Here is a 50,161-nt window from a genome sequence, read left to right on the forward strand (position 1 = left end):
AAAAGTCAAAGACTGAAAAAGCATATGGAGAATAGTGATGAGAAAAATATACCGAACGTTAGTTATGCGATTTTGCATACTAATGCTGATCGTAGGAGGATCATTTTACTCTTGTAAAAGTGATTCTTCTCAAAATGCGGAAGCTGCAGCTCTCTTAGCTTCCTTAGATCCAAGCCTGGCTCAAGCAGCCGGAAACAAAGGAGTTTCCGAGTTAGAAGATTCCAGCGGCGATATCCAAAACGCATTCGCGCAGGAGAGCGACGGAAGTTTCACTTTCGATAATACGATAAAGGTAACTGCAAACGATGGAGTTGTGTTAGAAGCTAGCCTTTTCACACCTTCTATCCCTTCCCCTACTGGAAAATATCCAACGGTTATTTTCGTAAACAGTTGGGCGTTGAACAAATACGAGTATCTGGTTCCTGCCGCGAAACTTGCTAAAAAGGGATATATTGTCCTCTCTTATAGCACAAGAGGTTTCGGAGCTTCCGGAGGACTCATTGATACTGCCGGCCCAAAAGATAGAGCTGACTTAAGCAAAATTATCGATTGGCTGCTTGCAAACACTCAAACCGATTCTGCAAATATCGGTATTTCAGGTATCTCTTACGGTGCCGGAATTTCTTTAGCAGGAGTGAGCACTGAACCTAGAATTAAAACTGCTGTCGCAATGAGTGGTTGGGGAAATCTGAAACGTTCCCTCTATGGTAACGATACTCCTAGATTGATCTGGGGATTATTACTGGTTGCTTCTAGTTATATCACAGGAAGACCTGATCCGATCATCGCACAGAATTTCGGAAAACTTCTACAACATACGGATATTGACTCTGTGACCACATGGGCAGCAGATCGTTCTCCTGAAACTTTTGTAGGACAATTGAATGCTTCTGCAGGTAAGTCTGTAATGATCTCGAATAACTTCGAGGACTTCTTATTTAATCCAAACGCGGTTTTAGATTATTATGCTAAGATCACTGTTCCTAAAAAACTTTTGATGAATGAAGGAATTCATGCTTCCGCAGAAATCGGCGGCATCCTCGGTTTTTCCGGTACAGTTTGGGATAACGCATACGATTGGTTCGATTATTGGTTGAAAGGGATCAATAACGGTATCATGGACAAACCTCAGGTTACTTTCCAAAAACGTTTTGCAGGTCCTAGGGTAACTCTTCCTTCTTGGCCTTCTCCTACTGTTTCCGATAAAACTTTTTATCTGAAACCTAGAGGTCTATTCACGAATGGAGAGATCGGAACCAGCCAAAACACTACTGTTACTAACACAGGAATTCTTTCCGGAGCAGATACTGCTGCAAGCACTGGATTTCCTTTGCTTTCGGATATTCTCGCTGCCCATGCTGAGATTCCTGTAACGACCAATTTAGGTTTAGTAAGTAGAGTGAACGGTATTGTTTACCAATCTTCTAATTTAAGCTCTACACTTAAGATCAGAGGTAAAATGTTCTGGAACGGAAGGATCTCTTCCAGCCTAGGAAAGGCTAATGTGAACGTTTATTTCTACGATGTAGACAAATATGGCACCGCTACCTTGATCACTCATGGTACCGGAACTATTTTCGACGCGGGATGGTATGAAACAAAAGATATGTCTATCGATCTAAATGCGGTAGCTTATGATGTTCCTGCGGGAAATAAGATCGCGATTGCAATCGATACTTTCGATTCTCAATACGCGGTGCCTACTGTGCTGATTTATGGTCTGGATGTGAAACACTCCAAAACCCCACAATCCACTTTAGTAATCCAATCGGAGAATTAATTTCGGATTTCCATTCCCCTTTTTTAACGGCGGGCTTGCCCGCCTTTTTTTATGCCTCTCTTTCCTTTCTCCATTGGATATAGTCGGGCAATTCTACTAGTTCTATAAATCCTTCTTCTTCAGGATCGTCCGGGAGCATTCCAATCTCATAATATCCTATTTCTTTGGTGTAGGTATCTTCACCCAGAAGGGCCTCTAATAATAGACCAACCGCTTTTTTGAGATGAGGATTTGACTCTACATTGGGAAAATCAGGAAAACAGATCCGAATTCCAAAACTTTCAGGAAGATTTGTGTTTTCCAGAGGTAGAAACCAGGTCTCCTCAGAATCCAATTCTAAACCTTCGTGGAATATAATTGTACCTTTTTCTTGGTACTGATCAACAGAGAAGATATCCCAGCCCGAAATTTCGGGAGCTAGATCTACGAATCTTTCGGCTTCCGCGTACAGATCCTCGTCTCCTGCTGTGACAACGGTGAATTCATGGGGGCTCTCGTCTCCCCCGCCAATCTCGAAGAAAAACTCGGAATTCACTTCCTGGAGTCGATCCATCAGATCGTCCAAAAGGCGATCTCTTTCTTTATCTTCCAGGTCGTCTAGTTTAGTGTAATACCGGCTGTTTTGGGAAAACCAAGTCCAAAACTTTTCCGCTTTTTCTTCCATTCATCCGCCTCAATCACGAATCTATCGGTATTTCTAACCAAGAGACTCGATAAAAATATCCGAATGTATGAAAAGAATGTTTAAAGGGAAAGAATTATTTTCCGATTTCCGAATCTATCCATTGCAAATACTTTTGGTTCGCCTCTTTGATTTCCCAGGAAACGATACAAGGGACTGTGTAACTATGTAGTTCCGAAATTCTTGCTACGACTTTTTCCGCCTGGGAATCTTTGGTTTTTAACAAAAGAACCGTTTCCTGGTTGTGCTCTAATCTTCCATGCCATCTATAAATAGATTTCATCCCAGGGATTAGATTGGCGCAGGCAACCAGTCTTTCGTTCACTAAAGTTTCCGCAATTTCCAAAGCCTCGGTTTCGTTCTTTGTGGTGACGTAAAAAGTTCGATAGCTCATTCCTTAGTGATACTCCCGAAATTGAATTGTTTCAAGGATGATTCTCTAAATTCGCAAAACGAAAGTCCTAAAAGTTAAGGTAAAATCCTGGACAAAGTCCCCCTCTGAATTAAGAAATTCGCAATGGCTTCCAAAAAATCGCCGAATCTTATCTTTAAAAAATCGTATGACGCATTGGCTTTGAATTCCGCATTTTTCGGTTTTTATGCTCACTCAGGTTTTTCTCTGGGCCTCAAAGAAATCGGCTTTAAACCGGCAGCGATCGCAGGCTCTAGTTCTGGAGCATTAGTTGGTTCATTAGTCGCTGCGGGACTTCCCCCGGAAGAGATCACAAGATTCATCCTTACTTTGAAAAAAAGCGATTTCTGGGACGGAAATTTTTTCAGCCAATTCTTAAAACCGTTCAGAAAAGGACTTAAAAATTATTCAGGTATTCTTTCCGGAAAAAAGATCCGGACCTTATTAGATCCTTATTTGGGCGGAAAGGATATTTCGGAGATGCCTATCAAGATGGGAATTGCAGTTTCTAATCTTACCAAAGGTATCAGAGAATTAAAGACCGAAGGAAATATCGTAGATATGATCATGGCCTCCATGACATTCCCTATTCTTTTCGAAATCCCGAATCTAAAAGGAGAAGAATTTTTGGACGGCGGTGTTGCGGATGCAGAGCCGATCAAAGAATTTATTTTGGATCCGAGTATCAAAAGGATCGTGATCCACGATATTGAGAACCGCAAACCTGTTTCGGATAAAGTTTTGATGAGAGCATTCGATTCTTGCGTGAGTGTGATCGCAAGCGAGACCAGAGATTTAAAAGAACTACTAGCGAAAAAATACGGTAAAAAAATTATTAGAGTGGTGACCAATACTCCTTATCTTCATCCGAATAAAATGGAAAACGGAAGATTGGCGTTGGAGTTAGGAAGAAGGTCCGCTCATTTTATGAAGTCCCAAATTTTAGGAACCTAAATGCAAAAGCCGCCCGATTGTTTCGGACGGCCCGGAGAAATTGATCTAGAGAATAATCGAAGTTCGGAAATATACTTTTCCGTTCTTATATTATTTCTTTGCGTCTTTTTTAGGATCAGCTTTTGGAGCTTCTTTCTTTGCTTCTTCTTTTTTAGGAGCTTCTTTCTTTTCTTCCGCGCTTAAAGCAAAAGCTGCTACAAGAGACAAAGTGGTGATTGCTAATACTAGTTTTTTCATTTGGATTCTTCCTTTTCCTTAATTCCACCTTCCGTTTTTGCTTCCGGTGTGCAAAAGATCATACTATAAGGCCGTCTGTTTTACAAGTAAAAATTATGCTATAACAGATAAAAATCTGCAATTACGCATATTTTCGTAAAAGGCAGGTGAAGGTCCATAGGGGAAAAAATAGCTGACAATGAGGGTAGGATCTTATGAATAAGAAACGGGAGTCCTTGGACTCCCATCGTCGCTTCACTCTTATATCCGGTGCGGTTCGACCTGCCGGATTCTTTTTTGAAAGCCGACTAACACATAGTTCTTCTTTAGCTGTATTGAAATAAAAAGGGCCTCCTGAATAGGAGGCCCTTTGTCGCTGCACTCTTATATCCAGTGCCGACGTCAATAAACCCTTACGGGATTATTTTTTTGCTTCTTTCTTAGCGTCGGCCTTAGGTGCTTCTTTCTTTGCTTCCTCTTTTTTAGGAGCCTCTTTTTTCTCTTCTGCGCTTAGTGCGAAAGCTGCAACGAGAGAAAGAGTGGTAAGCGCTAATACTAGTTTTTTCATGGAAATTATCCTTTTAATTGTTTTGGCTTCGGTAAGATCCCGGGGCCGAGGTAAAAGATAATCCGGAAAATTACAGACCGCCCACAATCAAAATTCAAAAGTTTATATAAAATTTCGCTAATCTAGCCTTCTTCTTTTTTTATAAAACACATGTAAAAGAAGGATTTGAAACCTATATCATGGAACTAAATCGAAATCCATTTGGGTCTTAGAGGAAGAGAGTTTATCGCTCAGACTTTCTTTATTGGAAATTTATTTCCAAACAGTAAGGCCAAAATCGATGCCGTCCCCTCGGCATTTATACGATTTCCGAATTCATCTCTCTCCTTCTAATCCAATCGTACGTTCTTGACTCGGTACCCTTCCGCTTAGAACCTGTTCCTTAGGGTTTTTCGTCGGGATTTTTTATCCGGACCGGTTTACCGGGACGGCAGTCCTAATTTTATTCTTTCAAAGATCTTTTGTCTTTTGAAAAGAAACGCGGTTCATACATCGCGCCGCCCCGAAGAGACCCTCATTCCAATTAAGGTTAGTTATAATGGATTTCGCTCTTTCAGACGATCAAAAAGCGCTTAGAGGTCTTGCCAGAGATTTTGCAAAAAATGAGATCCGCCCAAAAGCGGAACATCACGATAAAACGGGAGAATACCCGCTTCAGATCTTGAAAAAGGCCTGGGAAATCGGCTTAATGAATATCCACATTCCGGAAAAGTATAACGGAGCCGGAATGACTGAGTTAGATGATTCAATCATAGGAGAGGAATTATTCTGGGGTTGTTCCGCAATGGCAACCGCGATCCTTGCGAATAACTTGGCACTGGCACCGGTGCTTATTGGAGCAAGTGATGAGGTACTAAAAAAATGGGTCCAACCGATGACCGAACAATTCCAACTCTGTGCTTATGCCGTTACTGAACCGGGCGCAGGTTCCGACGTTGCAGGGATCCGCACTACTGCAAGAAAAGTTGGAGACGAATACATCATCAACGGTTCCAAGATGTGGATCACTAACGCAGGTTATGCGGATTGGTTCTTCGTTCTTACTAAAACTGATTCAGCTGCTGGTCATAAAGGTATCACTGGATTTATCGTTAGTTCCAAAACTCCAGGTGTGATCGTTGGCAAAAAAGAATTGAATATGGGACAAAGATGTTCCGACACAAGAGGGATCACTTTCGAAGAAGTGAAAGTCCACAAAAGCCAAATGATCGGTAAAGAAGGCGATGGCTTTAAGATTGCGATGGGTGCATTCGATCATACTCGCCCCGGAGTTGCGACAGGAGCGGTTGGTGTTGCAAGAGCTGCCATGGAACATGCATTAGAATATGCTAAAACTAGAACCGCATTCGGCAAACCTATCATTGAGAACCAAGCTATTTCCTTCATGATCGCTGAGATGGCGAGAGATATCGAAGCAGGAAGACTTCTGTGCCACCAAGCAGCTTGGTTGATCGACAACGGTTTCAGAAATACTTACCAAGCTTCTATCGCTAAAGCATTCTGCGCAGATGCTTGTATGAGAATTACTACTGACGCAGTCCAGGTTTTAGGTGGTTACGGTTTTAACTCCGAATATCCTGTAGAAAAACTCATGAGAGACGCGAAAATTTTCCAAATTTACGAGGGTACTTCTCAAATCCAAAGATTGATTATCTCTCGTTACCTGACAGAAGGTAAAGGGATAGAAGGACCGAACCTCTGAAGGAATTTTCCTTAACATACGAAGAATTCCTGGAAAAAACAAAGTCCGGGAATTTGATCCCGGTTTTCAAACAAGTTTTCTTGGATTTGGAAACTCCGGTGTCCCTCTTTGCAAAATGGGGAGGCACCGAGGCCAAACATTCTTTTCTTCTAGAATCAGTAGAAGGTGGAGAGAATGTTGGTAGGAATTCCTTCTTAGGAAAAGATCCCTATAGATTGCTCTACGGTAAGAACGGTCTATTCTATGTTTCCAAAAGAAAAGAACCTGAAACTGAAATTATCACATACGATCCGTTATTCCTTTTGGAATATTCCATGGGAGATGACAAATACGTTCCGGATCATAGGCTTCCTTCTTTCCAAGGAGGGGCAGTAGGTTTTCTCTCCTTTGGCGCTGTACGTTATTATGAAAATATTCCGGATACTAAACCGGAAGATGAACCGGCTCCTGACGCATACTTTGCGTTATACGACGAGGTTCTTGTAGTAGATCATGTGGATCGTCTTTTGAGGATCGTCGTAAATGCTCGCCTTTCCGAATACGAAGATCCTAAAGCTTGTTACGAAGCTACATTAGAAAGAATTGATGCAATTGAAAAAGAGATCAGAGAAGGAGAACTTCCTGGTTGGGTCAAACATCCGTTAGAATCTAAAGAGAAATTAGAATACACTCCTAATATTCCTGACGAAGATTATAAAAAAGCAGTTCAGAAAGCGAAGGAATATATTTACGCGGGAGATATCTTCCAGGTAGTTCCTTCCAGAAAGTTGGAATTCCGACCAGGTGTTCCTCCTTTCCAAGTATATCGCGGATTAAGAACAGTAAATCCAAGTCCTTATATGTATTTCCTCAAGTTGGATGATATTTCCTTGGTGGGATCTTCTCCTGAAATTATGGTAAAATGTAAGGATAGAAAAACTTACTTAAGACCAATCGCAGGAACAAGACCAAGAGGGGCAAATCCAGAAGCGGACAGGCTTTTAGAAGAGAATCTTTTAGCAGATCCTAAAGAAATCGCAGAACATATCATGCTCGTAGACCTAGGAAGAAATGACTTAGGTAGAGTTTGCGAAGCAGGAAGTGTTCGTGTAGAAGATTTTAAAATTATAGAAAAATATTCCCACGTTATGCATATCGTGAGCCAATGTTCCGGTATTCTAGAAGAAGGAAAATCGGTTTACGATCTTCTTCGAGCGACTCTTCCTGCAGGAACAGTTTCAGGTGCACCTAAGATCAGAGCTATGGAAATCATAGACGAGTTAGAAAGAACCAGAAGAGGGATTTATTCGGGAGCCTTAGGTTATATTTCTTACCAAGGAGATACGGACATGGCGATCGTGATCCGCACTATCTCTTTTTACGGAGAGAAGGCGTTTGTCCAAGCAGGTGGTGGAGTGGTTTATGATTCTTCCCCCGAAGGCGAATTAGAAGAGACCAAAAACAAAATGGCTGCATTACTCCGAGCTGTTGACTTCGCAAGAAACGGATTGAAAGGAGAATGGAATAGATGATCCTTCTCGTAGACAATTACGATTCTTTTACATACAATCTGTATCAGTATTTTTCACAGATCGGTAATAAGGTAGAAGTTTTCCGCAACGATAAGATAGATCTGAGTGAGATCAAAAGACTCGCTCCGAAAGGGATCATATTAAGTCCAGGCCCAGGACGTCCTGAAGATTCAGGAGTTTGTATCGATATTTTAAAAGAATTAGCAGGACAGCTTCCGATCTTAGGTGTATGTTTAGGTCACCAAGCTATAGGACTAGTCCATGGCGGAAAGATCGTAAACGCTCCCAATATCATGCACGGAAAAGTAAGCCTGATCGAACACGATGGTAAAGATATCTATAAATCCTTGCCTTCTCCTTTTTTAGCTACCAGATATCATTCTCTTGTAATTCAACCTGAAAGTCTTCCGGATGTATTGGAAGTTTCCTCTAAAACGGAAGACGGTATTATTATGGGAGTGCGTCATAAGACAAAACCTCATTTATATGGAGTTCAATTTCATCCGGAGTCTATCATGACTCAAAACGGATTGGAACTAGTGAGAAACTTTTCTCGAATCGTGTCAGAAGCATAAATCAAATGAAAATTTTTTTCCGCTTAATGAGTTATTCAGTACGTTATAAGTACAGATTTTCATTAGGTATTGCATTCGCTCTTCTAACTGCCGTCTTAAACGCAGTCTCCTTAACCTCGATCATTCCTCTTTTCGATACTATGGCTGCGGATCCGAACACTCGCTTTCAATTCGAATTTACGGAAGCAGAACAAGAGATCATCACAAAAGAAGAATCCAACTTAGAGATCCGTTTAAATCCTGTGGAAAGAGCGAAAAAAGTCCTAATCGACGTTAAAAGATGGTCTAACGGACGCACTAAGTATATGGAGCCAAAGGAAGTGGTTTGGGCGGTTTGTCTCTTAATACTTCCTTTGTACGGACTTAAACTGCTCACATATCTTGCTTCTGTGTATTGCCTAGCTACCGCAGGCTATTGGGCCGTGCGGGATATACGACAGGAATTATTCGAGAAAAACCAAATGCTCCCTCTTACTTTTTTCTTTAAGGAAAAAACAGGGCTTTTAATGAGTAGGATCATCAATGATGTAGAAGTAGTGGCAGCAGTGATCTCTTCTAATTTCAGAGATGCTACTATCAACTTTTTCTATGTGATTACTCACCTTCTAGTATTACTTTATTTGAATACGGAACTTCTACTTATCGCGTGCGGAACCGTACCTTTGATTATTTTGCCTGTGACCTTGTTCACTAAAAAGATCACTAGGTCCACGGAAAGATTTCAAGAGAAGCTGGCGGACCTGAACGCGAATCTGCAAGAGATGATTTCTGGAATTAAAGTGATCCGTGTTTTTAATACGGAGAAGTTTGAGAAGGAAAAATTTCGAAAGATCAACCAGAACGTTTATCGTAGGAATTTTAAAGGACAGTATTACCTACAAATTGCCCCCAGTTTAGTGGAGTTGACTTCTTCTTTAGTGGCTCTGGGATTTTTTGCGTTAGGTGCAAGGTATATTCTCGCAGGAAATGTGGGCTCCCCATTCACAGTGGGACAGTTTATGGTATTCCTTCTTACACTTCTTTTTCTTCTCCGCCCATTAACGCAGTTATCTCAGATGGTGGGAAAAATTTCCCAAGCAAGCATCGCAGGAAAAAGGATTTTCGAGATCATAGATCTGGAAACGGAAGATCATAGTGAAGAAGAAAAAATAAAAGTTGATAAGGTTACGGACTCCATCCAGTTCAAAGGGATCAATTTCGCTTACCCTGGAACCAACGCAGAAGTATTAAAAGATATCAACTTAAACGTGAAAGTGGGAGAAACAATTGCGATCGTTGGTGCAAGCGGTTGTGGAAAGTCCACATTGATGGACTTGATCCCAAGGTTCTTTGATCCGAGCGTTGGATCGATCGAGTTCGACGGACAAAATATCAAAGATCTTTCGCTTGCCGGTCTTCGCAATAAAATCGGGATCGTAACCCAGGACATCTTTCTATTTCACGGAAAAGTCGCGGACAATATCGCTTATGGAAAACCAGGAGCTAACAGAAAGGATGTGATCCGAGCTGCGAGGCTTGCTCACGCTCATGACTTCATCAAACAAATGGACAATGGATACGATAGTATTCTTGGTGTAAGAGGTTTAAATCTTTCAGGCGGACAAAGACAAAGACTTGTGATCGCAAGGGCTTTATTGCGGGATCCTGAAATTATGATCTTGGACGAAGCCACTTCCGCGTTAGACGCAGAGTCCGAAAGATTGGTGAGTGACGCCTTCCGTAGATTATTCGCGAACCGTACTACATTTGTGATCGCTCATAGACTTTCTACCATCAAGGATATTCCACGCATACTTGTTATGGACAATGGAAGGATTGTGGAAGAAGGAAATCATAATTCTCTAATGGAGAAAAACGGTCTTTATCGAAAACTCACAGACAATCAATACGCCGGAGCGGGGATGCTGCCTTGAAACCTTTAGTTCTTGTAGTCGACGACAATGATCGTTACGCGAATAATCTAAAAACTTATCTCCAAGAAAATGGATGCGAAGTTCTTCGCGCTATAGATGCATCCCAAGGTTGGGATCTTTATCTTGCAAATAAACATAAACTTAAAGCCATTATCACCGATATCACGATGGAAACCCAGACCTCAGGTCTTTGGATGATCCGCAGGATTTATCAAGACGGATTCGAAGGAATTAAGGTAATCGCCACTACCGGCTTCGATGTTTCAGGAGTAATGGCGGTAAGTAAATATTTCCTTCCTTGGTTTGCAGGGGTGGAGTATATGGTTCCTAAGGTTCCTTTAAAAAGAGGAGAAGTTATACTTTTACCTACGAGTGGGGTCTTTTCAGATTTTCTAAGCAAACTGAAAGCCTAAAACCAAAGATTATATATTCTATTTTTATTATTCTTAGAAACTGAAACGATTTCCGGTTTTCCATTCCGTACAATGAAAGCCTGGCCATCTGATTCCAGATCCCAAAGTTTTCCTTGTAGAAATACATTGATCCCATTCTTAAACCCGGATCTAGCGGCTCTCGTTTCAAGCGCATATTTTCTCCAGGCTTGTGCTTCTGTTATCTTTCCAATATCCTTTAGATCGACATCGGAAGGATTTTTTTCTCCATTATAACCTGCCCAAGGCTGATCCCAAACTGATGTCTCTCCTCGATTGATATAAGAAGGAACTGCAATAAAATCTGCGCCAGATTCCTTTAAATTCGAATAAGACTCAGGATACCAAGAGTCCGCACAAACCAAAACTCCCATTCTTCCTGCGGGAGTAGCTATAACTGTTCCTGGTTTCAGATTGGAATCTAAAAATGGTTTTTCTTCTTCCGTTAAAAACTTTTTACGAATCGGTTCTCCCAAAATAGAGCCGTCTTTTCCAAACACAAAACTCGTATTGAATAAAGAAGAAGGGCCTAAAACAATCTTTCCATTCTGAACGGAAGGAGAAGGTAAAACGATCGAACCCGCTAATATGGTCACTCGGTATTTTTGAGCAAGAGTGGAGAAGGTACTCTCATAGATTGCCTGCATCTCATTAGCTTTGATCCTAAATATAGCTGCTTGAACTTTGTCATTCTCCTTAGAAGTAAATAAATGATATAAAAAGGAAAAAGGATTTCGAAGGATAAAATAGATCATCCCGGATTGTAGTTTGGAAGAAGTATATAAGGATGATTTTTCGCCTAAGACTACCAACCAAGTCCCATAGTATTCAGGAAAAATGAAAATTGTCTTATCAGTGATCCAACCGGCCTCTTTTGCTTTTATAAAATAAGATTCAGTCTTTTCTAAGAACCTTTTACGATTCGAATAATCACCGGGAGTCATAAAAGGCTCTATTCCAATCAGATTTCCTCCATTTGAATCCTTTCCATAAGAGTAAGAACTTATCTCAACTGCCTTCTCTTGTGGAGAATTTCCTAAAAAAGAATAAGCCCAAATCATATATATGCAAATTAAGAGCAGAACACCGTAAAATGAAAATCTTCCCATAAATCCATCTCCCATACTCAAAATAATATTATTTTTTATTAATATAATGTAAACGATTGTTCATTAACTCAACCTCGAGCTATCATAAGTTAAAAAATATTCAATAATAAGCGAACACAATTAACGAACGATCGTTAACTAACTTATTTAACTAACAAATGTTCATCAGCATAATATTTATGCATTCATATTATAAAATAGGAAAATAGTTATGTATAGCATTTGTTACAGCAGATCAAACAGGTGTTCATAATTACGATTTTGATTTTATTAAGTATAAAAAAATTTTTTCTTGAAATCAAAACGTAAACTCTTCCATTTCAAATGAAATCTTAACAAATGAAAAATAAAATGGAAGGGTCAGTATATGAAAACGAATTATTCAAGCGGAGCTATATCTTCCGAACAAGTATCACCTATCTTTAAAAATCTTTCCGATCAATCTGCTAAAACATTCGCTACCTTCGGTGGACAAGGAATAGATCCAATTCCTGAATTACGATCTTTCTATGAAGAAGGCCATTCTCATTCGGAATTTTGGAAAACTGTATTCTCTTCTATAGAAGAAGAATGTAAAACAATCCACAAAGACAGGCTTCTAGGCTCATTACCTTTCGGCTTTCATCTAAAGGATTGGTTGGATCGACCTGAATCGACTCCGGATCATTCCATCTTAAAAAATTGCACTTACAGTATCCCGCTTATCTTTTTAGCTCAAGCCTCCGCCTTATACAGAGTTGTCCAAGACGAATCTAACTGGGAAACTCTATTTAACGAAATTTCAGGTATATTCGGTCATTCTCAAGGAGTATACGCAGGATTCCTGTTATCTTCTTCTCCCGACAAAACTACATTCTTAAAAAATTTATCTCTGATACTTAGAAACCTAATCAGTTTAGGAATACGAGTCCAGGAAGAATTTCCACTTTTAGAATTGGATGTTTCTGCAAAAAGATTTCTAAAACCGGACGAGATCGCTTCTCCTATGGCGGCCTTAAAATCGGAAAACGACCCTCTATTAGCGAAAGAATTAGAAAAATTTAATTTAAATAGAAGCTCCGAAGACACAATATACTTAGGATTAAAGAATGGACCAAAAGCAAGAGTCGTCTGTGGATCTCCTGAATCTTTACTAGAGTTCAGAAATTACCTTTCGTCCAATAATTTTCCTCACCTAGATTCTTGGACATTTCTCAAAATTTCTGCTCCATTTCATAGTCCTCTATTGAGAAGAGTCCCGGTACTTTTAGAAGAAGATGTAAAAAGAATAGGATTCAATCCTAAACAATCGGATCTAAGAATTCCTTTATACGATACAAGAGACGGAAGAGACCTCAGAACTGAATCAGATATTGCACTTGCCTTATCTAGGATGGCAGTGGCGGAAACCTTAGATTGGGAAATCTGTCTGGGAAGTTTAGAAAAAGAGGAAAGTAAAGTTCTACTGATCTCCTTTGGACCAGGAATAGACGCGGAAAAATTATGCGCACCGATCCTTAAAGGTAAATCCTATCTTATTCGAAACTTAAGCAAATCGGAATCTTACAGATCATTCACCAAAGAAATTAATTTAGAATTTCCTAAATCATGGAAAGAATTCCAACCGGAAACAGTAGAACTTCCGAATGGAAAAGTTTTTTTAAAAAACAATTATTCAGTTTGGACTGGAAGAGCTCCCATCTTTGGAGGAGGTATGACTCCTTCTACTGTTGAACCGGCAATCGTGATCGCTGCTGCAAAAGAAGGATACTTGGTAGAATGGGCCGGAGGAGGACAGGTAACAGAGGAACTATTCCGAAAAAGAATGGAAGTATTTCGAAAAGAATTACCTCCAGAAGTCGGTATAGTTGTTAATCTTCTATACTTAGATGCCTATTTATGGAATCTACAAGTCCCCTTAGTGAAAAAACTCAAAAGTGAAGGAGCTCCTATCGAAGGAGTCACCATATCAGCAGGTATTCCGGAAACGGAAGAAGCAATTCGAATATTAAAAGATTTTGAATCTCATGGGATCTGGCTGAATTCTTTTAAACCTGGGACCCAAAAACAGATCCGACAAGTAATCTCTATCGCAAAACAAACACCGAATTCAAAAATCCTAATGCAGATAGAAGGTGGAGCCGCGGGAGGCCATCACAGCTGGGAAGATCTGGGAGAATTAGTCCGATCTACGTACAGCGAGATTAGAGATTGTAAGAACATTATCTTAGCAGTCGGAGGGGGAATCGCAGAACCTCAAGACTCAAAGTCTTGGTTATTCGGAACCTGGGCGGGAAAAAATCCGATGCCGGTTGACGCGGTATTCTTAGGCACCAGACTCATGGCAGCTAAAGAATGTGCTACATCAGAAAAAATTAAACAAGCTCTGGTAGAGATCTCCGGATCCGAAAATTGGAAAACTACCCAAGAAGGGAAGAATGCTGGCGGGGTCATCTCTGGAAGATCGGGATTAGGCGCGGATATTTATTACGCGGAAAATACTTGGACCAAACTTTCTTCTTTTGCAGAAGAACTTACAAAAGGAAAAGAAACAGAGGAAGCTAGAAAAGCAGTTCAATCCAAAAAGAAAGAATTAGTTTCTCTTATAAATTCTACTTCAAAACCGTATATCGGTGATCTAGAAGAAATGAGTTATACTCGAATTCTTTCTAGATATTTAGAGTTAACCTGTCCTGGACAAAGACTGGTTTCCCCCGAAGGCAATTGGCCGGATCATCCTTTTATAGATAAAAGTTTCAGAAACAGATTTATTGAATTAGTGCAAAGATTCGAGGCTCGTATCTCTGAACTCACAGATCAAAATTCTATACTAGAAAAAATAGGCTCTGATTTTGATCCGAACACATTTCTGACTGAATGGAAAACTAGATATAAAAACGCAGATACAATTCTTATCATGCCGGAAGATACTATATTCTTCTTTGATGTTTGCAAAAGACCGGGCAAACCAGTAAACTTTATCCCAGTTATCGACGAGGATTTAGTAAAATGGATCCGCTCCGATTCTCTTTGGTATTCTCATTGTGTAGATATCGAACCTGATTCCTGTGCTTGGATCCCAGGACCGAAAGCAATCAAAGGAATTCATGAGGCAAACGAGCCAGTTTCTTTGATCTTCCAAAACTTTTTGAAAGTAAATTTAGAGGATTCTAAACCTAAAAAGATTCATTGGGAAAATTTATTCGATTCGGATTCCCAAGATAAGAATATTCTAAATTTCTTTCAGGAAGACCAAATTGTAAACAACTCGATCTCCATATTCGAAAACCTTGATGTAAACCTGAATGATTGGATCGTCCGTTTAGCAGAATTAGGAAAGGGTTTCCTAAATGCGCTATTAAAATCTCCCAAAATCGGACAAACTGCATCAGATCTAAAATTATTCTTTGAACCAAGAATTGGCAGAAAATTTATATGGGAAACAAGCGGTTCGGAAGAATTATTACTGATCCAAGTATTGGAAGAAAACAAATTAAAGGTAGAATTAAAACTTTCAGAAAAAGATTCTGCGGAGTTAAAAATATTTTTTTACGATCCTAAAGATGGATCAGGGATTCCTTTCCAAAGAAAATTTACCGCAGGAAAAACTTTAGGAACATTTATAGAAGAAGATCATACGTTCAGAGAAAAATCCGGTTTGGATCTTTATCTTAAAACATGGGGAATGGATCAAAAAATTGATCTGAATTTTCCAAAGAACGTTTCCCATGAATTAGAATCCGAGATCATAATCGATAAGGAATCTATATTAAATTTCCGGAAAGCAATCGGAGAATTAAGAAGAACAGACTTAAAATCAGATCCGAATCCTCCTCTTGGAATGAGTACTGCTTTTGCTTGGAAGGTACTCCTCTCTCCTTTATTTACATTAGAAAATAAGAATTTATTTAGGCTTTTACACTTCTCCCAAAATTTGCAATGGGAAAGAGAAGCAAATGATCTGGTTCCGGGAGACAAACTAAGATCCAAAGCAAGACTTGCTAAAGTCCGCAAACTAGGTTCTGGACAAGAGATCCAGATCCTGGGGGAAATTTCGAAAGAAGGAAAGAAAATCTGTGCTTTCCAAACCGGATTTTTGATTCGAGATGTGCATTCTCAATTCGAAGAATTCGATTCCTTACCTTTTGAAAAAAGTATTCTGATCAAATCCGAAGCGGAATCTAATCTTCTAAATTCTATTCCTTGGATTCACAAAAAAGAAGATCAAGAAACAAGCTCAGTTGGATATAAATTAAAATTCGTATCTACGAACCGCATTGTTCGATATTTGGACGTAAACCAGGAACTTCACACAGTCGAAGGTAAGATCGAAAAAGATTCAGGTACTCATTCTAGAGAATGGGGGAAATTCAAATTTGAAGAAAAAGTCCGAGTAGGAATTCCAACATCCTTAGATAGATTCTTCTCCAATCTTGCGGAGGCAGATCAAGAAGTTCCGCTTACTAAGCCCTATAAGGTGATATCCGAAACTTTTTATGCTCCCTCCGATATGAGCGAATATTCTGCGGCTTCTGGGGACACAAATCCTATCCATACCGATATTGATTTTGCAAAATATGCGGGCTGGAAAGAGAGAATAGTTCATGGCTTATGGACTTCTTCTAGAGTAATTAAACAAATCGTAATGGATTTGGGCCAAGGAGATCCATCTAGATTATCTTCTTTTGAAGAAACTTTTGAAGCTCCCGTATACTTGGGGGAAGAACTACTTTTAGAAGCTTTGCATGTCTCTCAAAAGAAAGGATCTCAAATTCTTTCTATCAGCCTACAAAACAGAGACGGGGAAAGAAAGTTAAGCGCAAAAGTAATCGTTTCTCCTAAAAAGACCGGCTACGTATTTACTGGGCAAGGTTCCCAATCCCAGGGAATGGGAATGAAACTTCGAGATGAATTTCCCGAAGCTAAAAATGTTTGGCAAAGAGCGGAGAACACTACAAGAGACGAGTTAGGCTTCTCTCTTTTAAAAATTGTACAAGAGAATCCCACCTCTTTGAAAGTAGGGCAAAAAGTTTGGAATCACCCTAAGGGAGTTCTACATCTTACTCAATTTACTCAAGTTGCTTTAGTCACCAAATCCATGGCGGACTGGGAGATACTAAAAGAAAGAGGCTTCTTAGATCAGGAGGCACCCTTTGCAGGACATTCTCTCGGAGAATTCTCCGCTCTATCCGCTCGAGGATTTTTAGGTTTAGAGAATGTAATCCGGATCGTATACGGAAGAGGACTTACCATGCAGAGTCTCGTCCCAAGAGATAAAGAAGGAAGAAGTCCTTTCGGAATGAGTGTAGTATTAGGAAATCGTCATGTAGGATTGGACGAAGAAACCATCCTGAATATTGTCGCCCAGATTAAAGAAGAAACCAACCTTCCTTTGGAGGTGGTCAATTTAAACATAAGAGACAAACAATATTCCGTGACCGGTGATCTTAAGGCTCTTGCCGAAATGGAAAACCGTTTCAAAGAGATCGTAAGAGGCAAAAAGACCACAATCCGTTTAGAAGGAATAGATGTACCTTTCCATTCTAGAGTTTTAGTAAATGGAGTCGCAGAATTCAGAAAAACTTTGGAAGCGAATGTCCCTCAGATATCCGGTTTCGAAGAATTAGACGGTAGGTATATTCCAAACCTAGTAGCGAAACCATTCTCTGTTGATAAGGAATTTATAAAGTACGTTTGCGAAGTTTCAGGAAGTCCTATCTTAGAAAAAATCCTAAAAGAAGATCAGAAACTTTCTAACGAAGAACTCAGAAGAATACTACTGATCGAATTACTTGCATATCAATTTGCGATGCCAGTGCAATGGATCAAAACTCAGGACCAATTCTTTCAGGATTTAAAAGTCCGAAGATTGATCGACCTAGGCGCCAGAGGAGATCTGGCAGGCATGGCAAGACAAACTTTAAGGGAGGTTTCGGATCCTTCTTCTTTTGAAATTCTACATATAGAAGAAAATCGAAATGTGGTATTCTCAGAATTAGAAGATTGTGATACTGCAGAATTTTCTAAACTCAGAGAAATTTCGGAACCTATCTCAGCGGAAGCTCCGATCGCGAAAACAGAAGTCAAGATTGCACCCGTACAGGTGCAAGAGATAATACAAGAATCGCAACAATTTGGTGGAGAAGAAGCATCCGTAAATCTCACTAAAAAGGATGCATTATTCGTATTACTTTCTTTAAAAGCGGGAATACGACCTGAAGAAATTTCAGAAGAAGAAAATATAGATACTCTATTTGGAGGAAATTCTTCCAAACGAAATCAAGTAATGGCAGATCTGGGAGCGGAATTCAAAACCACAAGTTTAGATGGGGCTCATGAAAAATCGTTAAAAGATCTCGTAAAATCTTTAGAAGAACAATCTGCATACACACAACCCGGACCCTATCTCAGAACATCTTTCGAAGAAACTTTGAAGAAGTTCTTTCCACCTGATTTTGGTAGAACAGAAATCTTCAAATATCTGAAAGAAGAAAGAGGTTTAAGCACTTCAGGAATTTTTGCGATCAGTATTTTTCTTCCTTTATACGTTAGAGAAGGAGAGTCATTACGCAAAGGTGCTTTGAGTTCGATTGCATTAAATTCTCGGATCGGAAATTCTAAAGACGCATCCAAATGGTTAGATAAAGCAGTGGATATATTTGCTCAGTCCAAAGGAATTCGGATCGGAAAACTTTCTGCAAATAGTTCAGGATCAGCCACCGGAACAAAAGTAGATGCGGCCGCTTTGGAAGAACTAGAAAGAAAGTACTTCGGGGCAGAAGGAATTTTCGGAAAAGCAATTAAGAACTTCCAATCCAGGCTTTTAGGGGAAGATCCATTTGCAGAATTTCTAATAAAAGACCTGAATATTCTGCAAGAGGCGAGACAAAGAATCCAGGCAGAGGCCGCTCCTTCTTCCTTATTCGAAGAAAAGAAAATTGTTCGTTTTTCTAACTCGGAGCAATGGGCAAAGAAAAAACTTCTGCAAGGTTTGACCAGACTCAGGACCGGAACTGCAAATCATTTCAATCAGGAAGATGAAAGGTATTTTGCAAATCATGCAAGTCCTCTACTCTCCCAAATTTTAGAATACTGGGACAAAGTTCTAGAGAAGGACGAGGCGCAATTTCCGGAAGAAAAGAAAAACATCGGATCTAAGAGAGAATATTTAAGATCGATATCTTCCGGGTGGGATCCAAGTAGAAAACCGACCTTCCAGGCGGAAAACTCAGTATTACGCCCTAAACTCGAGATATCGGAAGAAGGAAATTTAAACTTTAAAGAAACAGAATATTCTACTAATCTGAAGGACTTCTTCCATGGTAAAATTTCTATCGAAACGAGTAAAGACCAAGGAGGAAATTGGACAAAGAATCAGAAAGAGACAGAGTCTATTCTAAATTCTATTTCGAGTTCTTCCAAAGCAGGAATTTCTTTCTCCGGTTTGAAAGTTTTAGTAACAGGTGGAGGTCCGAACTCTATCGCATTAGAGACTGTGTTCGTCCTACTAGCAGGTGGAGCGGATATTATTCTAACGACCACTTCTTATTCTCCCGAAAAAGTTAAGTTTTATAAGAAAATATTCCAAAAATACGGAGCAAAAGGAGCTTCTCTTTCTTTAGTTCCATTCTCTCAAGGATCATTCGAAGATATACGCTCTTTATCTGAATGGTTGATCCAAAAAGATTGGGAACCGGATGTTCTAATTCCATTCGGCGCAGTCGGAGAAGAAAATACAGGATCACAGTTGGATGATTCTTCTTTAACATCTTTGAGAGTCATGCTGCTAGGCGTGGAAAAATTGATCGGAACTCTAGGAAGAGTGAAGAATACACCGACGGAAACTTCTCCGCTTCATGTAATTCTTCCTCTTTCACCGAATCATGGTATCTTCGGAAGAGATGGAATGTATGCGGAAACCAAATTAGGTCTCGAGACTTTATTCCGCAAAAAATATTCGGAAGAAGACGATTGGGGAAAACATACAAGGATCCATGGTTGTGTGATCGGCTGGGTAAGAGGAACAGGTCTCATGGAGGCAAACGATCTTGTTGCCCAAGCATTGGAAGAAAGATCGGGAGTATTAACATTTTCCAGAAGAGAAATGGGACTTCTTTTAGGAAATTTAATCCAAACTTGTGTATTTCATTCTTCAGAACAGATCACTAAATCTAATTTCACGGGCGGCCTAGATTCCCAAACCGACCTGGGAAAAATCTTGGGCAAGATCCGTGGAGACATTCTCTCCGAAGCAAAGATCAAAAAGGAAACTTTCTCTCTTAAGAGTAAAATTATATTAGAAAAACATGAAACTCATAGAAGAGAATTCTTACCTAAAGAAGTGTATAAATATCCTTCTATCCCTAACCAAGCAAAGCTGAATGAGATAGGATATTTAAAAGAATTAGATTTATCTCAAACAATTTGTGTCGTCGGTTTTGCAGAACTTGGACCCGCAGGTAGCTCCATGACCCGATGGGAATTGGAAAAATCCGGAACACTTTCCTTAGAGGCCTCGCTCGAACTCGCTTGGATGATGGGCTTTATCAAGTACCAGGCTGCAGATAAAGGAAGAAGTTGGACTGATTCCGAAACAGGAGAAGCGGTCGCGGAATGGGAAATCAAATCCAAATATGAAGAAAAGATCCTAACTCATACAGGAATCCGGATCATCGATAAGGACTGTGTTGGTTTCGATCCGTCTTCATTATTCTCCTTTGTAGATGTAGTTTTAGAGGAAGACTTCTTCATTCCCGTTTCCAACTCGAAAGAAGCGGAAGAATTTAAGAAAGCAGAACCGGAAGCAACTGAGATCTATCATGATTCCGAAAAAGACAAATGGTTCGTGAGAAGGAAAAAAGGAAGTACGATCAAGGCCAGAAAAGCTTCCGACTTTAGTAGAAAAGTTGCAGGACAGATCCCGAAAGGTTGGGATCCGGCTAAATACGGATTGACCAAAGATCTAACCGCTCAGGTGGATCCGATCACAGTATATAATCTTTATTGCACATGCGAAGCATTCTTACGCTCCGGAATGGAACCTATGGAATTGTATGAATTCATACATCCTGGGCTTGTGGGCTCCACAGTCGGTTCCGGTATGGGAGGAATGGGCAAACTCAAAAGAATGTTCCACGACTTCTTGCTCGGAAAAGAAAGACAGCATGACGCGTTACAAGAATCGCTGATCAACGTTACGACTGCTTGGGCACTCACCTCTTACGTAGGCGGATATGGCCCTGTCCAAACTCCGGTCGCCGCCTGCGCCACCGCAGGAATTTCCTTAGAAATGGCTGCAAGTTTGATCAAAGAGGGAAAAGCAGGCTTTATGTTAGCCGGCGCATTCGACGATTTCGCGATGGAAAGTTTAGTCGGATTCGGAGACATGCAGGCGACTGCTAGCAGTGTGGAAATGTTGGAACAAGGCATTGATCCGAAAGGAATGTGCCGTCCGAACGATATCAGAAGAGGTGGATTCGTAGAAGCACAAGGAGGAGGAGTCATTCTACTTGCAAGAGCGGACCTTGCTCTCGAAGCAGGACTTCCTGTTTATGGAATTTTAGCTTATGCAGGCTCTAAAACGGATGGAATCCAAGCATCCATTCCTGCTCCAGGATTAGGACTTTTATCCCTGGGTGCGGAATCCGAAAAAGAAAAATCTCCGCTGAGAAATGCGTTAGCTCCTTTTGGTCTTACCGCAGACGATATAGGCGTCGCATATAAACACGATACTTCCACAAAAGCAAACGATAAGAATGAAAACAAACTTTTGTATAATTTATTATCTAAGTTAGGAAGAACTCCGGGAAATCTATTGCCGGTAGTTTCCCAAAAATCACTTACAGGACATTCCAAAGGAGGAGCCGCCGCCTGGCAGACAATCGGAATATTACAAACTTTGGAAGAAGGTATTGTAACCGGAAATCGAAACTTGGAAGAAGTGGATCCTGACATGAACGACTATCAGTTCATTACTTTTACGGACGAAAGTATTCCATTCGGTAAACATAATATTAAAGCTGGAATGTTGACTACTTTAGGATTCGGACATGTCGGAGCACTTTGTCTTTTCGTTCATTCTGATTATTTCTTAGCGGCTCTCACCACCGAGCAAAGAGAAACGTATCTGAAGTTGAGAAGAAAAAGAGAGATCGCCAATCGGAACAGATATCATGAGATCAGAATGGGCTTAGGAAAACCTATGTATGAAAGACATACGAAGTCTTACTTCCAGGAAGAAGAGATCAGGCTACTCATGAATGCGGGATATAGATCGAAACAAGGAGAGAAAAAATGAAATTAGAATCACATACTCTTCCTAGTTTCGAATCGGTTACTAGTCCTTATGCTTCCGTGGGAGTGGATCTCACTTATATTCCCGAGTTCAAGGAAAGTTTACAGGATAAGGCCACCTTCTTCTTCAAAATTACTTTTACCGATTGGGAAAGAAAAAAGGGACAGACTAAACCTGAAAATCAGAGGGCAAGTTTTTTTGCAGGAAGATACGCGGCTAAAGAGGCATTGATCAAGGCCTTGGATGGCTATCGTCTATTCCAAAAACCTGATCTAAATGTAAACTATTCGGAGATAGAGATACGAAATGATGATTATGGTCGTCCCTATTTTCGTTTTTACGGAAATTTTGAAACTTATCTGAATAATATAAAGCCGAATTCGATTCGGTTAAGCATCAGCCATACGGGGGATTATGCATTTTCCGAAGTCCTCCTGATTTTTTAGGAGAAAGCGAATGATACCAACAAGAAAACCAGAACCAGATTCATTTACCCAAGGAATATTAAGTATTCCTGAAATAGATTCAGTTATTAGAGAGCTTAAAATTTTAAATCCTGGGCGTTCCGAAAAAAAAGAAATTTTACCGGAAAGAAAAGGAACTCTAAAAAAAGTACTGATCGCGAACAGAGGAGAAATAGCTAAAAGATTTTTTTTAGCGTTGAGAGAAGAAGGTATTCGCTCCGTTGCAGTAGTTACCGACCCCGACAGAGAACAATCCTGGTATGAGTCAGCTGACGAGATCATCTACATAGGAAGTTCCGATAAATATACAAATTCCCAAACAATCATAGCTGCGGCTCTACTTTCCGATGCAAATGCAGTTTATCCTGGATACGGATTTTTGTCCGAAGATTTCAGATTCGTAGAATCATTAGAGGAAGCCTCCCTTATATATAATAAAAATATAATATTTATGGGCCCCAAGGCTTCCGTAATGAGAAAGGTTGGAAACAAACTGGATGCCAGAAAATTGGCATTAGAGAACGGAATCCCTCTTTTATTAGGAAGCGGACCCATCACTGGCGGAGAAGAGATCGCCGTCCAGGAAGCGGAACGAATCGGTTATCCAATCATGATCAAATTGGATAGTGGTGGCGGTGGAAAAGGAATGGTCATCGTTAGAAATTCCAAAGAACTACTTCCTGCAATAGAAAGCGCTGTTCGAATCGGTGTCCAATCCTACGGAAACGGAACCTTCTTCTTTGAAAAATATGTGGAAAGACCTGCTCACTTTGAAGTGCAAATTTTCAACTCCACCGCGGTGGGAATCCGAAAATGCGCAGTACAAAGAAGAAACCAAAAAGTCGTGGAAGAAAGCGGAGAAACTTTTTTAGACGATAGGACCTTATTACAATTATTATCATCCGCAGAAAAGATCGCTCATATTTCAGGATACTCCGAAGGATGCGCCGCGGGAACCGTGGAATTCCTACTAGATTGTGAAACAGGTAATTTCGGGTTTTTGGAAATGAATACAAGATTGCAGGTGGAATATCCTGTGACTGACCAATCACTGGGAATCGATTTGGCCAAATGGCAAATTTTATTTTTTGACGGAAGAGAACAAGAGATTCCTTACGACTCCGTGATCCGCAGAAGATTCTCGGACAGAAATCATTCTATTCAATGCAGAATCTATGCAGAAGATCCATTTCAAAATTATTCACCTTCTCCAGGAAAAATAAAAGATCTGGAACTCCCCACATTCAACGGCGTACGTTGTGACTTTGGATTTAGAAAAGGTGATCGAGTATTAGGTGATTACGATCCAATGATCGGAAAATTGATCACCACGGGAACTACAAGAGAAGAGGCACTCCTCAGAATGGAAAGGGCGCTTTCCGATCTGTACATCCGAGGGATCACCACAAATATAGAACAATTGATCAAGCTAGTAAGACATGATCTATTCCGTTCAGGAGAATATGATAATTTAATTTTATCTAATAATGAAGAGCTTACAAAACCGGAAAAGGAATCAGAAGAAGAAGGAGCAGTCATCTGTTCCCTCGCTGAATCCGTTTTTATAACCGAAAATGATTTGAAAAGATCCTTTAGAGACAGGGACCTTCCTAAATTACTTCATACCCAAGAATCGGAATATTCCCTTTATGAATTCGAATTAAAGTCGGAAACAAAAAATTATAAGACCCGCTTGTTCAGAACTTCCATTTCCAGTTATAGGATATTACTAAATGGAAAAGATTTTGGAACGATCGGAGTCTCCTTAAGTGGAGAATTGGGAGAGGAATTTTTAGTAGAATTCGCAGGAAGGACCATTCCTGTGCGGGTAGATCGTAGACCTTCTTTTCATTTAGTGAGATTTCCAGACAAACAAGGAAAACTCAGATACGTAAGATTCTCCATTTTATCTAAAGATAAAAAAAATAACACATCCAACGAAGGCGTATTACGTTCTCCTTTCCAGGGAACATTCGTAAAGATATGCAATAATCCACAAACGAATGAGACATGGAAAGAAGGAGAAAACATCCATGAAGGAGATCCGATCTTAGTCATTTCCGCAATGAAAATGGAGACAGTTCTGACCGCGCCTGTTAGCGGAAAATTAGGTTATCTACTAGAACACGGCGACAGGAACAAATTAGTCAGAGGAATGACTGCCTCAGGAATGGTTTTAGGCAAAGGATTGAGCGAAGGGGAAATACTCGCAAAAATAGAAACGGAACAAAAATCTGAGACCAAAAAAGAATTAGATAATCATAATGCTTCAGAAGGCTCCATTTGGGAAATCTGGCCTTCTATAGAAACAGATGCAGAGCAAAAATCTACTTCCATACAAAAAACTTCAGGCTCCGATCTGAGAATCTTATTGAAGTCTTGGATATTGGGAACGTTCAGAGAACAAGATGCAGTAGAAAAAATCTACTCTATACTTTCAAATTTCGAATTTGCCAAACTTTCTGATTCGGAAAACCGACAATGGGGAAATTTCTATATCGAACTTTTGAAATTCCATGTATTAGTACGAAGAATATTTTCTTCCGATCCTGGAACAAAATTTTCTCATTACGGAGAAATACAAAGAGCTCTATCAGAATGGGACACAGAAGGATATAATCCGCCTAAAACCACGAAAAAACTTTTATCAAATGCATTTCATTATTATGGAATAAAACCTTGGAATCCACTTCGAAGAACTAAAAACCAAAAAGATGCATTCATATTTTTAGTAAAAGCCTATGCGAATCTCAGAGAAGGAAAAGAGCTCGTTGCAAAACTTTTGGAAAAACTTTCCATTTACGCTCCTCCGACTCCTTCTATAGACCTTGCATTAAACGGGATTTTATATTTAGAAGAAAGAGAGAAGGAAAGCTCGCTCGAAAAAACAGTCCGAAAAATATTAAACTCCAGAGGAAATCGTCCCCAAAAATTCAAAGGGGGAGATACAACCATTTCCAGAAAACACGTATTCGATTACGTGCGTTTTCTAAAATCACCTTGGTCTTCTGTCTCTGAAGAAAGATCCGAAATCTTAGAAGAAAAATTCATAAAATCTTTTTCAGAAAGTTTACCTTTGATTCCGGAAAACTTTGATGAATCATTAACTTCTCAGATCCAAAAGAAACTAGCGCATTGGCAATCCCAAGGAAGTATTAAGAGATTATTCTCCCCTACTCCCGGGCATTTTTTATATTTTTTAGAAACTGAAAAAGAAAAACAATATATACTCTTCTCCACTTTGAGCGCTCAGTCTGAAAAGAAAACCTCTAGGTTCGACCTGGAAACTACCGCGAAAGTAGGAGCATGTATCCTACAAGGTTCCCAAATATTCAAAAAAGTAGATATTTTCAGATTAGAAGTCCTTGTTTCCGGATTTAAAGTTAAATTTGATCCAGGATCTAACGATGAAGATGTATTCAATTATAATAATATAATGGAATCATCTGGTTCCGTTCTTCGCTTCTTCCTACATGGATTGTATAGTCAATTTACCATGGATTTCCTTCCAGAAAATACGGAGAAGACTGTAACTCTTTCCTTCTTCTTTAAAGATGGAAAACTTAGGATGGATATCGCTCATCCTAACGACCCTAGGTTTCCGTATTGCACTGGAACGGATCCCAAAGATTTGACTGTTTTCCAAAAAGGAAAATGGCCTTTGGAATGTTGGGTTTCCGAAATATTCGATATAGACTCTGCAAAAGAGATCACAATTCCAGGAACGGACGGACTTCTCAGAAAAAATCCTAAAACCGGCAAAGAAGAGATCTATACCCCAGGAGCTAAAATTTTCGAAGGAAAGATCGGCGGGAAACCTGCATTATGTTTTTTTAAAGATTCCAGAGTCGCTGGCGGAGCCACTGGTGACTTAGAGGGAAGAAAATATATAGCAGCCGCATACTATGCCTATCGAAAAGACCTTCCTTTATATATCTGGAACGATGGAGCAGGCGCTAATATCAAAGAAGGAATGGTTTCTTTAAACAGAGCTGCTGAAGGGTTCTTTATGAACTCACTCTTAAGTGCAGGTTTGAAAGCCTCCGAATTCAGGGCTGCAATCGAATCACATTCGGATCCTATTTTAAAAGAGGTATGTTCCGAAACAGAAAAAAAATACGGATCAGAATTTAGAAAATATAATTCGGAAGATAGACCTAATCTTTGTTTTACAGTCGCAGTAGGAACAGGTTCCTCTACTGGGCTGGATGTTTATGGCTCTTCTCAAGCTTCTTTACAAGTTCTTCTAAATGAAGATGAATCATACAGAGTTCTTACAGGATCTTCCGTAATCGAATCCGTAACCGGTGAGAAGTTCACCAACTATGAGATTGGCGGCGCTAAGATTATGGGCCAAGCCACAGGCACTGTGGACTTTGTGGCTAACGATAAGATCCAGCTCATTTGGATTATCAGAAGAATTCAAGACTCTTTATTGGGATGTAAACTTCTCCCAAAAAACAAAATCCAAAGATCCATATCAGAAAATTGGAATGTCCTAGATGAGAACGAATTAATTCATCACTCTGAGAGCGGATTTTTTCTACCGATCAAAGAAAACTATTCCGGTTCAGGATCATTAGTTTCCGGATTCGTAAGATTGGGAGAGACTTCTGTACTTTCGATGGGTCCAAGAACCAGCGACGGATTCCATTCTCTTCCTTGCATTATCAAAGCAAAAGAATCCGTTCGGATAGCGGAAAAAACAGGAGCAAGTTTACTTTTGGTTTATGGAAACAAATGGTTTAGAAGTTCTCATCTGGATGATTACGATTCTTTAAGACCTAGAAGGGATTTCCAAAAAGCATTACAAAATTTTAAAGGAGCCTGTTTACATTTTGTAAAAAACCCGGAAGGACTTAGAGTTTCCGAACTTACTTCGGAAGCAGATGTATGGTTACTTTTAGAACCGAATGAAAAGAGTAAGGCTTCTGCCCATAAAGAATTCTCGAATAAAAAAAGATGGGCGACATTCACGGCCAAAAATGAATCTGAGGCTTATGATACCATTAAAAAGTTTTTCCATTTGTTAAATCATAGAGAGATCGAAAATTTTTCAGGGAATCGGAACGAAATCAAGCTCCCGACCGAGATCACGGTTTCCTACGATATGAAAGAAGAAATCGTCCAAAAAATTCTAGATGAGAACACTTTCTTAGAATTCGGAGAATGGGACCCAGGCTCTAGTTTAATCACCGGACTCGGAAGAATACAAGGCAGAACTGTAGCAATCATCGCGGACCAACCGAAGGGAGGAGGTTCTCCCGACGCACCTGGAACGGAAAAATTCAGAGTATTCACGGAATTTGCAAACAAACATTCTATTCCTTTATTAATGATTTCTGATGCTCCTGGTTTCGTCCCAGGCACCAAACAAGAAAGAGCAAGGATACAACAAATAGGCGGAGAATCCTTGGATGTGAATATTCTCTCCGAAATTCCTGTTGTCTCGATTGTATTAAGACAAAATTACGGGGGGAGACAGATTCACGCATTCAGCGGATTTTTAAGACCCGGGATCGCATATTATTCTTTAGCGGAAGCGACTCTTGCAGTGATGGGAGGAAATTCCGCATTCGATCTGTTCCAAGGAGCAAAAGTTGCTTCACTCAGAAAAGAAGGGAATATTCAAGAAATCGAATCTACCCAAAAAGAATTTTTCGAATCTTTCACTAAAAAATCCAGAGCCGACTTTGATGCAAAAAATACTGGAGTCTTGGATGGGACCTTTAAATCCATCTCTGAGTTAAGAGAAGTTGTAAAAACAGGTTTAGAAGAAGCGGATCTCAAACTTTCTATTTGGAGAAAAAATAAGAACAAGTACTCGGAAGGAGAAGTATATCTTTGTCCTTCCAATACAGGAGAAGATTGGAAGGATTTGATCCTTCCATAAATCTTTTTTTCGGTTGTATATGATGGTAATGTAGGAGTTCCAACACGCACTTACAGCGTTCTCCTACATTATCATATTTATCAGGAACTTTTATCTTTTCCGGATCGCGATCATCGCGATATCATCGGAAAGATTAGAAAATCCTGTCGCACTTAGATCCTGTTGTGTATGAGATTCTACGTCTGCAACGATCGTCTTAATCAATTCTTCCGGACGTTTTTCTCCGTTTGCATGCAAAAGTTTTGCGAGCCTTTCTCTCGTGTACATTTCCGAGTTCGGGCTTCGCGCCTCGTCCAAACCGTCTGTATATTCGAAGAAAATATCCCCCGAATCCAAGGTTAGTACTCGTTTCTCTATCGTAGTTTCGAAGAAAGAATTTTCATCCATACCGATAGGCAAACCGCCAGCAGGAAGTTCTTTAATCTTCCCATCAGAAGCATCGAAGAACAACGGCTTAACGTGACCTGCGGAAATATATTCTAATTTGGAAGTATTCGAATCGAAGATTGCCAAGAAGAATGTGATAAAAATATGATCCGGAGTATCCTCATACTGATAAGCATTCGCCTCGAGTAAGATCTTTTTCAGATCCCTTTCGCCCTTTCGAAGAATAGCCTGGATCTGAGCCCTAAAAAGAGCCATCACAATCGCAGGACCTACACCGTGGTTAGAAACGTCACCGATGCAGATCGCAATCTTTCCTCCGCCCAATTCGATAAAATCGTAATAATCTCCGCCAACTCCGGTCATCGCCTTATAAAATGCACCGAATTCAACATAATCATTCAAACTAGAAGGAAGTTTTTCAGGAAGAAGACGCTTCTGGATCTCTCCTGCCGCGAGAAGTTCCCCCTTCATCTCTTCTCTTTCCTTCAAACCATGAACCATATTGTTCAAAGATTCGCTCAAAATCCCGATCTCATCATAACCTGCAGGAGGAAATTCCACATTCAGATTACCTTCTCCGATCGATTCAGCATTTTTACTAATGATCCTGATCCTCCGGACAACGAACCAAGCTAAACCATAAGCTAATAAAATTGCAATGGTTCCGATAATCCCGGTATATCGGATCATCTCCTCTCGGTTGGATCTCATCTGGCGGACACCCTCTGTCCTATCTATTACAATAATATTATATCCTAATAAGTCTTTGCGGAGAAGATCATAAACCAAACCTTTACCTTCCTCGTCCCCTGCGGCGACAAGAGGAGTAGAATCCAAGGTCCACATCACCTCCTCGGCCTCACTTCTGCTTCGGACCAGAATTCCAGAATCCCAGGCAATTCCCTTAGGAGTTTTAGGAAGTTCAGTCTCCGAATTTCCGGAAAGGATCCATTCTCTCAAAAGTCTCCATTTGATCCGAACGGACTTTCTTTCATTTTCGTCCTTATAATATCTCCTGATAGCTGCCGGCCCTGTTTTAAAAGGAATAAAGGTGAAATCTTCCAAAGCGGCTTCTCTCAAACCATAAAACGCATCCTCTGCCTTATGCTCGTAGGAATTTCCCCAATCGCCCTTAGTAGATTCCAAACGAATTAAAGAATCTTTATATTCTTCTTCCTGGGATTCTAAAACTCTGATCTTTTCCTGGATTTCCTCCGGAGAAGTTTTATTCTCTCCTTCTTTTGGAGGGAATTTCAGCAGTTTTTCCCATTCCAAAATTTCTTTAGAAGTGCTCGCGATCTTGTCTTTTAAGGATTTATGATCATCATCCCATTTTTTTTCATTCTTTTCAAAAGCAGAACCATACGGTTGTAACTGCTCTAACTTAGTGTCTCGTTTCTTGAGCATCTGTCTATAAGCCAGAGCTAGGTTTTTGAATTCCTTATCGGAAGAAGGTTTAGCTTTTCCATCTTTGCGAAGTTCCGACATTCTGCTTTTCAGTCGTTGGGAAATCTCTGCGATCTCTGCGGAAATTTTTCTATCTTCTTCTAGATACTTTTCCCAATCTTTGGAGTTCTCCACGATCTCTTCTGCCATAGATCTGGATCTTTCCGCGGTGCTCGGGTTTCTAAAAACGGGACGATAAACTACTTCGTATTGCCTTCCACCTACTTCATAACTTTCCGGCTCTGATTTGTTTTGGATAACTTCTAGAACATCCGTATCTCCAAAAAGGCCTTTTCGACTTTCAGTAAAATCGGCTTGGCTGAGTAATTTTTTACCGGTTTCCGAACTTTGAGAGAAAAGTAATCCCGTATCCAAGGTTTCCTTTCCAACTCTATCATATGCTAAAATTCTAATTTTATCCGGAAGAAGTCCTAAAGAGGATATTCTATCTTTAAAAGAACCTCTAAAAAAATTCTGAAGCGCTTTTGTTAAAGCTGTTTCTCCCGAGGCTGCCTTCTTTTCTCCATCCGGGATGGCTTTTTCCGAAGCTTTTCTTTCCTTTTCCAGCTTATCTTTATCGGAAAGGTAGGTCTTTTTTTTCTTAGGATCTAAGTCTGCTTTCGCTAATTCAGCTTCAAGAAACTTGAGTTCTTCTCCAATTTCTTCTATTCTTATCCTAGAAGTTTCCGAGCTGATCCTTGCAAGTGCTGTTTTTTCTGCGATAGATCTGATACGCTCGTAAACAGGAGCATCGATCGGAGCTCCATTCTCTTTCCTTAATTCATTACGGACCTTGGACTCGAATTCTTGGATCTCTTTTTCGGAAAGATATCTTGTAAAATAAGTATCTACGGATTTATAAACATTTCCTCTCTTAACATTCAAACCAATGGATTGACCGAATGCCTTTAAGGCCCCGAAGAGTCCGCCTTCCTTCTGAACGACTGTCCTTTTAAACTTACTAAGTTGTTTCTTTTTCTCCTTAACCCTTACCTTGAATTCTTCTATCAAGATCATACTTCGGCTCAGGTTTTCCAGATCCAAAACGACGGAGTTCACGTATTCCAAAGGAGCCTTTAACTCCGACTCCAGCTTCTCTTCTAAAGCTTTTGTCTGTTGGGAATAATGGATTATTGAGGTAAAACCTAATATAGAGATGACCAATGCGGCCGTAAAAAAGGAAAGTTTCGCCCGTATCCCGGGCAGAACCGCTCTTAGGAATTTGTTTTTAATCATCTTATTATCTCGTATGGATCAGAGTAAGTTTGTTACGCGGAGGATTTTTGAGACGTTGGTAACGTACGACCATTATTTTCTTAATGGAACGTAATCCGAAACCTCCGTCGGCCCCGCTTTCGTATAATTCCTTCCAGGTTTCGCTTTTTTCTTTGGTGGGATCGAAAGGAACGCCTTGGTCCAGGATGGAAAACTTCCAGCTTCCTTTATTTTTTTTCATTCTTAACTCAATTTTAGAAGAGTCCGGTTCCGAAAATCCATGCTCTATTACGTTAGTCATAGCTTCGTCAAGGCAGAATACGATCCGGCCTTTGACGATGTCAGAACAGTCCTCTCCCAAAAATTCGCGGACCTCTCCCCGAATTTTAGAAAGTTCATCCAGATCGACGGAGTAATATAGGATTTTTTCCGGAAAGGAATCCATGAGAGGATTCAAACTCCGCCTAACGCGTCATCTAAAGAAGGAAATACTCTCACCTTTTTGGTGAAATACATAAGTTCCATCGTATCCTTTACTTCCTTTTTAAGGCTGCAGAAAACGATCTCACCCGATTTTTCCTTCAAAAATTTTTGGATGGAGTTTAAAACGCCGATCCCTGCAGAAGCGATATAAGTCAGAGCGGAACAATCACAGATGATTGTCTTGATCCCGTTTCCTACCGCTGCTTCTAATTTGATTTTTAGATCCGGAGCGGTTTTAGCATCAATTTCTCCTGCAACTTTGAGGATCAATTTGCTTCCGTCCACTTTTTCGTTGAATGTGAGGTTTGCCATTTACACACCCTTCCTTAATTCTTTCATTAAATCCTTCGCTTGGATGATTCCATATAGTTTTCTTTCTAAGGAGTCTATTTCGTAGTAATACTTTGTGTTCGGATCCCCTTCGAAAATATGAGCATATTTTCGAATACCTTGGATCGCCTTCTTCGCATTCCCTTCCAATATACCCTTTGTTATGGAAAAGTAAAGTTCTATAGCCAGAGAATCTTTTAAGTCCTCTTTAAACCCGACTTCACGTTTTCCTAATGCGTCCAAAAGATTTTCCACCTCTTGTTCGCTATAAGTCTCCGAATCACTGTAGTTAATTATGTATCTCGAAAGTAGTTTCTTACAACGGACCAGATTATTGACCTTTGCCGCAGAAAGTATCTGTTGATACAAAGTATGAACTTCAGTATCTAAATATACCTTCTGTCTTGTCCCATCCAATTTCACCGGTTCGAAAGCGGATTTTAATTCTTCTTTAGAGAAATTTTTAATAGAGTCTTCGAAAAGTTTTTCATTATTACTACTGGTAACTTTTTCGAATTCTTTCAGAGGTTTTTCTAATACCGCTATAAATTCCAAAGCTTCCGGAGAAGAAGCTATACTTCCGGATTCTTGGATCTTCTCCAAAAAGAAAATGCATGAGTCACCCAAAGCGGAAAGACTTTCTATAATTGCCTGAGAGATCAAACGTTTGCATTGGTGAGGAAGAGTATGCAAATAAGAAGGATTATTAGAATCCTCTTGGATCTTATCGATCATCTTGCTCGCAGCAAGTGCAGAATGAGACTTTTCCTTTTCCCAACCCGCGTAGATAAACGGATCATAGAGATATTTTTTAAAATTCTTTTTGCCGGACATGGCAAGAAGTCGGATGATTTTTACAAGTTCTTGTGCGAGATCCGAAGGGATCGATGTTCTTTTTTCGGCCATTTGTTAGAAGGGTTTTCAAACCCATTGGACTTGGATTTTCGCACCTTTGAAACAGGCTGTTAGGCGAAATTCACCAGATATATCCAGGTCAGAAGCATTTTATACACGCCTAAAAAGCATAGCAAATTCCGAAATTTACATCGATTCCCGAAAAAAGTAATAGGACATAAATAGATTTCGAAATTGTAACATTAGGTTTTGGGGCGACTCCTCGCTTTGCGAGGACCTTTTGAGCGACCCTTAGGCAGCGAAGCACCATCAAAGCGACCTTTTTCTAAACGAATTATGAAATCCTTTTAAAGGAAAATATGCTTCGATGGTGCATCGCCGGATTTCCGCTACGATCCCTGTCGCGATCTTAACGACCGATCCTCATTTCTTTTCGAACCTTTTCATCCAATCGAAAAAGTCCGCTTGCCATAATGCCTGAGCACCCAATTGACAATGCTGCCCGCCGCCGGACGCACGATCATATAGTACTGAAGTGACACTTCTTGCATTCGTTAATTTACGTTTAAAGTCTTCTACTTGTTTGATCGGAATGAAATGATCCTCTGTCCCGGCTAGGATTAGAACATCCTGGTTAATTTTTTCCGCCGAGGATTCTAAAGTATAAGCCCGAAAGGCTTTTAAAGTCTCGCCCGAAGTTTTTGTCTTCATTGTCCATTTCCCATTTTTTACTCCCCAAGAAAAACTAGGAGAAAAAGAGGATTTGATCGTAACTAGAAACTCGATTATATTATCGTAATTCTTCTTTTCTAGCCAGAGAATGATCCCAGGAACGGTACGTTCTGCAACTTCTCCAAAATCATACAAAACGTCATAAGCAACTACTCCATCAAATCTCTTGTCAAATGCGGCAGCGCGGGGAGCAAGATATCCTCCTAAACTCATACCGACCAAAATTGTTTTGGGAGGTTTCGTATGTGAGGCCAAAAACGTGTCGAGTACTGCTTTCGTCGGTTTTTCCCATTCAGGAGTAAAACCCAAATTTTGTTTTCGCAAAACGGAGCCTTGGCCCGGCCCTTCGTACGTAAGCACGCTGAATCCTCTCTCATAAGCTCCGCGAACAAGAACAAAATACAACTCTTCCAAAGTTGAATCGAAACCGCCTACAAGAACGATCAAAGGTTTATGATCTGCACCGGAAGGTCCAGGGTAATAGATCGCATTTAATTGATATTCTCCGTACGGGACTCGGATCTTTTCGTATTTTACTCCGAGAGAATCCAAACCCTTATGAAAAACTTCCACGGATTTATCAAAAGCGGAAGGTCGTTTCTCATCTTCGGGGTCTAGAAAGAATTCTGCTGTGCGCAGATAGTTATGCGCTCTTAAATATGCCTGGCCTCTGCTCATTGGATCTTGGATCTGATCCGCCCTCTCGAGCACTTGATTACCCAGGTTCTCCCAGGCAGAAAACCAGGATTGAGGATCTCCTTCTTTGATATTCTTAACCGCTTCTAGAACTTCTCCAGTTTCAGCCCCGTCGCTGCGGGCATCATTTAAGGCTCTTATGGTTTGAAAATGGTAAGCCTGGTCGTTAAAAAAACGCCCTTTCTCGACTTTACCGCAATTCCAAACAGAAATCGGCAATATCGCAAAAATCAAAAGATAACTAAAACTTCCCTTTACATATCTCATTTGAATTCTCCAAAATATGAACATAGTTCATATATAAGACGAAAACAAAAATGGAATGTAAATTAAAATTTGAACCTTGTTCATATTTTATAAAAAATGGAAAATGCGCTTGTTTGGCAGATTGATCCTTCCCAAACATTTTTAGAGATGGACCCAAAGAAAAAAATAGTCCGAAACCCGGTACAAGATCGTTCTATCGCTCGAAAAGAGAATCTTATAGAAGCGGCCTATAAACTCGTAAAACGGAACGGATACGATGAAACGGGGATACGTGACATAGTTGAAGAAGCGGGAGTTTCTATCGGAACATTCTACGCGTACTATAAAGACAAAAACGATATCGCATTAGAAGTGATCCGAAAATACAGCGAGGAATTTTACGGTAATCTTGCCTCAGAAACTATCGGATCTCTTCCTGAAACTGCGGATATCGTCCAGATCATTTTGGAAATCCTGACTAGGATGAGAAAATCCGCCTTAAAGAACAAAAAACTACATAAAGAATTTGCAATACTTTATCTTGCAGACCAGGAACTTTCAATTGCTGTAAAAAAAATAGAAAGAGAAAGGATCGGAAAAGAAGTTTTCAAACTGCTGGAATACTTCGGAAAAAATCTGAAGCTAAGGTCCGAACCGGCTTCTCTTTTGATCGCCCAAAGAGCCATGGACGATATCATAACGTATATGGTACTCCAAGGATTCGATATTCCGGATGAAAAGATCTTAGAAGAAACCGCGATTATGATCGGAAAATATTTGGAGCTTTCATAATACTAACTCCGCACCTTTCGGATCTTCAGTCCTTAAATTTAAGTCGATTCAATGCTAATCTTTATAACATCCGCCAAATTTCGGAATTCGTCCACGATCTTCAGAATATCGAAATCCCGAGGCATCGCGATCGTAAGTTTGATCTGTGCACTTTTAGCTTGATAATCCTGCATAAAAGATTCTGAAACTAATCTTAACTTATTTCTTAATAATAATTCCTTAAACCCTTTTCGGTGGAATTTTTTCTGTTTCAGATCCAGGATCAAAACCTTATATTCGTATTTTCCAAAATATCTCTCTTCCACCAGATCGAATAATACAAGGATGATCAAAGTTGCAACGGTAGTTAGAAATCCGGCAAAGTATAAACCTGCTCCAACAAGTAGACCGATCGCAGAAACAATCCAGATAGAAGCAGCGGTATTCAACCCCTTCACGGTTAGCCCGAACTTCATGATCGCACCCGCACATAAAAATCCGACTCCGGAAACTACCTGAGCCGCAATCCTAGAAGGATCTCCACCCACTACGGAATAAAATTCCGGAATAAAAATGGATAATAACATCAAAACCGTAGAAGCAAGACCGATCAGGATATGAGTCCGAAAACCGGCTCCATGATTTTTCCCTTCTCTATTCCACCCTACAGCGCCCGCAAAAAAAATAATCAATCCCACCCGGATACTTACCGTGATGGTATCGATCGTTTTAGAATCCAAAATGGTTAGAAATTCCTGCATATTCCAAGGAATGATCTAAGGTTTAAGTCGGTAAACTTCTTTTAATAAATCTCTGTCTCTACTTAATAAAGCAGACATGCGGATCCTATCCCATTTCAAAGGATTGCCTATTTTGTCCAAAGCGATCCCTCCTGCTTCTTCCAATGCTAGAACTCCTGCCGCAAAGTCCCAAATCTTGGCGCCACTCAGATTCATGAATAGATCCGTCTTACCTTCTAATAATTCTAAAAATCCAGCCCCAGTCGCAGCCAAAGCACGGGTCGCTAAAGTATTCTTACTTGCGTTTGCAATCCAACGATAGTCCTCATCTTGGAAAGTATTATTGATCTCGAGAGAAAGAACGGAACGATCCAGACTTCCTCCTTTTTTCAGAAGAATCTTTTTCTCATTAATAAAAGTCCCGACTCCTCTTTGAGAAATAAGATAAGTATCCAATGCGGGAAAATAAATACATCCCACTTGAGGAGATCCATTCTCCACATAAGCCAAAATTACGCTGAACTCTTTGATCCCTCTGGAAAATAAAGTGGTGCCGTCTAATTCATCGCATACGATAAAAGTTTCGGGAAAAGGTTCGTGATTATTCTGTTCTTCCATCACCAACGGAATTCCTGGAAATTCTTTTTTGAGAATTTCTTCCAGAACACGATGAGAATCCAAATCAGCTTGGGTCAAAACCTGCATCGGATCTTTCAGATCGAATATAGATTCCTTTCCGAATAACTTTAAGATCTCCGTTCCCGCAGATTTAGATGCAAATTCAAAAACGGATAAAACTTTAGAAAGATCGGTCATTTTAAAACGGAAAATAAAACATTATAGTTTTATTATATATATCCGGAGGCCAAAATCCATATCCCAAATGCACTGCCTTAAGGAAAAGAGGAAACTTGATTAAGGATTCGGATTCTCGCTCTGAGTATTAGGAGCCGGTTCAGAAGTTTCCATATCATCTAGGATAGAAGGCTTTTTCGGTTTTTTCTTTTTTTCCTTCTCTTCTTTAGGCATAGAAATGGCCCTAACTTGGATATATTTTCCAAACACCCAACCTTGGACAGTTTCAGTAAATGCGTCTTTGTATTTAGTGTTTACCAAAACTTTATAGTAAAAGTCTTCGATTCTCTGACCTTCTATCGGAATGATATATGCTACCGAATTTTTGCTGATTACTTTTCCAACTTCTCCCGTTTCCAAATCGCGAATTTTAGGAGCTCCAACATAAGGCTCCTTCAGAAGAGGAGTGTTGTCGGAAATAATGGTCATATATTTCCCGACGGCTTTTAATTTATATAATCTAGCGCTGATCTCGTTCACAATGTTTTCAGAATCGGAATTGGCATTAAGAATTCTTAATAGTGCAAAGATCGCGAAAGAATTTTTCTGTTCTGTTAAAGTATCCAGGATCTGGTTTCTGAGATTCGTTTTATCTTTGAAAGAATCTTCCAAAATTTTCATGGAAGTCCTGGTCTTATGCCTACCCAGAGCTTCGACTGCTGCCTTTTGGAATTCTTCATCTTCAGAATTCAGATAATCTATAAAAATGCGAAGGTCTTCCGGAACTTGGTAATATCCAAGGCCTAAAAGAGTGGCCTTAACGATTTCCTTATCGTCGGACTTGAGACCTTTTTTTAAGAGAACTTCTCTTGCTCCAGGATCTAATGTTTTTCCCATTCCCCGGAAGGAAGCAACTCTGATCTCTCTGTCGGAAGACTTAGCGCCTACATAAAAGTAATCTAATGAACTTCTGGAACCTATATCCGCGAGTCCTTTATATGCCGCTTGGCGTACCCACTCTCCGTCACGATCAATCATTTGATGAAGGATCTTAACGCCTACTGGGTTTTTCAATCTTCCCAAAGCCAAGGCAGCCGCTGCTCTGACTCTTGGGATAGGATGGGTTAATCCAAAATTTTTCAATCTGCCGAAATTATGCGTGGCTTCTGCTTCAAAAACCTTTAATAAACCGGTCTTTAAAAGATCATTATAACGTTTAGATTCAGGATCTAAAACCGGCTTTTTAGGCTTCTTCTTATCGGTTTCTTGTGTATCGGAAGAAGAAGTATCCTCAGTATCAGAGGAATTGTTCCCTACCTCGGAAGGATTGTTAGTATCTTCGGGAGTTTGAGCCAAAACAGGTGAAAACCAGACTCCGAAGGAGGCGATCAGTAATAAGCCTGGAAATAAAAATCTGAAATTCAATGGGGCAAACATTCTTTTAATCGAAAAGCAAGCTTTGGTCCAAGAAACATTTCCCTGCGCCAGCCTCTATTCTTTTTTTCGACCATCCGTTATCGTGCGTTTACCTTTTTTTGACGCCAAATCAATCATTGCAAGTAATGTAACCTTAAAAGTAATAATTTCTTTCCAGAACAGGATACAGATTTGCCATCTATACCTTTATATCTATAGAATTCGATCTTCTCACATTTTTGTCGTCGGAACTGCTTGACTCCCCTTTTGGAAAATGGTACCGTCTAATTCTTAGAGAAGAGGCAAATTTATCAGTAAGCTCAGCGGAAACCTTTCCGGACTCAAGTCCAATCAGATCCAAAGACTCAAAAAACTCTCCGAGCGTAGAATTCGGGAAAACGTGATTATCACGCCCGAAGTTTCCAGAACCCTCACAGAACTTTCCTTCGAAATCAGCAGACAAATAGGAATCCTAATCGATAGGAACGGATACGTAACTCACGTGATCGTGGGATCGGATAGTTCTATCGATATCCCTTGGCTGGATCGAATCAGAACATCCGAGGCCAGGTTAAGAGGTCTTCGTTTGGTTCATAGCCATCTGAAAGAAGAAAGTCTGAACCAGGAAGATCTTACCGACTTAGCTTTATTACGTTTAGATTATATAACTGCGGTCACAATGGATGAGAAGGGTCTTCCCAGATCCTATTATTCCGCGCACGTAAATCCGGAAGACGAAGAAGGAGAACCTTGGACCGTTCTTCCTAAAAAGGTTCCGGGACAATTGGAAGAAGGTATACTGGACGAAATTCTGGACATCGAAGGAAGAATGACTAGATATCGTAAGAACCTAAAAGGTGCCCAAAAAGAAAACAGGGCCTTCTTAGTAGGTGTATATCCTGAAAATAATAGGATACGCCCTCCAGCACAATCTATCGAAGAATTAAAAGAACTCTGCAGAACCGCAGGAGTTCACGTAGTTGACTCATTCATCCAAAGAAAAAATCGTTTAGATCCTTCTACTGTATTAGGAAAGGGTAAATTAGAAGAGATCGTATTAAAAGCCATCCAAAAACAGGTGGAGTTATTAGTATTCGATCTAGAACTTACACCTTCTCAGGCAAAGAAGATCTCAGATTATGCGGATCTGAAAGTTTTAGATAGAACTCAATTGATCTTGGATATTTTTGCAAGAAATGCAACAAGCAGAGACGGTAAACTCCAAGTCGAACTCGCCCAGTTAAAATACCTGAAAGGAAGACTTTCCGAGTTGGATGATAATATGTCCAGGCTCACCGGGGGAATTGGTGGAAGAGGACCTGGAGAAACCAAACTGGAAATCGGAAAACGTAGAGTAGAAGAAAGAATTTCCAGATTAGAACAAGAACTTAAATCCTTAAAAAAACGAAGAGAGATCGCGAGAAGAAGACGTAAGAAAAACGAGATCCCTGTCTGTGGTATCGTGGGTTATACGAACGCGGGAAAATCCACTCTACTGAATGCGATGACAAATTCTTCCGTATTATCCGAAGACAAGTTATTCGCAACCTTGGACCCGACATCCAGAAGGATACGTTTCCCGGAAGAAAGAGAGATCATAGTCTCCGACACTGTAGGATTTATCCATGATCTTCCTCCGGAACTCTCGAACGCATTCAAAGCGACACTCGAGGAGTTGGGAGATTCCGATCTTCTTGTCCATGTAGTCGACGTTTCCAATCCTGACTTTAGACAACAGATGGAAGCAGTTGAAACTATATTAGAAGATTTGAATCTATCTGACATCCCAAGAATCCTAGTTTTCAACAAAATAGACGGATTGCCTGAAGAAGCTCGGAATGAACTTCTAAGAGAAGCGGATCTGGATACGATCTATGTATCCGCCATCCAAGGTTACGGGTTAAACACTCTATTAAATCGAATAGAAGATAGAATTTACTCGCAAGCCGAGGCAAAACTTTCTAGTTCTAAACTTTGGGAAGAAGATGAGGAATGGAAAGAGGAAACGGAAAAAACCTACGTTTAACGTAGGTTTTTGGGATTTGAAGAAGTGGACCTTATACCAGACCGGCTAATTTTTCCTGGTCCATAGCCAATCGGATCACGGAATTGATATAAGTTTCCCTATCCGATCTTCCGGTGATATAATCTTGATACACGGATTGCAAGAGCAAATAAAACATATTCTTTCGGCCCCTAAAAGAATGTTCGGACCGACTTACTCTTCTCATAAGCCTTTTTTAGGCCCTAGACTTTTTTCTTGCTCCTAGATCCGAACGGAGAAACTTGAATAAAGTGGCTATTCTTTCCGAAATACAGATCCGAGAGCTAAAGAATTCCCTAAAAAATTCCGGTCTACCCTACCGGGAAAATCAGGATTTGAGCGTTCATTGCTCCTTTAAGATCGGAGGGACTTCTCCCCTAATAGCCGAGCCTGAAACCCAGGAACAAATCCTGGAAACTCTTTCCATTTTCAAAAAACTGGACCTGCCTTGGAAAATTTTAGGAGGCGGCACTAATATTCTCATTTCAGATCATCCGGATGATTTTGTGATCTTAAAACTCTCCGGAGGATTTAAGGAATACAAAGATTTGGGAGAAGGGTTCTTCCAAGTAGGAGCAGCAACTAATACTACTCCAATCTTCCGCCAAATTTCTCAGAAAGGATATACAGGCGCAGAATTTTTGAGCACTATCCCAGGTTGGACTGGAGGAGCAGTTATCCAAAACGCAGGATGTTATGGAGGAGAACTTTTTGACCTTATCCAAGAAGTAGAATTTTTAAGAAACGGAGAAGTTCTAAAAAGAAAACCTTCCGAAATAGAGCACGGATATAGATTTACCGAATTCTTAAAAAGAAAAGATTCCATTATTCTTTCCATTCAGATCCAATTAAAGCCGGGAAATTTAGAAGAAATTGAAGCTTCTCTCAAAGAAAAAAGAGACAAACGAAATTCTTCTCAACCCCAGAACAAAAAAAGTGCCGGTTCCATGTTCAAAAACCCGAAGGTGTTCGACGAGCAAGGAAAAGAGATCAAAGCTTGGCAATTCATAGACAAGGTAGGCCTAAGAGGTTTACAAATAGGCGGAGCCCAAATTTCTCCTGAACATTGTAATTTTATAGTGAATATCGGAGGAGCAAAGGCTTCCGATGTATATGGACTTGTAAGTACTGTCCAAGAAAAAGTGGAAAAAGAAACAGGTGTAATATTACAAAGAGAAGTGGAATTCTTCGGTTCCATTCCCTAATTCCAGGAAAACCAAATGCCAGTAGTTCGAGATCCGGAAGATAAAAAAGAAAGAATACTCACCTCTGCCTTAAGGTTATTCACCGAAAAAGGTTTTGAAGCAACTCCTATACCAGATCTTGCTAAGGATGCAGGTATAGGCGCTGGAACCATATATCGATATTATAAAAATAAAGAAGAATTGGTAAACGAGCTATATCGTTTTTGGAAAAACAAACTAAGAGAAACTCTTGCAGAAAATTATCCGGAAAAAGCAAAATCCAAGGACTTATTCATACATTTATGGAAGGCACTTGCAACCTTCTACCATCGTTATCCGGAAGCGTTTGAATTTTTAGAATTACACTACCATTCTCCTTATTTAGATCAAGCCAGCAAAAAGGCGACTTCTCAAACAATGGAATTCATTTGCACATTTTTAGAACAAGCAAAAGCTAGAGGAGATATCAGATCTGATCTTGGCTCTATGGAACTCGTTTCCTTATGCTACGGAAGTTTTGTTGGAATGGTAAAAATGGCCAAAGGTGGTTATATCCGACTTTCTGCAGAAACTTTGCATGCTTCCGGTTTAACTCTTTGGAAAGCATTGGCCAAATAAACGATTCACTGTTCTGAGACTTGTTATTAGAGTTTTGTTTGCCGCCTCCTCGCAGACGCGAGGACCGGGCTGCTCCGGGTTCGGGCAGTCGCCCTCATCCCTTCGCGATATTTAGAATTTTATTAAATATTTTTTTGTAACGCTTCGGGACTTACGCCCTGTGCATCCCTGGCGGGGTTAGATGTCCTTAATTATTCTTTCCTATTTCAGATGCAGCTTGCTTGAGGATTTCATTTCTTTCAGGGAAAGACTTTACGTAGATTTTGCACTGCATTGGCCAAATCAATATACGAAAACAAAAAGACAATTAGAATATAATACTCTATATTTTAACCAAAAGAGTTCATTAATTCTTTTCTCAATATTGAAGGTCGATTAATAATTTTAAATGCAATTTTTATCCACGAATCATTTACGCTTATTTTTACTTTCCCCCTTTATCTCCCCAAGCCCCATGTTTTTGCACCTCCTTCGAAAAAGTTTCTTCCCCTTTTTGAAATTGAGTTTGTGCAAACAAATCTCCGATACATCGTTCAAAAGAAAAATCGACCAGCAACGGCCCTTGTACGTAAGTTACACCATATTTTTTTTCCGTTTCCGCCTTGCGCTCTTTCGCGTCGGATTCTATACTTTCTAAGTCAAAGGACAAATATAAGCCTTCATCCCCATTTTTTCGATATTTTCTAATAAATGCAGTATTCTTCTTGCTTGTAATTTTAAAAATATCATCGCTTATTCGTTCTATCTTCATTGAGATTACTTCTTCCTCCCCAGAATCAATAAAGCCGAATCGTATTCTATTTTGAACTTTATCCAATTCCAGACAGAAATCATTAATTATGGCATCCTTGGCGAATTCTTTCAATCCAAGGAAATTTCGAACAAGACCTAAATATCGCTTACTTGGACTAAATCCGTAATTAACAACCCCTTCGACTTGCTTTTGTTTAGATTCTTCTATTGAATTAAAATTTTCGGGATTATTTTGCGATGCTTTGCAATTTAATCCAATGACGAATATTAAGAATAGAAACTTTAATTTTTTTAAGTGCATTGTTCTTACCTTATTAAAGCATTATTTGATGAATCTTACTATTTTCCAAATATTTTGACAACGAGACGCCGCTATCACGTTTATTAGTGTGGTCTCGAATAATCAAATCAATCGATCCATTTTCACTTTTTACTACTTTTGCAGTTATATAATGATTGGCACCTGGCCTATCTCTATTCTTGGCTCGCGCTCAGGCGCTAAGGGTGGGACTATACATGTTCACGAATATCTCTCTTTAATTAGATTGATATTTTAGGGGTATTCATTACCTGGTGGATCACAGTTTTCCCATTCACGATCCTTTGGATCTGGCTGCTCACCGCACCATTGGATTCTGAAATCCATAATACAATCTTGGATGGTTTCTATTTTCTTTTTTCTGAGAGCAATGGATTGAACATCGAAAAGTTTATTGGTTTTTATTCCAAACCTACCGTCGATTTTTGAGATTTGTAAAATTTTTCCTATTGGAAAGATACCTATCTGCCAAAATTTATCTCCGAATTCATCGGTTTCTTGAAAGATTCCATCAAACAAGGCTTCGTTCTCATAATAAATTGTGTAAATATTCGGACTACTCTCTTTCAATTGTAATGTGGGAGTTTTTATTTCAGGAATTTCTTTAGCAACATAGTGAATTCGAATTGTAAGGTCCTGAGGATTAAATTCTCCACAAAAAATAGTTCTTCCTTTTTCTTTTAACTTCGAATTTTTTCTACGGATTGCTTCATATATGTCGCGCCCACCCCCAGTTAATATCACTTTGTTGTTCATGTATTCCTTCTTAGAAAGAACTTTATAAATCATATTTCCGATCTTTTCTGTTTGTCCCTCTACAATGGAAATGTTATTACTCTCACCGCGAGAATTTGCGCTGCAGCTTATACAAATTAAAATAAATAACAGTATTTTTACGCGTTTCATTTTTAAATCCTCTATCAATCATTAGGCCCATAAATTTTATAAATCTTTGTCTCCTGGAAGTCCATTAGAGAAATTACTTGACCATAATCAACTTCACCCAATCGACCATTGTGGTTGTAATTAATCCAACCCTTAGTTGTTTTCCGAATCAGGCAGAAATGATTCGGCCCGGGTGGATTTCTATTATCAACCCAAATTTGGATGACATCCCCTTTCTTGTATTCATTCAATTTATCAGTCAATGTATTAAACGGTATTGGATTGGGCATGTCTATAAACTGACCTAACATCGCCGTAAATTTATTCGGTCCTAATAATCCTCCGAATAGAGAAAGAGACAAACTAGAAAAGTTATGAGCACCTCCCCCAATTTCTGGAGCTCCATAGCTATTATCAAATCCGGGAGTTCCGCCCAAATCTAATACAGGAGCAACATTCTGTTTCCCCATTCCGATGTCTCCTTCCATCAGCTTACTACTATAAAACTCTCCGAAACTTAAATTCGTCTTTTGGGATAGTACAGCCTGCATCCAGTTCGCGTAAATCCGACAAGTAGCGGCAGCTATTCCAGAGGCCAAATAAACGATTCACTGTTCTGAGATTTGTTATTAGAGTTTTGTTTGCCGCCTCCTCGCAGACGCGAGGACCGGGCTGCTCCGGGTTCGGGCAGTCGCCCTCATCCCTTCGCGATATTTAGAATTTTATTAAATACTTTTTTGTAACGCTTCGGGACTTACGCCCTGCGCATCCCTGGCGGGGTTAGAGGCTCTATATCTGTTTTTTTAACTTACGTGGGTCTTGATATTATTTTTGACGATGCTCAGCATTCCCATCGCATCCCTTCTTACATTTTCTTTTGAAATCAAAGTGACGAATTACTTTTCCATCCTCGCTGTATTCTAACTCCAGTCCACACTTTGTTCCTATTGACTCATATATATCTGGAGTATGGCAGGATATTATATGTATCTTTCCATTCTCATAATATTCTACCCAGAGACCAAATGGTGAGAAACCATCTTCCGTGGTATTTGATATTTCATCAAAAACTGGACCATATAAATAACTTCCTTTCTCTTGTAAGTTCCCGTTATTATGATAAATCTTGGAATATCTAATATTTCCTTGTTGAACTACCTCTGAATGTAAATTTCCACCTGCAAGCCAACTTTGATAAATAGTAGTTTTCCCCTCCTTCTTCTCTAAATGCCAGTAGCCATTACCATTTAAACCTTTTTCGATCCAAAGCGCACGTGGATCAACCCCAGTAGGTCTATCATTACCAGTTTTAAAATTTGCGATATCGCAAGATGAGATTACAATAATTATGTTTAAAAATAAAAATTTCATAATTTCCATTCTTTGCTTCGACTAACTTATCTTTTAGCGATATCGAAAATCTAATTGTCCTTCCTTTTGACGGTATCGGAAGTAGAAAGAGTAATACTCATCCTAAAATGGCATATTTTTTAAAAGCGATGTAAGAGTTTTTGGTCTTCTTCAGCCGTATGTAAAATATTCATTGATTCAAAATCTCATTTAAGAAAATCTTTACCGATTATGAAAGAAGTTCCACTTCAAGATTTTATAGAGAGTCTATTGGAAAGAAGTAAGAAAAATCCCCTTGAAGGAGCCTACGTTAAAATCTTCGGATCATGGTATGACAAGAGAAATGCAAAAAATAATTCAATTACCGGCTTCAGCTATGATCCCGAGGAAGATGAGTTATTAATGTATTTTCCGGGTGCGGTAGCTATTAGAATCACTAGTCCTAATGGATATAAAGTTGATATATCTGATAGGTTCATAATAAAGCATGCCGAGCGGATTTATAAACCTTATTGGGATATCAGAGAAGGTTATTCCCGACAATTTTGGGATAAGATTCCTGGATCACCAGCTTTAGAAGTCTGGTATTAAATTCTTCATTGAATTCAAGTAGTAGTCCCTTTAACTAACGAATTCAAAAATTTCATTAGACCAATCTTGACTCCCCCTATTAGTACTGAAATAACAGTGGCAAAATAAGATCTATTCTTTAGCAACTGACAATTTAAGCTCCATTTTCTATCCAAAGAGCTCTTTTAAAATCCTGCCCCGCCAGTATCCGGATTCTCTTCTCAACTTAAAAAGTTCAAATTGATTAAATATCCTAAATTCCTAATACATCGCCAGTTCAACTTTTCTAGTTTTCTTACCCAGAATAGATGTCCGGATATCCGGACAAATCTTTCTCGGTTTTACGTGGATTCTCCACTGCATCGCCGGATTTCCGCTACGATCGCTGTCGCATTCTAAATTTATGTTTTTCCGTTTTCCCTGACCTATCTCTATTCTTGGCTCGCGCTCAGGCGCTAAGGGTGGGACTATACATGTTCACGAATATCTCTCTTTAATTAGATTGATATTTTAGGGGTATTCATTACCTGGTGGATCACAGTTTTCCCATTCACGATCCTTTGGATCTGGCTGCTCACCGCACCATTGGATTCTGAAATCCATAATACAATCTTGGATGGTTTCTATTTTCTTTTTTCTGAGAGCAATGGATTGAACATCGAAAAGTTTATTCGTTGAAAGAGTAAAATTTTCTTCTGGTTTTGTTATTTGCAAAATTTTTCCAATTGAAAAAACACCTATCTGCCAAAACTTTGTAGTAAATCGACTAGTTTCAATAAAAACCCCATCAAGCAAAGCTTCATTTTCATAATGGATTGTATAAATATTCGGATTATTTTCCTTTAGTTGCAATACAGAACTTTCAATATTTGCTTGTTCTTTTTCCACATACTGAATTCGAATTGTGAGATTCTGAGGATTAAACTCCCCGCAAAAAATAGTTCTTCCGTTTTTCTTAAGTTTTGATTTTTTTTTTCTGATCGCTTCGTAAACTTCGATAGAACTTCCTGTTAATATAATTTTGTTTTTCAAGTATTCATCTTTAGAAAGTACCCGATATATGGTATGAGCTTTTTTCTCCGTCTGACCTTCAGTTATAGGAATGTTTTTATTCTCTGAGCGTGTATTCGCAGTACAGCTAACATAAATTAAGAAAAATAGAATATTCATCTTACGATTCATTTTTGAAATCCTTTATCAATCATTAGGCCCATAGATTTTATAAATCTTAGTTTTTAGGAAGTCCTTTGGTTCAATCACTTTACCGAAGTCGACCTCGCCCAGCCTCCCATTATGATTATAATTAATCCAACCTTCTTCAGTCTTCTTTATCAAACAGAAATGATTGGGGCCAGGTGGATTCGAATTATCAACCCAAATTTGGATGACATCTCCTTTCTTGTATTCATTCAATTTATCAGTCAATGTATTAAACGGTATTGGATTGGGCATGTCTATAAACTGACCTAACATCGCCGTAAATTTATTCGGTCCTAATAATCCTCCGAATAGAGAAAGAGACAAACTAGAAAAGTTATGAGCACCTCCCCCAATTTCTGGAGCTCCATAGCTATTATCAAATCCGGGAGTTCCGCCCAAATCTAATACAGGAGCAACATTCTGTGTCCCCATTCCGATGTCTCCTTCCATCAACTTACTAGTGTAAAACTCTCCGAAACTTAAATTCGTCTTTTGGGATAATACAGCCTGCATCCAGTTCGCGTAAATCCGACAAGTAGCGGCAGCTATTCCAGAGGCCAAATCTTTATTATCATTTAGTACGACTTCGTCTTTATACACAATAATCGATGGGTCTATTACACTTACACCGGATTGAAGTCGTTTTATGACGGTCGCTTCTTGATCGATTACTTTAATGGTCTTAGTTCCATCATACATCCAAGATGCAATCCCTCTCATCCGAACTTGGCGGATCACATAATCCTCGTCAGACTCTTTTTCTTTTCTTACCAGAGCCTTTTCTAAAAATGCTTCTTTGGTAGGATAGAGTCGTTTCATGGATCCCACCACCAATTCTAACTGCACTTCAGTCCCGTTTCTACCGAATTGAGATCCGTAAAGTGGGTTAGTTAAATTTTTCACGACCGCTTTACTATATTCCGGATCATCCTGCATCTTCTTAAAGTTAATATTAGGACGTTCGAAGGTTCTATCTAGGACCTTAGATATGTCCGACATTTTAGATGGATCGCCATTGTATTCACTTGAAAAATCCTTAATAATATCAGCCTTCGTATCCTTTAAAATGGAAACAAACCCCGCTGTATTTACGATCGTATTCTCCGCCTTGAATGCAGGAGATTTTGTCAATAAAGAGCCTCCTGCGTTCACTGTCGCAACCCTCTCGTTTAAGAATGCAAACGGGCCTGTATATTCCAAATTCGAATTCAAGAAACGATTAGCTTCTCCTGAAAACCTTTTAGATACGACTGCAAAAGTAGCCTGGACTTCATCTTTCAATTTTTTCACTTTCGCCAATTGCTCTTTCAATGTCTTTTCAACGGAAGCTTTCTCGGCAGGAGTTAAATTCCCATTTCCTTCTAATTGTTTCTTGAGATACTCTGTGTATTGGCTTTGTTGCAATAACTCATCGGATTTATTCTTAAAAGAAATCGCTGTGTCTATTTCTTTGATTCGCTGATTCAAATCTTCTGTCCGACTTTTTATCGTAGCGTCTAACTTTTTGATTTCCGTGATATAAGTCACTTTTTCGGCTTTAGTAGCATTCACGTTTTCTATTAGATCGTTATATCGCTTCTTAAGCTCATTTGCATTTTTGAGGTCTTCATTGATTGTTGAAACTGCTTTGAGTGATTCTTTGTTAATGAAGGTTAAAGCATCCTTAAAATTATCCAAGAAAGGTCTAGCTTTGTCCAAATAATTATGCACCAACGCCCCAGACTCACTCACGTAGTAAGTATGTGCATCTTCTACTTCTAAGTTATAAACCTTTTCATCGCGGATATCTTCTTCAATAGACACCACCTTGATCTCTCTGCCATCAATCGTCAGGAATGCGTCTCCAACCATTAGGTCTTTAGCCTTCACCCAAAGACCTTGTTTCAAGTAGAATGGATGGTTCCAAGTCGTTTCGATTACTTCTCCTTTAGAATCTGTGATTTTGAAGATAGTAGTCGTTTGGTTGATAAATGTTTCCGTTACTTTTCGAACAACTTTCTCTCCGCTTTCTTCATCGAAAGCAAATACTTCGTCGCCTATCTTCAAAGTCTCGATTGTTTTCAAGCCCTGCGGTGTATGAACCAATGTCCCTGCGACAAAGCAGGATTGGAAAATAACATCCCCATTCTCATTTACATATGCAAATTCACCAAATGCGTTACCCGCTAATTGGTTGAAGTAAATCTTTGCTTGCATCCCAAGATCACCTAGGAACTTTCCCTCAGTGGAACCTGAATCTACTTTCGCGACTGCTTTAGAATTCTCGATCGCCTTCTGTAAATCAAGATTCGGATTTTCTCCATACGCCTCATCATGGATAGCTTTCATTGCATCAGCCAGTAATTGTTTTGCTTCTGCCGCTTTGTTCGGATCATCCAAATATATGGTATTTTTTGCGTCGGCTAACTTCTCTCTAAGTACCTCAGGCGTTAATCCTAAGTCGGCTGCCAGTGCCTTTACTCTTTCACTATTTTTAAAAATGTCTGGGTCTGATGATATTGCTGAATAAGCTTCGTCTTTTTTGCTATCCGATTGCTTAAGTATTACATCCGCTACATTCTGGGCATTCATATATGTGAAGTTCTTGGCCCAGTCGCTTTCTACTGTGACAGCACTCCAGGATCCTGTATTCGAATCGTAGGT

The 50,161-nt window shown here is 39.6% G+C and carries 35 protein-coding genes; 15 read left to right on the forward strand and 20 right to left on the reverse strand.

Translation table 11 applies throughout. From position 1 onward, the window contains the following. Nucleotides 1–82: 82 nt before the first annotated feature. Nucleotides 83–1,780 (forward strand): alpha/beta fold hydrolase, encoded by a 1,698-nt coding sequence (locus CH365_RS09030; protein WP_100768233.1) that lies wholly within the window; start codon nucleotides 83–85, stop codon nucleotides 1,778–1,780. 49 nt (nucleotides 1,781–1,829) lie between these two features. Here CH365_RS09030 and CH365_RS09035 read toward each other — a convergent pair whose 3' ends face one another. Beyond that, entirely contained in the window at nucleotides 1,830–2,444 is a 615-nt protein-coding gene (locus CH365_RS09035; RefSeq protein WP_100768234.1) for a hypothetical protein, read from the reverse strand. Between the two features lie 94 nt (nucleotides 2,445–2,538). Next, entirely contained in the window at nucleotides 2,539–2,856 is a 318-nt protein-coding gene (cutA, locus tag CH365_RS09040; protein ID WP_100768235.1) for a divalent-cation tolerance protein CutA, read from the reverse strand. A 123-nt stretch (nucleotides 2,857–2,979) separates the two neighbouring features. Between cutA and CH365_RS09045 the strand changes: the two genes are divergently transcribed. Next, complete coding sequence (locus CH365_RS09045) at nucleotides 2,980–3,828, forward strand: patatin-like phospholipase family protein (protein ID WP_100768236.1); 849 nt, start codon at nucleotides 2,980–2,982, stop codon at nucleotides 3,826–3,828. A 90-nt stretch (nucleotides 3,829–3,918) separates the two neighbouring features. On the opposite strand, the gene CH365_RS19980 is transcribed toward CH365_RS09045, so the two are convergent. Continuing rightward, complete coding sequence (locus tag CH365_RS19980; RefSeq protein WP_165782587.1) at nucleotides 3,919–4,065, reverse strand: hypothetical protein; 147 nt, start codon at nucleotides 4,063–4,065, stop codon at nucleotides 3,919–3,921. 400 nt (nucleotides 4,066–4,465) lie between these two features. Next, nucleotides 4,466–4,612 carry a hypothetical protein gene (locus CH365_RS19985; protein ID WP_165780212.1) on the reverse strand — a complete coding sequence of 49 codons (147 nt, stop codon included), beginning with the start codon at nucleotides 4,610–4,612 and terminating at the stop codon, nucleotides 4,466–4,468. A 538-nt stretch (nucleotides 4,613–5,150) separates the two neighbouring features. On the opposite strand from CH365_RS19985, the gene CH365_RS09055 reads away from it, so the two are divergent. From CH365_RS09055 to CH365_RS09075, 5 genes are all read left to right on the forward strand, one after another. Further along, the gene (locus CH365_RS09055) at nucleotides 5,151–6,314 is read left to right on the forward strand and encodes an acyl-CoA dehydrogenase family protein (protein ID WP_100768238.1); all 1,164 of its coding nucleotides are present in this window, start codon (nucleotides 5,151–5,153) and stop codon (nucleotides 6,312–6,314) included. An 86-nt stretch (nucleotides 6,315–6,400) separates the two neighbouring features. Further along, nucleotides 6,401–7,825 (forward strand): anthranilate synthase component I, encoded by a 1,425-nt coding sequence (gene trpE / locus CH365_RS09060; protein ID WP_208744067.1) that lies wholly within the window; start codon nucleotides 6,401–6,403, stop codon nucleotides 7,823–7,825. Beyond that, entirely contained in the window at nucleotides 7,822–8,400 is a 579-nt protein-coding gene (locus CH365_RS09065) for an anthranilate synthase component II (protein WP_100708345.1), read from the forward strand. Before trpE ends, CH365_RS09065 begins: the two co-directional genes overlap by 4 nt. Nucleotides 8,401–8,405: 5 nt before the next feature. Beyond that, on the forward strand, nucleotides 8,406–10,313 hold the full coding sequence (locus tag CH365_RS09070; protein WP_100768240.1) for an ABC transporter ATP-binding protein: 1,908 nt from the start codon (nucleotides 8,406–8,408) through the stop codon (nucleotides 10,311–10,313). After that, nucleotides 10,310–10,726 carry a response regulator gene (locus CH365_RS09075; RefSeq protein WP_100768241.1) on the forward strand — a complete coding sequence of 139 codons (417 nt, stop codon included), beginning with the start codon at nucleotides 10,310–10,312 and terminating at the stop codon, nucleotides 10,724–10,726. The genes CH365_RS09070 and CH365_RS09075 overlap by 4 nt, the downstream gene beginning before the upstream one ends. Here the strand turns inward: CH365_RS09075 and CH365_RS09080 are convergent. Further along, a complete protein-coding gene (locus CH365_RS09080) occupies nucleotides 10,723–11,853 on the reverse strand; it encodes a nitrilase-related carbon-nitrogen hydrolase (RefSeq protein ID WP_100768296.1) in 1,131 nt (376 codons plus the stop codon). The two genes, CH365_RS09075 and CH365_RS09080, sit on opposite strands and share 4 nt — an antisense overlap. Before the next feature lie 367 nt (nucleotides 11,854–12,220). On the opposite strand from CH365_RS09080, the gene CH365_RS09085 reads away from it, so the two are divergent. Genes CH365_RS09085 through CH365_RS09095 form a run of 3 tightly spaced genes read left to right on the forward strand, consistent with a single transcriptional unit; the run spans nucleotide 12,221 to nucleotide 28,483 of the window. Next, nucleotides 12,221–22,129 (forward strand): type I polyketide synthase, encoded by a 9,909-nt coding sequence (locus tag CH365_RS09085; protein ID WP_100768242.1) that lies wholly within the window; start codon nucleotides 12,221–12,223, stop codon nucleotides 22,127–22,129. Further along, entirely contained in the window at nucleotides 22,126–22,572 is a 447-nt protein-coding gene (locus CH365_RS09090; RefSeq protein ID WP_100768243.1) for a holo-ACP synthase, read from the forward strand. The genes CH365_RS09085 and CH365_RS09090 overlap by 4 nt, the downstream gene beginning before the upstream one ends. A gap of 10 nt (nucleotides 22,573–22,582) precedes the next feature. Next, the gene (locus tag CH365_RS09095; protein WP_100768244.1) at nucleotides 22,583–28,483 is read left to right on the forward strand and encodes a carboxyl transferase domain-containing protein; all 5,901 of its coding nucleotides are present in this window, start codon (nucleotides 22,583–22,585) and stop codon (nucleotides 28,481–28,483) included. Between the two features lie 90 nt (nucleotides 28,484–28,573). Here the strand turns inward: CH365_RS09095 and CH365_RS09100 are convergent, their stop codons facing one another. From CH365_RS09100 to CH365_RS09120, 5 genes are all read right to left on the reverse strand, one after another. Continuing rightward, a complete protein-coding gene (locus CH365_RS09100) occupies nucleotides 28,574–31,552 on the reverse strand; it encodes a PP2C family protein-serine/threonine phosphatase (RefSeq protein WP_100768245.1) in 2,979 nt (992 codons plus the stop codon). Nucleotides 31,553–31,556: 4 nt separating this feature from the next. Beyond that, nucleotides 31,557–31,976: an ATP-binding protein gene (locus CH365_RS09105; RefSeq protein WP_100768297.1), complete on the reverse strand. Its 420-nt coding sequence runs from the start codon at nucleotides 31,974–31,976 to the stop codon at nucleotides 31,557–31,559. Between the two features lie 8 nt (nucleotides 31,977–31,984). Continuing rightward, nucleotides 31,985–32,326, reverse strand: a complete 342-nt coding sequence (locus CH365_RS09110) for an STAS domain-containing protein (RefSeq protein WP_100768246.1) — start codon at nucleotides 32,324–32,326, stop codon at nucleotides 31,985–31,987. Then, nucleotides 32,327–33,250, reverse strand: a complete 924-nt coding sequence (locus tag CH365_RS09115) for a hypothetical protein (RefSeq protein ID WP_100768247.1) — start codon at nucleotides 33,248–33,250, stop codon at nucleotides 32,327–32,329. A 372-nt stretch (nucleotides 33,251–33,622) separates the two neighbouring features. Beyond that, the gene (locus CH365_RS09120) at nucleotides 33,623–34,894 is read right to left on the reverse strand and encodes an alpha/beta hydrolase family protein (RefSeq protein ID WP_100768248.1); all 1,272 of its coding nucleotides are present in this window, start codon (nucleotides 34,892–34,894) and stop codon (nucleotides 33,623–33,625) included. A 96-nt stretch (nucleotides 34,895–34,990) separates the two neighbouring features. On the opposite strand from CH365_RS09120, the gene CH365_RS09125 reads away from it, so the two are divergent. After that, complete coding sequence (locus CH365_RS09125) at nucleotides 34,991–35,665, forward strand: TetR/AcrR family transcriptional regulator (RefSeq protein ID WP_244283079.1); 675 nt, start codon at nucleotides 34,991–34,993, stop codon at nucleotides 35,663–35,665. 38 nt (nucleotides 35,666–35,703) lie between these two features. On the opposite strand, the gene CH365_RS09130 is transcribed toward CH365_RS09125, so the two are convergent. The 3 genes from CH365_RS09130 to CH365_RS09140 all read right to left on the reverse strand — a co-directional run bounded on the left by CH365_RS09130 (nucleotide 35,704) and on the right by CH365_RS09140 (nucleotide 38,604). Further along, nucleotides 35,704–36,405, reverse strand: a complete 702-nt coding sequence (locus tag CH365_RS09130; protein ID WP_100768249.1) for an MgtC/SapB family protein — start codon at nucleotides 36,403–36,405, stop codon at nucleotides 35,704–35,706. A gap of 15 nt (nucleotides 36,406–36,420) precedes the next feature. Beyond that, complete coding sequence (locus CH365_RS09135; protein WP_100768250.1) at nucleotides 36,421–37,200, reverse strand: inositol monophosphatase family protein; 780 nt, start codon at nucleotides 37,198–37,200, stop codon at nucleotides 36,421–36,423. Nucleotides 37,201–37,299: 99 nt separating this feature from the next. Next, nucleotides 37,300–38,604 (reverse strand): HEAT repeat domain-containing protein, encoded by a 1,305-nt coding sequence (locus tag CH365_RS09140; protein ID WP_100768299.1) that lies wholly within the window; start codon nucleotides 38,602–38,604, stop codon nucleotides 37,300–37,302. A 346-nt stretch (nucleotides 38,605–38,950) separates the two neighbouring features. On the opposite strand from CH365_RS09140, the gene hflX reads away from it, so the two are divergent. Then, nucleotides 38,951–40,621 carry a GTPase HflX gene (hflX, locus tag CH365_RS09145; protein WP_341865139.1) on the forward strand — a complete coding sequence of 557 codons (1,671 nt, stop codon included), beginning with the start codon at nucleotides 38,951–38,953 and terminating at the stop codon, nucleotides 40,619–40,621. A gap of 31 nt (nucleotides 40,622–40,652) precedes the next feature. Here the strand turns inward: hflX and CH365_RS20120 are convergent, their stop codons facing one another. Then, on the reverse strand, nucleotides 40,653–40,778 hold the full coding sequence (locus CH365_RS20120; RefSeq protein WP_279305031.1) for a hypothetical protein: 126 nt from the start codon (nucleotides 40,776–40,778) through the stop codon (nucleotides 40,653–40,655). A 112-nt stretch (nucleotides 40,779–40,890) separates the two neighbouring features. Here CH365_RS20120 and murB point away from each other — a divergent pair, with 112 nt between their 5' ends. Together murB and CH365_RS09155 are read left to right on the forward strand one after the other, a co-directional pair. After that, nucleotides 40,891–41,844 (forward strand): UDP-N-acetylmuramate dehydrogenase, encoded by a 954-nt coding sequence (gene murB, locus CH365_RS09150; RefSeq protein WP_100768300.1) that lies wholly within the window; start codon nucleotides 40,891–40,893, stop codon nucleotides 41,842–41,844. Nucleotides 41,845–41,859: 15 nt separating this feature from the next. Then, a complete protein-coding gene (locus CH365_RS09155) occupies nucleotides 41,860–42,441 on the forward strand; it encodes a TetR/AcrR family transcriptional regulator (RefSeq protein ID WP_100768252.1) in 582 nt (193 codons plus the stop codon). Between the two features lie 424 nt (nucleotides 42,442–42,865). Here the strand turns inward: CH365_RS09155 and CH365_RS09165 are convergent, their stop codons facing one another. The 4 genes from CH365_RS09165 to CH365_RS09180 all read right to left on the reverse strand — a co-directional run bounded on the left by CH365_RS09165 (nucleotide 42,866) and on the right by CH365_RS09180 (nucleotide 45,778). Then, complete coding sequence (locus CH365_RS09165) at nucleotides 42,866–43,495, reverse strand: hypothetical protein (RefSeq protein WP_100768254.1); 630 nt, start codon at nucleotides 43,493–43,495, stop codon at nucleotides 42,866–42,868. Nucleotides 43,496–43,747: 252 nt separating this feature from the next. Then, entirely contained in the window at nucleotides 43,748–44,419 is a 672-nt protein-coding gene (locus tag CH365_RS09170; protein WP_100768301.1) for a hypothetical protein, read from the reverse strand. A 14-nt stretch (nucleotides 44,420–44,433) separates the two neighbouring features. Continuing rightward, nucleotides 44,434–44,949, reverse strand: a complete 516-nt coding sequence (locus CH365_RS09175; protein ID WP_208861183.1) for a hypothetical protein — start codon at nucleotides 44,947–44,949, stop codon at nucleotides 44,434–44,436. A 274-nt stretch (nucleotides 44,950–45,223) separates the two neighbouring features. Continuing rightward, nucleotides 45,224–45,778 (reverse strand): toxin-antitoxin system YwqK family antitoxin, encoded by a 555-nt coding sequence (locus CH365_RS09180; RefSeq protein ID WP_100768255.1) that lies wholly within the window; start codon nucleotides 45,776–45,778, stop codon nucleotides 45,224–45,226. A gap of 201 nt (nucleotides 45,779–45,979) precedes the next feature. Here CH365_RS09180 and CH365_RS09185 point away from each other — a divergent pair, with 201 nt between their 5' ends. Continuing rightward, entirely contained in the window at nucleotides 45,980–46,339 is a 360-nt protein-coding gene (locus tag CH365_RS09185; RefSeq protein WP_100768256.1) for a hypothetical protein, read from the forward strand. 489 nt (nucleotides 46,340–46,828) lie between these two features. On the opposite strand, the gene CH365_RS09190 is transcribed toward CH365_RS09185, so the two are convergent. Both CH365_RS09190 and CH365_RS09195 read right to left on the reverse strand, forming a co-directional pair. Beyond that, nucleotides 46,829–47,500: a hypothetical protein gene (locus CH365_RS09190; protein WP_100768257.1), complete on the reverse strand. Its 672-nt coding sequence runs from the start codon at nucleotides 47,498–47,500 to the stop codon at nucleotides 46,829–46,831. 15 nt (nucleotides 47,501–47,515) lie between these two features. Further along, a partial coding sequence (locus CH365_RS09195; RefSeq protein ID WP_244283080.1) for a polymorphic toxin-type HINT domain-containing protein occupies nucleotides 47,516–50,161 on the reverse strand: 2,646 nt, incomplete at its 5' end.

It is taken from the genome of Leptospira neocaledonica (genome assembly GCF_002812205.1).
Taxonomy (GTDB): Bacteria; Spirochaetota; Leptospiria; order Leptospirales; family Leptospiraceae; genus Leptospira_B; species Leptospira_B neocaledonica.

Coding starts and splice junctions, on each gene's coding strand:
- CH365_RS09030 (WP_100768233.1), top strand. CDS start 83: ATGCTGATCGTAGGAGGATCATTTTACTCTTGTAAAAGTGATTCTTCT.
- CH365_RS09035 (WP_100768234.1), bottom strand. CDS start 2,444: ATGGAAGAAAAAGCGGAAAAGTTTTGGACTTGGTTTTCCCAAAACAGC.
- cutA (WP_100768235.1), bottom strand. CDS start 2,856: ATGAGCTATCGAACTTTTTACGTCACCACAAAGAACGAAACCGAGGCT.
- CH365_RS09045 (WP_100768236.1), top strand. CDS start 2,980: ATGGCTTCCAAAAAATCGCCGAATCTTATCTTTAAAAAATCGTATGAC.
- CH365_RS19980 (WP_165782587.1), bottom strand. CDS start 4,065: ATGAAAAAACTAGTATTAGCAATCACCACTTTGTCTCTTGTAGCAGCT.
- CH365_RS19985 (WP_165780212.1), bottom strand. CDS start 4,612: ATGAAAAAACTAGTATTAGCGCTTACCACTCTTTCTCTCGTTGCAGCT.
- CH365_RS09055 (WP_100768238.1), top strand. CDS start 5,151: ATGGATTTCGCTCTTTCAGACGATCAAAAAGCGCTTAGAGGTCTTGCC.
- CH365_RS09065 (WP_100708345.1), top strand. CDS start 7,822: ATGATCCTTCTCGTAGACAATTACGATTCTTTTACATACAATCTGTAT.
- CH365_RS09070 (WP_100768240.1), top strand. CDS start 8,406: ATGAAAATTTTTTTCCGCTTAATGAGTTATTCAGTACGTTATAAGTAC.
- CH365_RS09080 (WP_100768296.1), bottom strand. CDS start 11,853: ATGGGAAGATTTTCATTTTACGGTGTTCTGCTCTTAATTTGCATATAT.
- CH365_RS09085 (WP_100768242.1), top strand. CDS start 12,221: ATGAAAACGAATTATTCAAGCGGAGCTATATCTTCCGAACAAGTATCA.
- CH365_RS09090 (WP_100768243.1), top strand. CDS start 22,126: ATGAAATTAGAATCACATACTCTTCCTAGTTTCGAATCGGTTACTAGT.
- CH365_RS09095 (WP_100768244.1), top strand. CDS start 22,583: ATGATACCAACAAGAAAACCAGAACCAGATTCATTTACCCAAGGAATA.
- CH365_RS09100 (WP_100768245.1), bottom strand. CDS start 31,552: ATGATTAAAAACAAATTCCTAAGAGCGGTTCTGCCCGGGATACGGGCG.
- CH365_RS09105 (WP_100768297.1), bottom strand. CDS start 31,976: ATGGATTCCTTTCCGGAAAAAATCCTATATTACTCCGTCGATCTGGAT.
- CH365_RS09110 (WP_100768246.1), bottom strand. CDS start 32,326: ATGGCAAACCTCACATTCAACGAAAAAGTGGACGGAAGCAAATTGATC.
- CH365_RS09115 (WP_100768247.1), bottom strand. CDS start 33,250: ATGGCCGAAAAAAGAACATCGATCCCTTCGGATCTCGCACAAGAACTT.
- CH365_RS09120 (WP_100768248.1), bottom strand. CDS start 34,894: ATGAGATATGTAAAGGGAAGTTTTAGTTATCTTTTGATTTTTGCGATA.
- CH365_RS09125 (WP_244283079.1), top strand. CDS start 34,991: ATGGAAAATGCGCTTGTTTGGCAGATTGATCCTTCCCAAACATTTTTA.
- CH365_RS09130 (WP_100768249.1), bottom strand. CDS start 36,405: ATGCAGGAATTTCTAACCATTTTGGATTCTAAAACGATCGATACCATC.
- CH365_RS09135 (WP_100768250.1), bottom strand. CDS start 37,200: ATGACCGATCTTTCTAAAGTTTTATCCGTTTTTGAATTTGCATCTAAA.
- CH365_RS20120 (WP_279305031.1), bottom strand. CDS start 40,778: ATGTTTTATTTGCTCTTGCAATCCGTGTATCAAGATTATATCACCGGA.
- CH365_RS09155 (WP_100768252.1), top strand. CDS start 41,860: ATGCCAGTAGTTCGAGATCCGGAAGATAAAAAAGAAAGAATACTCACC.
- CH365_RS09165 (WP_100768254.1), bottom strand. CDS start 43,495: ATGCACTTAAAAAAATTAAAGTTTCTATTCTTAATATTCGTCATTGGA.
- CH365_RS09170 (WP_100768301.1), bottom strand. CDS start 44,419: ATGAAACGCGTAAAAATACTGTTATTTATTTTAATTTGTATAAGCTGC.
- CH365_RS09175 (WP_208861183.1), bottom strand. CDS start 44,949: ATGCAGGCTGTACTATCCCAAAAGACGAATTTAAGTTTCGGAGAGTTT.
- CH365_RS09180 (WP_100768255.1), bottom strand. CDS start 45,778: ATGGAAATTATGAAATTTTTATTTTTAAACATAATTATTGTAATCTCA.
- CH365_RS09185 (WP_100768256.1), top strand. CDS start 45,980: ATGAAAGAAGTTCCACTTCAAGATTTTATAGAGAGTCTATTGGAAAGA.
- CH365_RS09190 (WP_100768257.1), bottom strand. CDS start 47,500: ATGAATCGTAAGATGAATATTCTATTTTTCTTAATTTATGTTAGCTGT.